The sequence below is a fragment of the Rhodopseudomonas sp. BAL398 genome (genome assembly GCF_033001325.1).
Taxonomy (GTDB): domain Bacteria; phylum Pseudomonadota; class Alphaproteobacteria; order Rhizobiales; family Xanthobacteraceae; genus JARJEH01.
Genome location: NZ_CP133111.1, coordinates 287201 through 344871 on the forward strand (window position 1 = coordinate 287201; position 57671 = coordinate 344871).

The window sequence follows — 57671 nt, forward strand, 5'->3', positions numbered from 1 at the left end:
CCGACGGTGTTCGAAAGCCAGACCATCGCCGACAATCTGCTGCTGGCGCTCAATGTCGACCATCGCGTGCGTGGCACGCTGTTCTGGCGCGAGACCCGGGACGAGACCGACCGGATCGAGCGCGTGCTGGAGACCATTCGCCTCGCCGACGCGCGCGATCGTCTCGCCGGTTCGCTGTCGCACGGGCAAAAACAGTGGCTCGAAATCGGCATGCTGCTGGCGCAGGATCCGAAACTGCTGCTGGTCGACGAACCGGTCGCCGGCATGACCGACGTCGAGACCCATCAGACCGCCGAACTGCTGAAAGAGATCAACCGCGACCACAAGACCGTGGTGGTGGTCGAGCACGACATGACCTTCGTGCGCGAACTCGGCGTCAAGGTGACGTGCCTGCACGAAGGCACCGTACTGGCCGAAGGCACCATCGATCAGGTGTCGCAGAACGAGCGGGTGGTCGAAGTGTATCTGGGGCGATGACGTGAAACACAACACGCGCCGTTGTGCGCCGCCGCGCGGCTGGCAAGGGAATGGAAGCGAATGCTGACCGTCGACAATATCAGCCTGTATTATGGCGCGGCCCAGGCGCTGCGCGGGGTCTCGATCGCGGCCGAGCCGGGAAAAGTGACCTGCGTGCTGGGGCGCAACGGCGTCGGCAAGACCAGCCTGTTGCGGGCGATGGTCGGCCAGCAGCCGATCGCATCGGGCTCGATCATCTTTGACGGCGCCGAGATTTCGAAGCTGAAGCCCTACGAGCGGGCGCGTCGCGGGATTTCCTTCGTGCCGCAGGGCCGCGAGATCTTTCCGCTGTTGACCGTCGAGGAAAATCTCAAGACCGGCTATGCGCCGCTGAAGCGCGCCGACCGCAGCATTCCGGACGACGTGTTTTCGCTGTTCCCTGTGCTGAATTCGATGCTCGGTCGCCGCGGCGGCGATCTGTCCGGCGGGCAGCAGCAGCAATTGGCGATCGGCCGCGCCCTGGTGATGCGGCCGAAGCTGTTGCTGCTCGACGAGCCGACCGAGGGCATTCAGCCTTCGATCATCAAGGATATCGGCCGGGCGATCTCCTATCTGCGCAGCCTCGGCAACATCGCCATCGTACTGGTCGAACAATATCTCGACTTCGCCTGCGAGCTCGGCGACAATTTCGCCGTGATGGATCGCGGCGCGGTGAAATTCACCTGCGATCGTGCGACACTTGATCCCGCCGAAATCAGCCGCCAGATGGCGCTGTAGATGTTGGCGACCGATCGGGTCGGAGGGCAGATGCACAGCGACAGCGCCGCAGCGGCGCGGGTTTTCGACGCAAATCGGGCGCAGGGCGCGGTCAGATTCGACGTGCGCGCCGATGAGCGTGGCGTGACGCGCCGGCGCGAGCTGCATGAATCCGGATCGCTGCGGGTGCGCTTTCCGTCGCCGGAGGCGCGCGGCCTGTCGGCGATGTTCGTCAACACCGCGGGCGGCATTGCCGGCGGTGATCGTTTCGACATCGACATCGCGGTCGGCGAGAATGCGGCGCTGACCGTCACCACAGCCGCCGCCGAGAAGGTCTATCGCTCGCATGGGCCGGCGGCCAGCATCGACATCGCGCTCAAAGCCGAGGCGGGCGCGCAGCTGGCCTGGCTGCCGCAGGAGACCATCCTGTTCGACCAGGCGCGGGTCGAGCGGCGGATCGATATCGATCTGGATGACACAGCGTCGCTGCTGCTGTGCGAGATCGTGATTTTCGGCCGCACCGCGATGGGCGAGACGATGCGGCAGGGCCAGTTCGTCGATCGCTGGCGGCTGCGGCGCGGCGGCAAATTGGTGTTCGCCGAAACCGTGCGGCTTGACGGCGACATCGGCGAAAAGCTGGCGCGACCGGCGATCGCCAATGGCGGCGTCGCGATCGGCACCGCGCTGATCGTGCCGGGCGACGAGGCGCTGATCGAGCGGCTGCGCGAGGCGTCGCAGAGCTTCGGCGGCGAGGTCGGAATTTCCGCCTGGAATGGATTTGCAATGGCGCGGTTCTGTGCCCAAGATGCGGCACGGCTGCGCGCCGACATGATGACGGTGCTCGGCCGCGCCAGCGGCTCGGCGCTGCCGAGGATGTGGCTCACTTAACTTCTGGCGCGCGTTTCGGCTCGGCCAGCCCTGCAATCGATCGAGTGCCTGCATGAATCTGTCTCCCCGCGAAAAGGACAAGCTGCTGATCTCGATGGCCGCGATGGTCGCGCGCCGCCGGCTGGAGCGCGGCGTCAAGCTCAACCATCCGGAGGCGATCGCGATCATTTCGGATTTCATCGTCGAGGGCGCGCGCGATGGCCGCAGCGTCGCCGAGCTGATGCAGGCCGGCGCCCAGGTGATCAGCCGCGCCCAATGCATGGACGGCATCGCCGAGATGATCCACGACATCCAGGTCGAGGCCACTTTTCCGGACGGCACCAAGCTGGTGACCGTCCACGAACCGATCCGGTGATGGACGCTATCATGGTCGCTGATCCGCCGAAGCAGCGTTGGCAAGAGCTGGCTGATTTCGACCTGACGCGGCCGGACGAGGCTTTGGCTCTGGTCGAAAGGTTTCTGGGCGAGTGGTTCAATGGCGGCCTTTCGCAATTGTTTTCGAACTGGAATGGCGCCGACATCGTCTTGATCCCGGAGGCGCTTCGGATCATCGGCGCGGCCGAAGCAGCGCCGGTGATTGAGGCCGCGATCGCGGAGTTTCCCGCGGATCAGGATGACTGGCGTGACCTTGGACATGATGCCTTGCTGAACAAAGCGAGCCCACTGCGCCCCAGGCTCTGGGACTTGGACAGCGCGCTCGCCTCCCACGAGGCCGCGATGACGCAGGCTGTGGCGGATTTCGAGCTCAAGCTGAGCGAAGGCGAAGATCTGTGAAAGGGAAGCTGCCATGATCCCCGGCGAATTATTGATCCAGGATGGCGAGATCGAGCTCAATGCGGGCCGCGAGACGGTGACGCTGACGGTGGCCAATTCCGGCGACCGGCCGATCCAGGTCGGCTCACACTATCATTTCTTCGAGACCAATCCGGCGCTGCAATTCGACCGCGCCAAAGCTCGCGGCATGCGGCTCGATATCGCCGCCGGCACCGCGGTCCGGTTCGAGCCCGGCCAGAGCCGCGACGTCCAACTGGTGGCGCTGGCCGGCAAGCGCGAGATCTATGGCTTTCGCGGCGAGGTGATGGGGAAGCTGGACAAGGCTTGATGGGCCACAATGTAAGGCATATCTTGCGATGTAAGGAGGTCCGAAAATGACTTACAAGGCAGATGTGACCCTGAGCAGCAAGGGGCAACTGACATTGCCAGCGGCGCTGAGAAAATTGTGGAAACTGAAGGCTGGAGATCGAATCAATCTCGAGTTTTCCGACAACGGCCGCGCCACGCTGACGAAAAATCTGCGGCGAAGCGTTCTGGAGAGCCGGAAGGAGCTTGAACCGCTGTCGCTGGGTCGGCCCTTGACGCAAAAGGATATCGACAACGCCATCGCTGCCGAGATGGCCGACCAGGAAATTCGGATCAGGAGACGGCGGACGACGTGATCGGACTCGATACCAACATTATACTTCGGCTTTCGACGTGACGGACGCCAAGCAGTCGGCTGCGGTCGAGCAGCTGTTTGCGACTGCTGAAGCCGACGGCAGCTTTCTGTTGAATCCCATCGTGCTGTCGGAATTCGCCTGGACCCTGCAACGAACCTACAAGAAGCCACGCGGCGTGATCGCCGATCACATCGAGAGATTGCTGCAATCTCCGGAATGTATTGTGCCGTTTCTGGATGAAGCCGTGGATGCCGTTCGCCGCTATCGTCAGGGATCGGCGAGCTTCGCCGACTATTTCCTGGCCGCGATCAACCGATCGCTGGGCTGCGGCTCGACACTCACTTTCGATCAGGATGCTGCTGAGGAACGCGAACTTTTCTCGTTATTGAAGGCCTGAATCATGTCCGTGAAAATCTCCCGTTCCGTCTATGCCGACATGTTCGGCCCCACCACCGGCGATCGCGTCCGGCTGGCCGATACCGACCTGATCATCGAGGTGGAGAAGGACTTCACCACCTATGGCGAGGAGGTGAAGTTCGGCGGCGGCAAGGTGATCCGCGACGGCATGGGGCAGAGCCAGGTGACTAACGCCCAGGGCGCCGCCGACACCGTGATCACCAACGCGCTGATCGTCGATCATTGGGGCATCGTCAAGGCCGACGTCGCCATCAAGGACGGCTATATCAGCGCCATCGGCAAGGCCGGCAATCCCGACATCCAACCTGGCGTGACCATCATCATCGGCCCCGGCACCGATATCATCGCCGGCGAAGGCAAGATCCTCACCGCCGGCGGCTTCGACGCCCACATCCATTTCATCTGCCCGCAGCAGATCGAGCACGCGCTGATGAGCGGCGTCACCTCGATGCTGGGCGGCGGCACCGGGCCGTCGCACGGCACCTTCGCCACCACCTGCACGCCCGGCCCCTGGCACATCGCCCGGATGATCCAGTCCTTCGATGCGTTCCCGGTCAATCTCGGCATTTCCGGCAAGGGCAATGCCTCGCAGCCAGGGGCGCTTGTCGAGATGGTCGAGGCCGGCGCCTGCGCGCTGAAGCTGCACGAGGATTGGGGCACTACGCCTGCGGCGATCGACAATTGCCTTTCCGTCGCCGACGATCACGACGTCCAGGTGATGATCCACACCGACACGCTGAACGAGTCCGGCTTTGTCGAGGACACCATCAAGGCGTTCAAGGGCCGCACCATCCACGCCTTCCACACCGAAGGCGCCGGCGGCGGCCACGCGCCCGACATCATCAGGGTCGCGGGCCTGGCCAACGTGCTGCCGTCCTCGACCAATCCGACCCGGCCGTTCACCAAAAACACCATCGACGAACATCTCGACATGCTGATGGTGTGCCACCATCTCGATCCGTCGATCGCCGAGGATCTGGCCTTTGCCGAAAGCCGGATCCGCAAGGAGACCATCGCGGCCGAGGACATTCTCCACGATCTCGGCGCGCTGTCGATGATCTCGTCGGACAGCCAGGCGATGGGCCGGCTCGGCGAAGTCATCATCCGCACCTGGCAGACCGCCGACAAGATGAAGAAGCAGCGCGGGGCCTTGCCGCAGGACAGCGGCCGCAACGACAATTTCCGGGTCAAGCGCTACATCGCCAAATATACGATCAATCCGGCGATCGCCCATGGCGTCTCGAAACTGATCGGCTCGGTGGAGAAGGGCAAGCTCGCCGATCTGGTGTTGTGGTCGCCGGCGTTTTTCGGGGTCAAGCCGGATCTCGTAGTCAAGGGCGGCTCGATCGTCGCGGCTCCGATGGGCGATCCCAATGCCTCGATCCCGACGCCGCAGCCGGTGCATTACCAGCCGATGTTCGGCGCCTTCGGCAAATCGCTGACCGCGTCCTCGGTGGTGTTTGCCTCCGGCGCCGCGGTGGCGTCCGGGCTGGCCAACAAGCTCGGCATCGACAAGACGCTCTATGCGGTGGAGAACACCCGCGGCGGCATTTCGAAAAAGAGCATGATCCACAACGACGCCACGCCGGATATCGCGGTCGATCCCGAAACCTATGAGGTGCGCGCCGACGGCGAACTCCTCACTTGCGCGCCCGCCGAGGTACTGCCGATGGCGCAACGCTATTTCATGTATTGAGTTTATGTATTGAGGTGACTTGCTGGCGAGGCGACGTGCGCGCCGTTCCGCAAAGACGTCATTCCGGGGCGCGAGCAGCTTCGCTGCGAGCGAACCCGGAATCTCGCCACCACATCGCAGCGCCAGCCGTGCCGCGAGATTCCGGGTTCGCTCGGCCTGCGGCCTCGCGCCCCGGAATGACGCGGATTTGGCGCGTGCGGTGGCGAACTCCTCACTTGCGCGGCCGCCGAGGTGCTGCCGATGGCGCAGCGCTATTTCATGTATTGAGTTTATGTATTGAGGCGACTTGCTGGCGAGGCGACGTGCGCGCCGTTCCGCAAAGCGGTCATTCCGGGGCGCGAACAGCGCAGCTGTGAGCGAACCCGGAATCTCGCCACGACATCGCAGCGCCAGCCATGCCGCGAGATTCCGGGTTCGCTCGGCCTGCGGCCTCGTGCCCCGGAATGACAAGTGGTTGGTGCGCGCGGTGGCTGAATGCCGAAGCTCTGGAATGCTGGGTCGCCCGGTCAAGCCGGGCGATGACGGGAGTGGATAGCGCGGCGGCGTGCGGACGGCGCCAATTTGCGATCCAACGAGCCGACCTGCTCGCGTCACCGATGTTGCAATCCAAATTGTCAAACAGCCACGCCAAATCCTGCTCGCGACTCCGCTGAGCCCGAGTCATGCGCCCGTCGCTGTCGCAGCGAGGGGCGGGGGCGCGCCTTGCGGCGCTGGGGTGGTGGTTCTCGCGTTCGGCAAATGAGCCGATCGCGCGTCGCCGCTTCGGCGCGCCCACCGCGGCGTCTTGTCGGCTTCGGGGCGATGCTTCCGGGCCCAGGCGCGATGCGCCGCACCGCTTGATCCCGACGGTTTCCCGCCGTTCGCCTGTGCCGCGTCCAGCCAGCTAACAAGTGGCGGGCTCTCCTAGTGGAGCCGGATCGCGACCCAAAGCCGTCCGGGGCCGTGCTTGCGAGGCACGGCGCGCGGACGCCGCATCCAACCCGGCTTCGCCAGCACGCTGGCTCCGCCGGGCCATTGACCCGGCTGGTTGCCCAGCCGGGTGATCTGTCCCGCTTCTTGACGCCTCGCGAAGCGCCCCTCACGGACAGGACCCTAGGATGATATTCATAATAGGAATATTGTCAAGGCGGATTGCGCATTGATTTGCCAGCCCCTAAGGTCCGGCCGGCGCTCGCGCCGCGTCCAACAACAAAAGCGGAGGAAATCCATATGATTTATGTCGTTGCCACCCTGACCGTGAAGCCCGACAAGCGGGCCGAGATGATTGCCGGCGCCAAGGACTGCATCGCCGAGACCCGCAAGGAAGCTGGCAACATCGCCTATGACATGCATGAGAGCGTCACCGATCCGAGCCGGATGGTGTTTGTCGAGCAGTGGGAAAATGCCGAGGCGCTGGAGCCGCATCGCAAGAGCGACCACATGCGGGCGTTCGGCCGGATCGCCGCGCAATGCCTGGCGGCGCCGCCGAAGATCGAGATCATCACCCCCGAAAAAGTCGACGTGAAGTAAGGGGGCCAACATGATCTATGTCGTCGCCACCACCCAGGTGAAGCCGGAGCAGCGGGCGGCCTTCATCGAAGGCGCCAAATTGTGCATCGCCGCCACCCGCAACGAAAAAGGCTGCATCGCCTATGACAGCCACACCAGCATCAACGACCCGAACCTGTTCGTGGTGGTCGAGCGCTGGGAAAGCCGCGCCGATCTCAACGCCCACGGCAAGGCGCCGCATATGAAAGTCTGGCGCGAATATTCGGCGCCGCTGAAAGTGTCGCCGACGGTGATCGAGATCATCAGCGACGGAAAGGTCGAGATATTGTGAGCATGCTGCGATGATCCGCGCGACGCGGGTGCAGGGCCAGCATCACTGGAACGAGCCGGCGGCCGACACCGTCGTGCTCGGTTTCGACGACCGTCATCGCCGCCGCATGGCGATGACGGGCACGCGCGGGCTGGACTTTTTGCTCGATCTGGAAACCGCGCTGGCGTTGCGCGGCGGCGACGCGCTGGTGCTGGAAGACGGACGGCTGGTCGAGGTGGTGGCGGCGCCGGAGCCGCTGCTGGAAATCCGCGGCAGCGATCCGCAGCACCTGGTGCGGCTGGCCTGGCATCTCGGCAATCGCCATCTGCCGACGCAGGTTATCGGGAAGGGCCTGCGGATTCGCCGCGATCACGTCATCGCCGCGATGCTGACCGGGCTCGGCGCCAGACTGATCGAGATCGAGGCGCCGTTCGATCCCGAAGGCGGCGCCTATGCGCCGGCCGCCGCACAGCACGACCACGCCGCGCATGCGCAGCATGACCATGGTGACCATGATCATGCGCATCATGATCACGGCAAACACGATCATGCCAAGCATGATCACGCCAAGCATGACCATGCCGGGCATGATCACGACAAGCACGGTCACGCTGCGCCGGACGATCACGTCCACGACGCGCATTGCGGCCATGACCATCACGGCCATGACCACAAGTGAGCCGGCGGCCGAGCCGTTATCCGCTGCGCAGGGCGCGGCGCTGTACCGGCTGATGACCTGGCTGTCGCCGGCGTTTCCGGTCGGCGCCTTTTCCTATTCTGGCGGCATCGAATGGGCGGTGGAGGCCGGCGACATCATTGACGCCGCGAGCCTGCGCGGCTGGCTGGCGTCGATGCTGGCGGATGGCGCGGGCTTTTGCGACGGTGTGTTGCTGGCGCAGACCCATCGCGCGGCGACGCGTGGCGATGCCGCAACCTTGGGTGAGATCGCCGAGCTGGCGGCGGCCCTGGTGCCGTCGCGCGAACGCCAATTGGAAACCATGTCGCAGGGCAGGGCGTTCATCGCGATCGCGCGCGCGGCCTGGAATTGCGACGGGCTGGCGCCACTGATCGCCGCTTGCGACGACATCGTCTATCCGGTCGCGGTCGGCCTGGTCAGCGCCGCCCATGGGGTGCCGCTGGCACCGACCATGCACGCATTCTTGCACGCGGTGGTAGCCAACTGGATCTCCGCGGGCGCGCGGCTGGTGCCGCTCGGCCAGACCGACAGCCAGCGCCTCTTGGCCGCATTGGAGCCAGTCGTGATCGCCACCGGCGACCGCGCGCTCGGCGCCAGCCTCGACGATCTCGGCAGCGCCAGCTTCCGCGCTGACCTCGCCTCGATGCGGCACGAGACGCAATATACCCGGCTGTTCCGGTCCTGAGGGCCAAAGCGGCAAGCGAGGACAAATCCAATGCGTGCCCCGGACGCAGTGCAACGCGCCGCGAAGCGGCGTGGTGCATTGCAGAGCCGGGGCCCCGCTTGCGCCGGCGCTTGAAGCTGTTGAGCCGGCGCTTGAAGCGGGGTCCCGGTTCTGCGGAGCAGCGCTGCGCGCTGCACCGCGCCCGGGACACGGGGCAGCGACGATCCATGCGCTGCGTCCCCGGGATACGAGGCCGCCAGGATCAATGCACGTGCCCCGGACGCAGTGCAACGCGCCGCGAAGCGGCGTGGTGCATTGCAGAGCCGGGGCCCCGCTTGCGCCGACGCTTGAAGCTGTTGAGCCGGCGCTGAAGCGGGGTCCCGGTTCTGCGGAGCAGCGCTACGCGCTGCGCCGCGCCCGGGACACGGGCAGCGATGATCCATGCGCTGCGTGCCCCGGGACGGAAGGGCGTCAACCAATGCACGTGCCCCGGACGCAGTGCAACGCGCCGCGAAGCGGCGTGGTGCATTGCAGAGCCGGGGCCCCGCTTGAGCCAACGCTTGAGGCAGTTGAGCCGGCGCTTGGAGGTTGAGTGGGCGCTGAAGCGGTTGGCCGGCGCTTGAAGCCGAGTCCCGGTTCTGCGGAGCAGCGCTGCGCGCTGCACCGCGCCCGGGACACGGATGGGCCATGCGATGCGCGCCCGGGTAGGAGCGCTGCTGCCGGCCGTCGCCTCGGCTGATCGTTTCAGCGACCACCGGCGCGCGCCTCGTCTACCCCACCATGCGGTCGCGGCCGGCCCAGAAGCCGGCGCGCAGCACTTTCTTGTCGATCTTGCCGACGCCGGTCATCGGCAGTTCGCTGACGAATTTGATGTGCTTGGGAGCGTGCGCCGAGCCCTTCTGCTTTTTCACCAGATCGATCAGCTCCTGCTCGCTCGGCGTGGCGCCGGCGCGCGCCACCACGATGGCGGTGACGGCTTCGCCCCATTTGTCGTCCGGCACGCCGACCACCGCCACCATCGCGACGTCGCGATGGGTCGACAGCACGTCCTCGACCTCGCGCGGGAAGATGTTGAAGCCGCCGGACACGATCATGTCCTTCTTGCGGTCGAGGATGAACAGATAGCCGCGCTCGTCGGCGCGGGCGATGTCGCCGGTGTGCAGCCAGCCGTTCTTCAGCGTCTCGGCGGTCTGCTCCGGCCGCTTCCAGTATTGCGCCATCACATGCGGGGCGCGGACGCAGATCTCGCCGGAATCTCCGGTCGCAACCTCGCGATCGTCGGCGTCGAGCACCCGCACATCGCAGGCGGCGATCGGAAAGCCGCAGGACAGAAACAGCTCCGGATGTTTCGGATCGTGGTCGGCCTTGCGCAGCACCGACACCGGATAGCATTCGGTCTGGCCGTAGAGCTGCGAGAACACCGGGCCGATCCGCTCGATGCCCTCGATCAGCCGGCTCGGCGACATCGGCGAGGCGCCGTACAGCACCAGTTCGAGCGAAGACAGATCGGTCGCGTCAAGCGTCGGATGATCGAGCAGCACATAGATCATGGTCGGCACGAACAGCGTGAAGTTGATCTTCTCGCGCGCGATCGTGCTCAGCACCGCGTCGGGATCGAAGCCCTTGAGCATGTGCACGGTGCCGCCGCGCATCAAGACGGGCAGGACCTTGGTGCCGGCGACGTGGCTGATCGGCGCCACGGTGAGATAGCGCGGGCTGTCGGGGATTTCGAAGTCGGCCAGGATCGCATTGGCGAAGCCGGCATTCTGGCGATGGCGGCGCAACGCGCCCTTGGATTTGCCGGTGGTGCCGCCGGTGTAGCTCAGCGCCGCGACGTCGTCGATCTGCGCGAAATCCTTCGCGGTGGCGCTGCCGGCGGCGTCCGCGGCTGCGGCGAGATCGATGCCGTATTCGGCGCGGCCCAGCGTGAAGATGTGGCGCGGGCCCTGCGCCTTGGCGGCGAGCTCGCCGCCGCGCAGCAGGAAGGCGGCGGCGTCGACCACCAGAATGTCGGCTTCGCAATCGGCGATCTGGTCGAGCTGATCGGAAAGCGAGCCCAGCGGATGCAGCCAGGTGATCGAGAACCGCGACAGCTGCGCGGCGATGCCGGCGCACCAGGCGTCGGCGCGATTGGCGCTGAGCAGCGCCACGCGCGCATGCGGGCGAACCGCGAGGCCCATGAAGATCTTTTGCATGCGGCCGATCAGGTCGGCGGCGCCGCGATAGCTGATCGACCCGCCGGGCCAGCTGAAGGCGATGCGTGACGGGTAGCGCGCCAGCGCGCGCAACGTCTGGGTGCCGGCGGTGGGAAAGGCGTTGAGGGCGTCGGTCATGGCTGGCTCCCTTGTTTTGTCATTGGACCTTGGTCGTGCCAATGTTGCGCGCGACACTAGCACGCCGCGACGACGGCGAAACCGCAAACGGGAGGAATGCAGTTGGGTTCAGATCGTCTCGCGCGGTTTCGCGATCGCCTCAATCTGCCGCTGATCGCGGCGCCGATGTTCCTGGTGTCGGGCGTCGAGCTGATGGTGGCGGCGTGCACGAACGGGGTGATCGGCTCGTTCCCGACGGCGAATTGCCGTACGGCGGAACAACTCGACCTCTGGCTCGGCGAAATCGGCGCGCGCTTGCAGCGCCATCAGGACGAGCTGGGCAAGCCGGCGGCGCCGCTGTGCCCGAACCTGATCGTGCATCATTCCAATGCACGGCTGAAGGACGACCTCGCGGTGCTGCTGCGGCATCGCCCCGAACTCGTCATCACCAGCGTCGGCTCGCCGGCATCGGTGCTGCCGCAGCTGCATGACATTGGCGCGATGGTGCTGGCCGATGTCGCCAGCATCCGCCATGCCGAGCGCGCCGCGGCCGCCGGGGCCGACGGGCTGGTGCTGCTGAGCGCCGGCGCCGGCGGGCAGACCGGCTGGCTCAATCCCTTCGCCTTCGTGCGTGCGGTGCGGCAATTCTTCGACGGGCCGCTGGTGCTGGCCGGCGGCATCAGCGACGGCCAGGCGCTGCGCGCGGCGCTGACGCTGGGCTGCGATCTCGCCTATATGGGCACCAAATTCATCGCCACCGCAGAGAGCCTGGCCGATCCGCGCTACAAGGCGATGCTGGTGGAAAGCTCGGCCGACGACGTGCTGCTGACCCGGGCCTTCACCGGGCTGCAGACCAACATGCTGCGGCCCTCGATCGTCGCCGCCGGGCTCGACCCGGAGGCGCTGCCGGAGCGCGGCGCCATCGACATCGCCAAGGACATCGACGTCGGCGCCCGCGACAAGCGGCCGGTGCGCTGGAAGGACATCTGGAGCGCCGGGCATGCGACCTCGGGCGTGAGCGACGTGCCGAGCGTGGCCGAACTGGTGGCGCGGACGCGTGCGCAGTTCGACGCAGCGGCCTAACAGAGTGTCTTGTTCGCCGGCCTCATCACACTCCCGGTCATATGTGGACGGCCCCGATTGGCAAGCGCTTTTTTGACGTGTTGAACGATTTGGTCAGCAGCGGTCATATGTCCGGCCTTTTGGTACGGAGCTATGTCCGCTGGCCCTGATGAGTTCCGATTGCCCTGGTCCCGATCATTCCGGCGAGCTTGATGCTCGTGACTGGGGGCGGGGTGTCCCTGGCTTTCGGTGGTGACCGTGTCGTTCATCACGTCTGTTGCACTTGCCAAACTCGAAACGGGTTGCGGCGGTCGCGCTCTGCCTTGGCTCAGGCCCGGCTATAGGCCTCGGGGCGGAAGCTCTCGCCGCTGGTCATCAGCGCCCAGCAGATCCTGGCGAGCTTGTTGGCCAGCGCCACCGCCACCAGCCGCTCGGGCTTTCTGGTCCGCATCGCGTTGATCCAATCGGCCAGCGCGCCTGTGCGCCGCCCGGCGACGCGCAGCACCGACCTTGCTCCCACCACCAGCATCTTGCGGATGTAGCGGTTGCCCTGCTTGGTGATGGCACCAAGCTTGGCCTTGCCGCCGCTGGAATTTTGTCTGGGCGTTAGTCCCAGCCAGGCGGCGAAGTCGCGACCCGATTTGAACACGGCCGGATCGGGAACGCTGGCGGCGACGGCCGAGGCGATCAGCGGCCCGACGCCTGGAATCTGATCGAGCAGCTGACTGGTCGGATTGTGTCGATGCGCTTCGGCGATCTCGTGCTCCACCGTCGCGATCGCCTGGTCGAGACCTTGCAGATGCGAAGCCAAGCAATCGACGGTGGTTTTGGCGAGCTGCGGCAAATCGGCGTCCGCCTGCGCCAGCGCGATCAGTTCATCGACCCGGCCGATGCCCTTGGCGGCGACAACGCCAAACTCGGCGAGATGGCCGCGCAGCGCATTGACGCTCATGGTGCGCTGCTTGACCAGCAGTTCGCGGGACTTGTGCAGAATCAGCACCGCTTGTTGCTCAGCGCTCTTGATCGGCACGAACCGCATCACCGGCCGTGACATCGCCTCGCAGATCGCCGCCGCGTCGACCTCGTCGTTCTTGCCGCGCTTGACGTAGGGCTTGATGTAAGCCGGCGGGATCAACACCACCTGGTGCCCCATCGCGACCAGCTCGCGCGCCCAGTAATGCGCCGAGCCGCAAGCCTCCATCCCGACCCGGCAGGGCTCGATCCGCGCATAGAACTCACGCAGCTTCGATCGCGTCAGCTTGCGCGAGATCGCCCTGCCATCCTCGCTCTCGAGCCCGTGAAACTGAAAATAGCTCTTGCCCAGATCGAGTGCGGTTCTGATAAACTTGGTCATGGACGGCCTCCCTTTCTGTGGCGCTCCGGCGACCACGTCTTGGCACTTGATGCCGTTTAGGTGGGGCCGTCCACACCATCATTCCGGGGCGCGAGCCCATCAGGGCGAGCGAACCCGGAATCTCGCGGCGACCGCTTGCGCCTTGGCGAGATTCCGGGTTCGCGTGCGGCTTGCGCCGCCCGCGCCCCGGAATGACCAGCCTCGGCAGCGCGCGCCCCGGAATGACGCATCCTCGGGCTTCGGGCCAACCGAGCATTGGACGATGCGCTGGCTGTCGACTCCCGGCCGTCCGCCGTGGCATATCGGGGGATAACAAAAACAATCGGGAGAAACGCCATGAAGTCTTTTCGGGTCACCGCGTTCCACCAGCCGCTCAGCGAAGTCGACCGGCCGACGCCGGAATTGACCGGCACGCAGGTGCTGATCCGGGTCAAGGCCGCCGGGGTCTGCCATAGCGATCTGCATCTGTGGGAAGGCGGCTATGAGCTCGGCCATGGCCGCAAGCCGCTGTCGCTGGCCGATCGCGGCGTATCGCTGCCGCTGACCATGGGCCACGAGACCGTCGGCGAGATCGTCGCCGCCGGCCCCGACGCCAAGGATGCCAAGATCGGCGATATCGCGCTGGTCTATCCGTGGATCGGCTGCGGCACATGCGCGGTGTGCCAAGCCGGCGACGAGAACATGTGCCTCAAACCGCGTTTCCTCGGCGTCTATTGCGACGGCGGCTATTCGGACGAATTGATCGTGCCGCATCCGCGCTATCTGCTCAGCCTCGACGGGCTCGACCCGGTCACCGCCGCGCCCTATGCGTGTTCGGGTGTCACCACCTACAGCGCGCTGAAGAAGCTCGATTTCTGTCTCGACAGCCCGATCGTGATTTTCGGCGCCGGCGGCCTCGGCCTGATGGCGCTGTCGCTGCTCAAGGCGATGGGTGGCAAGGGCGCCATCATGGTCGACATCGACGCCAAGAAGCGCGAGGCGGCGATCGCGGCCGGCGCGCTCGGCGCCGTCGATGGCGCAGCATCCGATGCGCTGGAGCAGCTCGCCGCCAAAGCCGGCGGCCCGATCCGCGGCGCGCTCGATCTGGTCGGCAACGCCCAGACCGCGCAACTCGGCTTCGACTGCCTGACCAAGGGCGGCAAGCTCGTCATGGTCGGCCTGTTCGGCGGCGGCGCGCCCTGGGCATTACCCCTGATCCCCATCAAGGCGATCACCATCCAGGGCTCCTATGTCGGCAATCTGCGCGAGACCCAGGAGCTGCTCGACCTGGTGCGGTCGAAAAAGATCGCCCCGATCCCGGTGACGCCGCTGCCCTTCGCCAAGGCCAACCAGGCGCTGACCGATCTGCAGGCCGGAAAGCTTGTGGGACGCGCGGTGCTGACGCCGTAGGGCGCGCTGCGCCGCATGGCCGGGCGCGCTGCGCCTCATAGTCGGGCGCGCCGCGCCTCATGGTGAGGAGCGCGCCACTTGGCGCGTGTCTCGAACCATGAGGATCACCACCTCATCCTTCGAGACGCCCGGCTGCGCCCTGCGGGCTTCGCCGGGCTCCTCAGAGCCTGACTAAAAATGCGATCAACAACACGCGGGCCTTCAACGCCGTCATTGCGAGGAGCGAAGCGACGAAGCAATCCAGTCTGCGCTTGCCGCTCTGGATTGCTTCGCTATCGGTCGGCGCTACGCGCCGACCTCGGCTCGCAATGACGAAATCGAACTTGATGCGCTCAACCTGCTCCGGGCTTCTGTTGGAAGCTTTTACAGTTTGAGGGTTGCATCGATTCAACCGAGGTCTAATTGTCGTTTCGTGTTTCGCAACCGGATTAACTTATTTAAAGCAATTGACTATTGTGGCGTGGGCGCTTGCCATCTGGAACTTCACATTCTGGTTTAACTTCAACTTGAGTATGGAGGTCAGCATGATTGCACACGTTGATATGTTTGGTGTAGCAGCGGCGCTGTGGAGCCTGGTTGGCAAGCTACAATCCACGCAGGGATAGCGTGTAATAGATAACTCTGTGGCGCGAAGAGATGCCGCAGTGGGGGTTCGAATCCCTCACTCCACTCAGTTCGAAAGGGCGCGTTCGTTGCCGTGCAGCGCGATGCGCCAGCGGCCTAATCCCTCCCCCTTGGGGGGAGGGTGGATCGCCGCAGGCGAGCCGGTTAGGGGCCGCGAGCACAGCGGCTGTGGCAACCCCCACCCGACCCGGCTTCGCTGCGCTCGCTGGGCCACCCTCCCCACAAGGGGGAGGGAGAAGAGGTGCGGCGACTGCGAGCTTTCAGATGCAACCTCGCGCGACAGTCAGCGTCACCCCCCATCCAACTCCGCCAGCCGCTCCGCCTCGGCCACATCCTCCAGCGTATTGGCGTTGAAGAACGGGTCGAGCGGGGTGGTCGGCCAGTCAACCGTTGCGAGCTTATAGCGCGCGGTGAAGCGGCCGACTTTGCGGATGTCGTCGGCGGTGAGCGCGTGGCGCAGCTCGTCGCGTAACGTGACGTCCCACAGCCCGATCACCGGATGGGATTGGCCGGCGGAGGCGGCGACGGCGAGGCGGGCAGCTTCGGCGATGCGGGCGTGGTCGAGCCGCGCCACCAGGTCGCGCGGCAGGAACGGGCAATCGGCCGGCGCGCTCAGCATCCAACGGGCCTGCGGGCGATTGGCGGCGATCCAGTCGAGCCCGGCCAGAATGCCGGCGAGCGGGCCGGCGAAGCCGGCGATGCTGTCGGCCGCGATCGGCAGGCCGAATGGCGCAAAGCGCGCCGGATCGCCATTGGCGTTGAGCACCACGCCATCGCATTGCGGCGCGACGCGCGCGATCACGCGCTCGAGCAGGCTGCGGCCGGCGATGGTCTGCAGCGGCTTGTCGCCGCCGCCCATGCGGCGGGCGAGGCCGCCGGCGAGAATGACGGCGACGGGACGATCGGGCATCTGGATACTCGCTATGGTTACGCCTGCTGGCCTAGCCGCGTCGGCGCGGCTAGGCAATAAGGCCAAGCCTCCAACAAGGGCCGGCCAAGCCGATTGACGCTGGCGGCCGGCTTCGCCATCGTCGCGCCATGGCCACCACCATGCTCGATCTGACCGGCTTGAAATGCCCGCTGCCGGTGCTGCGCACCCGCAAGGCGCTGAAGACGCTGCGCGGCGGCGACCGGCTCGAAGTGCATTGCACCGATCCCTTGTCGGCGATCGATATTCCGACCCTGGTGCGCGAGACCGGCGACCGCGTCGAGGTCACGCGCGGCGAGGGCGTCATCGTGTTTGTCATCGAGAAGGCCACCGATCGCGCGCCGGACTGAGCCTGTGCGATCGTGGTTCGTCATTGCGAGCCGAGGGCGGCGCGCAGCGCAGTCCGACAGCGACGCAATCCAGGGGCGGCAGGTAGAGCCTGGATTGCGTCGTCGCTACGCTCCTCGCAATGACGACTTTGAACGTCGCGATGCGTGCGTCAGGCATCGCTGCGGGAACCATCACCGTTGACGTCAATTGCTCTTTCTCCAGCAGGGAGGACGATATGGCCCGCAAATATTCCAAGAAGGCCGCCGCCAAGGTCGAGCGCGCGATGAAGAAGCGCAACGCCGGCACGCTGAAGAGCGGCGGCTCCGGCAAGACGGTGAAGAGCAAGAAGCAGGCGATCGCCATCGGCCTGTCGGAAGCCCGCGCCGAAGGCAAGAAGGTGCCGCCGCCGAAGAAGAGCACGAAGACCGGCGCCAAAAAGACCACCAAGAAGACCGCCACCAAGACGTCGAAGAAGACCTCAAAGAAGACTGCCAAAAAAACCGCGACGAAATCAGCCAACAAGACATCGAAGACGGCGGCGAAAAAGGCCACCAAGAAGGCGGCGAAGAAGTCTGGCAAGAAGACCGGCAAGAAAAAATAGGCATCGACCGCAAGGCTGGCTGGCGACCCGGGATTGCCGCTCCGGGATTGTCGCTCCGGGCTTGTCATTCCAGGTTGGGTTGCATGATGATGAGACGGACGCGAGATGCGCGTGGTGAGGAGTGGCCGTGGCGCAGAAGAATCTGAATCTGTATCGCAGCAAACGCGATTTCGAGACCACCGCGGAGCCCTCCGGCGAGGGCGCGGTGACGCCGTCGAAGCGGCGACGCTTCGTGATCCAGAAGCACGACGCCACGCGGCTGCATTACGATCTGCGGCTGGAATTCGACGGCGTGTTCAAATCCTGGGCGGTGACGCGCGGGCCGTCGCTCGATCCGCATGACAAGCGGCTCGCGGTCGAGGTCGAGGATCACCCGCTGGATTACGGCGATTTCGAAGGCACGATTCCGAAGGGCCAATATGGCGGCGGCACGGTGCAGCTGTGGGACCGCGGCTATTGGGATTGCGACGATCCGGCGCGCGGTTTCAAGAAGGGTGATCTCAAATTCACCCTGGAGGGCGAGAAGCTGCATGGCGGCTTCGTGCTGGTGCGGATGCGGCACGACCGCAATGGCGGCAAGCGCACCAATTGGCTGCTGATCAAGCATCGCGACGACGACGCAAGCGACGGCGACGGCGAGGCGATCCTCAAACAGGATCGCTCGGTGGCGTCGGGACGGAGCATGGCGGAGATCGCCGCCGGCAAGGGCCGCGCGCCAAAACCGTTCATGACCGGCAAGGCCGCGCGGGTGAAACCCGACGCGGTGTGGGATTCCAACAAGGGGCTGGCGGCCGAGGAGCGCGCCGCGAACGGCAAGACGGCCAAGCCTGCCAAGACGAAGGCGGCGAAGACCAAGACCGCGAAGGCCGCGAAGACCAAGGCCGCCAAGCCGACCTCGGCCAAGGCGAAGACAAAGCCGAAGTCCGCGGGCAAAGCCGCGGCGGCGATGCCGGGATTCATCGCGCCGCAATTATGCACGCTGGTCGCGCGCCCGCCCGGCGCCGATGGCTGGGGCCATGAGATCAAGTTCGACGGCTATCGGATGCAGCTGCGCGTCGCTTCCGGCAAGGCCACGTTGAAGTCCCGCAAGGGGCTGGACTGGACCGACAAGTTTCAGGCGATCGCGGAGGAGGCCGCGGCGCTGCCCGATGTCATTATCGACACCGAGGTGGTGGCGCTCAACAGCGACGGCCATCCGGATTTTTCCGCGCTGCAGGCGGCGCTGTCGGACGAGACGACGGACAATCTGATCTGCTTTGCCTTCGACCTGCTGTACGCCGATGGCGAGGATTTGCGCGCTCTGCCGCTGTGGCAGCGCAAGCAGCGGCTCGATGAGCTGCTCAAAGCCACGCGCGGCCGGCGCAAGCAGAAGCTGATCCGCTATGTCGATCATTTCGAAAGCGGCGGCGACGCCATCCTGCAATCGGCGTGCAAACTATCGCTGGAAGGCATCGTGTCAAAACGGCTCGACGCGCCATATCGCTCCGGCCGCAGCGACAGCTGGACCAAGGCCAAGTGCCGCGCCGGCCATGAGGTGGTGATCGGCGGCTGGAAAACCACCGCGGGCAAATTCCGCTCGCTGCTGGTCGGCGTGCATCGCGACGATCACCTGGCCTATGTGGGCATCGTCGGCACCGGCTTCGGCCAGGATACGGTGAAACGCATCATGCCGGCGCTGAAAGCCGCCGCCAGCAAGCACAGCCCGTTCGGCGGCGACAATGCGCCGGCCAAGAGCGCCGACACGCATTGGGTGCGGCCGGAGCTGGTGGCCGAGATCGAATTCGCCGGCTTCACCGGCGCCGGCATGGTGCGGCAGGCGTCGTTCAAGGGGCTGCGTGCCGACAAGCCGGCCGAGGAGGTCGAAGCCGAGCAGCCGGCGAAGGTCGCCATCGCCAAGCCGACAGGCGGCGCCAAAGACAGTCGCAAGACCGGCAGCAAGGCGGGCGCCAAGGCCGGTGCCAAGGCCAGCGTCAAGGCCGGTCCCCAGGCCGCCAGCAAATCCGGCCGGGCCGAGGTGATGGGCGTGGCGATCTCCAAGCCCGACAAGGCGCTGTGGCCCGGCGACGATGGCGCACCCGTCACCAAATTCGATCTCGCCGACTATTTCGCCGCGGTCGGCGACTGGATGATGCCGCATATCAAGGGCCGGCCGTGTTCGATTGTGCGCGCGCCGGACGGCATCGACGGCCAGCAATTCTTCCAGCGCCACGCCATGCCGGGCACTTCGAACCTGCTCGAACTGGTCAAGGTCTCGGGCGATCGCAAGCCCTATCTGCAGATTGATCGAATCGAGGGCCTGGCGGCGGTGGCGCAGATCGGCGGTCTCGAGCTGCATCCGTGGAATTGCGCGCCGGGCCGGCCGGAAATTCCGGGCCGGCTGATCTTCGATCTCGATCCGGCGCCGAATGTCGACTTCGCCGCGGTGATCGCGGCGGCGAACGAGATGCGCGAACGGCTGACCGCTGTCGGCCTCGAGAGTTTCTGCAAAACCACCGGCGGCAAGGGGCTGCATGTGGTGACGCCGCTTCGGGCCGGGGCGAAGGACAAGGTCGACTGGAAACAGGCCAAGGCTTTCGCGCAGGCGATGTGCCAGCGGATGGCGAGCGACAGCCCGCAGCTTTATCTGCTCAACATGTCGAAGAAGCAGCGCGAGGGTAAGATCTTTCTCGACTATCTGCGCAATGACCGGATGTCGACCGCGGTCGCGCCATTGTCGCCGCGCGCCCGGCCTGGCGCCACCGTCTCGATGCCGATCACCTGGGCTCAGGTGAAGAATGGACTGGATCCCAAGCGCTATCGCATCGGGACCGTGCCGGGCTTGCTGGCGAAGAGCAAGGCTTGGGCGGATTATGATAAAGCAGAAGCCCCGCTGAAGGCGGCGATGAGCAAGCTCGCCTCCAGCGGGAATTGATCATGGATCAGAGCTTGCCGAGCAGCAGCAAGATCAACAGGATGACGATGATCAGGCCGAGGCCGCCGCCGCCATAATAGCCGGTGCCGTAGAACGGGCCGCCGCCGATGCCGCTGAAGCCGCCGAGCAGGGCGATCACCAGAATGATCAGAATGATTGTACCAAGTGACATAGATCTCTCCTCAACCCGACGGTTCGCGCAAATGCCCCGCCATTCTGAGGTTGAAAACGACCAGCCAGTCCGAAGGTTCCACGGATTGAACCGATGCTGATCGCTTCACCTCTGTTTATTTGTGCGATCCGCCCTACATGCCTTGGATGTCAAGTTCTTGGCGCAGCGAAGGAGGCCGAATGTCAGCACCGCTTGTCGTTTCAATTCCGCATCAGCTCGGCCGCGCCGAGGCGGCCCGTCGACTCCAGACCGGTCTGGCGCGCGCCGCAGCGAGCGTGCCGATCCTGAAGGTCGACGAAGAGCGCTGGGACGGCGACCGCATGATGTTCCGGATTCGCGCGCTGGGTCAGGCTGCGGTCGGTCATCTCGACGTAGCCGAAGACCACGTCAAGGTCGAGGTAACACTGCCCTGGCTGCTGCAGAAATTCGCCGAAGCCGCCCAGCACGCCATCAAGAGCCGCGGTCAGCTGTTACTTGAGAAGAAGCGGTGAGGATTTGATTGAATAACAGGCCCCTAAGGTCGCTCGATTTCGTCATTGCGAGCCGAGGACGGCGCGTCGCGCCGTCCGACAGCGACGCAATCCAGGATCGTCAGGCAGGGGGCGTCAGGCAAGAGGCTGGATTGCTTCGTCGCAAGAGCTCCTCGCAATGACGACGCTGACGATCAGCGGATTCGTTGGCGCGATGCCGATATTGCTTATTCCCTTGTTGGTTGAAAGACATTTGAGCATGCCCCGGACGCAGCGCAACGCGCCGCCGTTGCGGCGTGGTGCGCTGCAGAGCCGGGGCCCCGCTATGGGCGCATAAGCGAAGTCGCCGGTTCGGGAGCAGAAAGCGGGGTCCCGGTTCTGCGGAGCAGCACTGCGTGCTGCACCGCGCCCGGGACACGGTGTCGGAGTTCAAAGTGTGTTACTACGCACTCTGCTGCTACCAGATATGTTGCTACGCACCATTGCTCACCCAGTGTTAGCCCCGGGCCGAAAATTAAGATTCAGTTAACCCTTGTATGGAACCCTTGGTCTTGCGGAGGAGGGAACCGATCCCGAGTCGGCACGACACCGCCCAGACCGTCCGGCAAGTGATCCCGGGCGGTCTTGTCGTTTGCGGCCTTGCGATGCTCTCGTTGCGGCGGCCGTGCGCGTCAGCCGACGGGCGTCCGCCGCGGCCGCGTCGCGCGTGACGGTGCGACGATGCGGGCGCGTCTCACCACCACCGGCAGATTCGCGAACAGCTCGGACAGTGGCAATGTCTCGCCGTCGGCGCCGTCCACCGCATAGCCCTTGATGTTGACCGCGCCGTCGAAGGCGTCGCCATGCGGCCATTGCCGGCCCTGCTGGGTCATCGCCGCGAAGCATTTGCCGACCACCACGATCGCGGCGTCGCGGTCGTGGCGCCGCGCGAAGGCGATGATGTGGTCGCGATGCGGCCCGGTCACTTCGAGCGGCCGGTAATCGCCATCGGTGAAGACCTCGCGCATCTCGCTGCGCAGTTTCAGCAGCTGCCGGGTCCAGGCCAGTTTGACATGACCGTCGGTCCAGTCGGTGGCGAGCTGGCTCCAATCCGGATCGTCAAGACGTTCGAGCACCTCGGCGCGTGCGGTGAAATCGACCGGCCGCCTGTTGTCGGGGTCGACCAGCGAGAAATCCCAGAATTCGGTGCCCTGGTAGAAGTCCGGCACCCCCGGCAGCGTCGCTTTCAGCGTGATCTGGCTCAGCGAGCTCAGCGCGCCGAGCAGCGACACGCGCTGCTGCAATCCGCGCAGCGAGTCCAGAAACGGCGCCGAGGCCGCCGGATCGAGGATGCGGGCGATGAAGGTGCGCACGCCGTCTTCATAGGCGGTGTTGGGATTGAGCCAGCTGGTCTCCTGCTTGCCCTCGCGGCCGGCCTTGATCGCGAAGGCCTGGATCCGCTCGACGAAATCGGGATCGGGTTGCAGCGGCCAGGCGCCGAGCAGGGCCTGATACAACATATATTCGCCGGCGGCCGAGGGCGCGCGCATGTCGCCGTCCACCACCAGATGCGGGGCGTTGAGCACCTTCCATTTGGCGACGAGTCCGGCCCATTCGCCGGGTAGTTCGGACAGAGCCAGCAGCCGCGTGCGTGCGTCCTCGCCGCGCTTGGTGTCGTGGGTCGCGGTGGCGGTCATGCCATGCGGCCATTCCGCCGCGCGCTTGATCATCAATTGATGAAACGCCCCGACCGACAGCGCGTTGGCGGAGGGATCGCCGCCGACTTCGTTGAGCGCCAGCAGCCGGTGATAGCGATAGAACGCGGTGTCCTCCAGCGATTTCGCCATGGTCGGCCCGGTGAATTGCTGGACCTTGAGGGCGAAGCGCCGGACCCGCGGCTTGCCATGGGCGGCGCGGCCGGGCTGGTTCAGATCCATCGTCAGCGCATCTTGCAGAAAGTCGAAAATGCCCTCATCGGCGCCGAACCATTCGGCGCGGGCCTTTTTGATGGTCTGGGCGATCAGCGATCGATCGAGCGCGGTCGGGCCGGCGGCGGTGAGATAGGTGCGGTACACCGGAAAATGCAGCACGTAGAGTTCGAACGCCTGGCGCAGCGTGTCGGCGGAGAAATCGCGGGTCGAATAGTGCCCGCCGGCGATCCGCGCCAGCAGCTTGGTCAGCACGGTGAATTCGCTCAGCAGCAAGGTGTCGAGCACCCGGCGCTTGGCTTCCTTGAGCACCGGATCGAATTGCGGCGAGGTATTGCTGACCTGGCGCCAGACCTCATCGAGCGGCCGCAGACCGTCGCCGTCGACCAGCACCTGGGTGATGACGTTCATCCACTCATAGCCGGTGGTGCCCTGGACGCCGCTGAAGCGGTGCAGCGCCTCGTGCTCGCCGAGGATTTTTTCGATCACCGTATAGAATGGTTGGCCGGCGCCGGCTTGCGGGTTGCTTTGGGCGTCGCGCACCAGCCGGCGCAGCCGCTGGAAATATTGCACCGGGTCGCGCAGCCCGTCGATGTGGTCGAGCCGCAGCCCCTGCAGCTTGCCCTCGGCGATCAGCCGCTTCACCAGCAGATGGATCGCCTCGAAAGTGCCGGCATCCTCGACCCGCAGGCCGGCCAGGGTGTTGATGTCGAAGAAGCGACGGTAGTTGATTTCGCTCGAAGCCAGCCGCCAGTGGCCGAGCTTGTAGTGCTGCCGCTCCAGCAGATTGTGCAGCGTCTGGATCTGCGCGGCGCGGCCATCGCCGGCTCGATAGGCGGCGAGCCCGCGTGCGATGATCTCGGCGCCGCCGTCGATCGCTTTCAATGCTGACTTGAAACTAGGTGCTTCACTGCGGTTGGGATGGCGCAGGCCCTTGTAGCGCGAGGCCAGCTCCAGGATCTGCTGGCCGGCGTGCTGCTCGGCGGCGTCGGCCTGCTTGACGATGGTGCGCAGAATCTCGCTATAGCGTTCAGGCGCAATCGGCAGCCGGTGTTCGAAATACCAGGCCGAGAAGCTTCCCTCATTGGCATCGTAGCGCAGGTCGATCTCGCCGCTTTCCAGCGCGCGTCCATAGGAGCTGCCGATGATCGGCAGCAGGACGCCGCCGCGGGCGCGGTAGGGCAGCATGTCCCAGTCGATATCGAAGGACTCCGCATGCGGCGAGGCCGGGCCCCATTCCAGCACGTCGAGCCACCACGGATTGTCGTCGAAATGCACGCCGACATGGTTGGGGACGAAATCGAGGATCAGACCGATGTCGTTTTGCTTCAGCGCCTCACTCAAGCGTTCGAAGCCGGCCTCGCCGCCGAGTTCGGGATTGAACTTGGTGTGATCGACGATGTCATAGCCGTGGGTCGAGCCTTTGCGGGCCTTCATGAACGGCGAGGCGTAGAAATGCGAAATGCCCAGCGCCTTGAGATAGGGCACGATCGCCGCGGCCTGGTCGAAGCCGAAATCGGCGGTAAGCTGGATGCGGTAGGTCGCTATCGGAATGGCAACAGGCATCAGATCCCTTCGCGGCGCCACTGGACGCCCCATGGCGGAAGCATGGTCTGCAAATCCTCACCCCACAGGATGGTTCCGGTGGGCGTATCGATGGTGACGGAGCGATCCGACAGATTGGCGACGAGCTGCAAGATGGCGCCGTTGCCGAGTCGCCAATCGGCGCGCAGCAGTCCGTTGTCCTGCACCATCGCCTGGCCGAAGCGCGCGGCGGCGAGGTGAGGGACGATGTCGCGGCGGCGGATCGCCAGCAAGCTCGTCACCAGATCGAGGCGGCGGCGACCGTCCTCGCCATTGCGCGCGTCCCAATCCAGCACCGCCGAGCCGAACGCGGCCTCGCTGAGTGGGTCGGGGATGTTGTCGCCATATTTCGCATAGGCGCCGGCGAATTCCTTGCGCCGTCCGTTGCGCACCGCATCGGCGAGGTCGCCGGCGAAATCGCAGAAGAACGGAAACGGCTCGCGCGCGCCCCATTCCTCGCCCATGAACAGCATCGGCACCATCGGCGCCAGCAGGGTGATCGCCAGCGCCGCCTCGATCGCCTCCGGCTTGGCGATGCTTTCCAGACGGTCGCCGAGCGGGCGGTTGCCGATCTGGTCGTGGTTCTGCAGGAAATTGACGAAGGCCGAGGGCGGCAACGCGCCGCTGGGCTCGCCGCGCGGCGCGCCGCCGCGATGCGCGGAGGGCTGGCCCTGATAGGCAAAGCCGGAGCCGAGCACCCGCGTCAGATGGTCGAGCGGCGATGGGGCATAGTCGGAATAATAGCCGGCGTTCTCGCCGGTCAGGAATACGTGCCAGGCGTGGTGATAATCGTCGTTCCACTGCGCGCGGTACTGGCCGTCGGCCGGATTGGTGTCTGGATCGAGCAAGGTGGCGCGGTTGTCGTCATTCTCGAGCACCAGATGGATATAGCGGCCGGTCCGGCGGGCGAGCTCGCCGACCTTGTGGCTGAGCTCATGCAGCATCGGAATGTCGCCGAGATCGGGAATCGCGTGCACCGCGTCGAGCCGCAGCCCGTCGAAACGATAGTTGCCCAACCAATGCAGCGCATTCTCGATGGCGAAGCCGCGCACTTCGGGGACGCGATAGTCGATCGCGTTGCCCCATGGTGTCTGTGCGTCGGTGAAGAAGCCGGGGGCATAGAGGCCGAGATAATTGCCCTCGGGACCGAAATGATTATAGACCACGTCGAGAAACACCATCATGCCGCGCAGATGGGCTTCGTCGATCAGCGCCTTGAGCTCCTCGGGCCGGCCATAGACGCTGTCGGGCGCGTACCACAGCACGCCATCATAGCCCCAGTTACGAGCGCCCGGAAAATCCGCCAGCGGCATCAATTCCAGCGCGGTGAAGCCGGTGGCGACCAGATCGTCGAGCCGGTCGATCATGGCACGGTAGCTACCCTGCGGGGTGAAGGTGCCGACATGGGTTTCGATCAGCACGGTGTCGGCCCACGGCCGGCCGCGCCAGTCCGCCGCGCGCCAGGCATAGGCGTCGTGGTCGATCACCTCGCTGGGGCCGGCGACGTCGTGCGGCTGAAAGCCCGACGCCGGATCGGGGACGTCGGTGGCATCGTCGATGCGAAACCGATAGGAGGCACCGGGTTTGACGCCGGCGATCTCGGCGGAAAACCAGCCGGCCTCGTCGCGCTGTAGCGGGTGCGCGTGGTCGAGCACGACATCGACGCGCTTGGCGTTCGGCGCCCAGAGCCGGAATTCGACGCCGGTCGGCGTCAGGCGTGGTCCGAAGGTCGGTGGGTTCACGCGCCGGCTCCCGAGAATGCAAGGACCGAGCGCGGCGGTGCGATGGATTGGCTGCCGGATGGCAGCGGCGTGGACTGCACGCTTTCGGACGAGGTGTCGAACAATTGATGCCAGATTTGGTATTCGGTCATTTTCGGCAGGCTGAAGGCGATTGCCTCGGGCGCCGAATTGAGCACGATGAAGATCGCGGTGGCGGTCGGCTCGGCGGGGCTGAGCACATAGGCCAGAAACCGGCCATCTGGAAACGCCCAATCGTGCTCGGTCATTTCCTCGGCCGCGGGCGTCAGCCACAACACCCCATAGGTGCCGTCGGCGCGGCGGCCGTCGAGCCAGCGCCGCGAGCGGATCTGCGGAAAGCGCCGGCGCAGCTCGGTCATCAAGCCGACGAATTCGGTCATGTCGTCGCCCTCGCGACCAAGCCCGTCCCACTTCACCCAGCCGACGTCATTGTCCTGGCAATAGGCGTTGTTGTTGCCGTCCTGGGTGTTGCCGACCTCGTCGCCGGCCAGCATCAGCGGCACACCCTGGGCCAGGAACAGGCAGGCCAGCTGGTTCTTGCGCAGCTGGCGGCGCAGGCCGAGAATCTTGGGGTCGTCGGTGGGGCCTTCGACGCCGCAATTATTGCTGAGATTGTCGCTGGAGCCGTCGCGGTTGTCCTCGCCATTGGCCTCGTTGTGCTTCTCATTGTAGCTGAACAGATCGGCCAAAGTGAAACCGTCATGCACGGTGACGTGGTTGATGCTGGCGCGCGGCATCCGTCCGTCGTGATTGAAAATGTCGGAGGAAGCGGTCATGCGTTTTGACACTTCGCCGATCAGGCTGCCTTCGCCGCTCCAATAGCGCCGCATCGCGCTGCGATAGCGGTCGTTCCATTCCGACCATTGCGACGGAAAGCCGCCGACCTGATAGCCGCCCATGCCGAGATCCCACGGCTCGGCGATCATCTTGACGCCGGCCAGCACCGGGTCCTGCCGGATCGCGGTGAAGAACCCGGCATTGCGGTCGTAACCCAGCGGCCCGCGCGCCAGGGTGGTGGCGAGATCGAAACGGAAGCCGTCGACGTGGCAGACCTCGACCCAGTAGCGCAAGGAGTCCATCACCATCTGCAGCACCCGCGGATGGGTGAGATTGAGCGAACTGCCGCAGCCGGTGAAGTCGTCGTAATAGCGCGGATTGTCCGGCATCAGCCAATAATACGAGGCGTTGTCGATGCCGCGGAACGACAGCGTCGGGCCAAGATGATTGCCCTCCGCGGTGTGGTTGTAGACGACGTCGAGGATCACCTCGATGCCGGCGTCGTGCAGCCGGGCCACTGTGGTGCGAAACGAATCCAGCGCATTGTCCTGGGCGTAGCGCTGCTCCGGGGCAAAGAACGACAGCGTGTTGTAGCCCCAATAATTCACCAGCTTCTTTTCGACCAAAGTGCGGTCGTCGATGAAGCCCTGGGCCGGCAGCAATTCGATCGCGGTGACGCCCAGCCGCTTGAGATGGGCGATCATCGCCGGCGCCGCGAGGCCGCCGAAAGTGCCGCGCAGCCCCGGCGGCACGTCCTCGCGCAGCTGCGTCAGCCCTTTGACATGGGCTTCGTAGATGATGGTGTCTTCCCAGGGGATGTTGGGGCGGCTCTCGCGCCGGACGCCGTTCATGGTCTCGTCGACCACCACGGCCTTGGGCATGCCGCGCGCGTTGTCGCGGCGGTCGAACGACAGATCCTCGCGGGCGCTGCCGGTGCGATAGGCGAAATGCGCGTCGCTCCACACCAGCCGGCCGGCCAGCCGCTTGGCATAGGGATCGACCAGCAGCTTATGGGCGTTGAAGCGATGGCCGTGCTCGGGGTCGTAAGGTCCATGCACGCGATAGCCGTAGAGCTGGCCCGGCGCGACGTCGTTGAGATAACCGTGCCAGATGTCTTCGGTCCGCTCCGGCAGCTCGATCCGTTCCAACTCGCGGCGACCCTGGGCGTCGAACAGGCACAGTTCGACCTTGTGCGCATTGGCGGAGAACAGCGCAAAGTTAGTGCCACGTCCGTCCCAGCTGGCGCCGAGACGGGTGGGGGTTCCTGCAGTCAGACGCATACTCAGTCTTCCGGGGTGAGAAAAATAGCGCCCAGCGGCGGGATCGTCAGACTAAGCTCCGGCACCAGGCCGTCAAGCGTCCACACCTCGCTGGCATTGCCGACATTGCTGCCGCCATAATGCGCCGAGTCGGAATTGAGCACTTCGCGCCATTTGCCCGGGAACGGGACGCGGACGCGGTAGTCGCGATAGACGTTGGGGGAGAAATTCGCGATCACCAGGCAGCGCGCGCGGGCCTCGTTGCCCTTGCGAATCCAGGCGAACACGTTGCGGTCGGCATCGTCGGTGACCACCCATTCGAAGCCATAGGGGTCGCAATCCAGCTCGTGCAGCGCCGGCAGCTTGCGATACAATTCGTTGAGGTCGCGGACCAGCGACTGGATGCCGGCATAGTGCGGCTGCTCCAGCAGGTGCCAGTCGAGCGAGCGGTCATGATTCCATTCGCGCTCCTGGCCGAATTCGCAGCCCATGAACATCAGCTTCTTGCCGGGATGGCCGAACATGAAAGCGTAATAGGCCCGCAGATTGGCGAAGCGCTGCCACTCGTCGCCCGGCATCCGGCCGAGCAGCGACTTCTTGCCGTGCACGACTTCGTCATGCGACAGCGGCAGGATGAAGTTTTCCGAGAACGCGTATTGCAGCCCGAACAGCAGGCTGCCGTGGTGGTATTTGCGGTAGATCGGATCCTGGCTGATATAGTTCAGCGTGTCGTGCATCCAGCCCATATTCCACTTGTAGCCGAAGCCGAGCCCGCCGAATTCGACCGGGCGCGACACCTGCGGCCAGGCGGTGGATTCCTCGGCGGCGGTGGTGGCGTTGGGGAATTTGGCGAATACTTCGGTATTGAAGCGGCGCAGGAAGTCGATCGCCTCGATATTTTCGCGGCCGCCGAATTTGTTGGGAATCCAGGCGCCGGCGTCGCGGCTGTAGTCGAGATAGAGCATCGAGGCCACCGCATCGACGCGCAAGCCGTCGACGCCGTAGCGCTCCAGCCAGAACAGCGCGTTCGACACCAGGAAGTTGACCACTTCGGTGCGGCCGTAATTATAGATCAGCGTACCCCAATCCATATGCCGGCCCTGCAGCGGATTGGCGTGCTCATACAGCGCGGTGCCGTCGAACAGGCCGAGCCCGTGCGGATCGTCGGGGAAATGGCCGGGCACCCAGTCGAGCAGCACGCCGAGACCCTCGGCGTGGCAGGCATCGACCAGCGCGCAGAAATCCTCCGGCGTGCCGAAGCGGCTGGTCGGCGCATACATGCCGGTGGGCTGATAGCCCCATGAGCCGTCGAACGGATGCTCGTTGACCGGCAGGAATTCGACATGGGTGAAGCCGAGATCGCGGACATAGCGCGGCAACATCTCGGCCAGCTCGCGGTAGTTGAGCCACTGATTGTCGTCCTTGCGACGCCATGAGCCGAGATGCACCTCGTAGATCGACATCGGCTTGGTCAGCGCGTTGACGCCTTGCGGCGCCGGTCGCGGATGGCTGAGTTTGGTGGCGTCGAGCACGATCGATGCCGTTGAGGGACGCAGCTCGGCGGCGAACGCCATCGGGTCGGATTTCAGCGGCAGCTGCTGGCCCTGCGGGCCGATAATGTCGAATTTGTAGTGGTCGCCCGGCGTGGCGCCGGGAACGAACAATTCCCAATAGCCATTGCCGCGCACCCGCATCGGGTGGCGCCGCGAATCCCAGAAATTGAAGTCGCCGACCACGCTGACGCGCCTTGCATTCGGCGCAAGCACCACGAAGCCGACGCCGGCGACGCCCTCGAGCGTCATCGGATGGGCGCCGAGCTTGTCATAGAGCCGCTGATCGGTGCCTTCACCAAGCAGATAGAGATCGAAATCGCTCAGGATCGGCGGAAACCGATAGGGGTCGTCGAGGTCGACCTGGGCGTCGCCATAGCTGGCGCGCAGCTGATAGCGGGTCGAGCCGTTGGGCAGCGACCCGATGAACAGGCCGGCATCGTGGACACGCTCCAGCGACGCGGTTTCGCCATGTTCGGCGACCGCGTCGACGCTGTTGGCGTTCGGCAGGAAGGCACGCACCACGGTATGGTCGTCCTCCTTGTGGGGGCCGAGAAAATGGAACGGGTCGGCGTGGCGGCCCTCGACGATGGCGTAGGCTTCCTCGGACAATTTCGCGGTCATGTGTTCTCCTCGGGATGCCGAGCTAAGATGTTGAGCATGCCAGCCAGAGGGACGCGCAGCCAATCGGGACGGTGGGCGAGTTCGTATTCGATCTCGTAGATTGCTTTTTCAAGCAGGAAGAAGTCCAGAAGGCGCTCGGCTGCATCGGGCGCGGCAGGCCACAGCGATGTGTTGGTCATGGCGTCGCGATAGGCATCGTGGAACGCGTCGGTGGAGCGGTTGCGCCAGTCTTCGAGCGCCGCCGCCAGTTTGCCTTGCTCGTCCGGCGCCACCTTGAGGGCGCGGTCCAGCGCCGCGGTGGTGGAATAGTCGATCGAGCGGATCAGCCCGGCGACGTCGCGCGCGGCCGGCGATTTCCGCCGACGCTCCACCAGCGAGCGGCGCGGCTCGCCCTCGAAATCGATGATGAAGATGTCGTCCTTGACGATCAGCATCTGGCCGAGGTGGAAATCGCCGTGGTGGCGGATGTTCAACCCGCCGCCATTCTCGTCGAACAGCGCTTCCAGGCGCTCGCGCATCATGCCGCGCTGGGCCAGCAACTGGTCGATCAAGGCGCGATCCTGCTCCTTGACCGTGTCGCGCTTGCGCATCAGCTCGTCGCAGACGCGCTCGGCGTCGGCGGCGACGCCATCGACCCAGGACCGCGCCTCGTCGGCGGTGATCGGCTCGGGGGCGAAGTCGGCGATGTCGTCGTGGCTGGCAAGCGCGACATGCATTTCGGCGACGCGCCGGCCGGTCTGCGCCATGTAGCGCAGATAGGGCGGCAGTTCCTCGCTATCGGCGGGCTGTTCAGCGCCGGCCAACAGCCGCTGTTCGTCGACGAAGCGGTCGAGATAGGCCGAGGTCACGGTCCAGCCGTCGCCCTGATTGCCGACAAAGGCATGCACCACCGCCACCGCGCTGATGGCGTCGCCCTCGACCAGTTCGATGCTGCCGAGCAGCGCCGGGGTGTTGGCGAAGCCGGCGATTTCGGTCAGGAAGCGGCCCATTTCGATTTCCGGGCTGATCCCGGTCTCGAGCCGGCGATACAGTTTGACGACGTAGCTCTCGTCCACCAGCGCGGTGCTGTTGGATTGCTCGGTCTCCACCGCGCGGATATTCTGGAACGGATGGTCTTCGCGCGCCAGCAGCGGCGCGGTGGGCCGAAATTCCAGCCGGTTGCCGTCTTCCTCGACGGTGAGCGAGGCGCGCAGGTTCTTCAGCAGCAATTCGATGAATGCGGGATCGGAGGCGACGTCGAGCAGGGTGCCCTCGCGCGAGGCCTGGCGCACGGCGGCGAAGGCGCGCGGGTTGTAACGTTCGCGGTCGAAGCGAATCCAGTCGATCCGCATCGGCAGCACATAGCGCGCGGTGGTGCCGCGCTGGGTCACCTCGAAGAACGCCAGCCACGGGCGGATGTCGCCGTCATTGCAGAACGGAATCGCCGAGGTCACCACCGGGTGGATGGCGCGCGCCGAGCGTTCGGGAAACCATCGGGTCCGCGACAGATAGGCCGGCAGCACGTCGCGTTCGAACACCGTGCGGGTGCGGGCGAGCGTATTCCAGGTGGCGCCGAGCGGCACCACCAGGGTTTCGAACTCCGGCACCGCGCGCACCGTGGCGGCCTTCGACGGCTCCGGCTCGCACAGCCTGAACCAGTAGAAACCATACGGCGCCAAAGTGATCATATAGGGCAGTTCGCCGATCGGCGGAAACTTGGTGCGGCCCAGCATCTCCTGGGGAACGCGGCCGTTGAACGCCGACAGATCGAGCTCGGTCGGTTGCGCCGAGCGCGACAGATTGGCGACGCAGAGGATCACCTCGCCGTCGAACTGCCGGACATAGACCAGCACCGAGCGATTCTGCGGGCGGATGAAGGTCATGGTGCCGCGGCCGAAGGCCAGAGTCGATTTGCGTACCGCCATCAGCCGCTTGGTGACGCTCAGCAAGGACGATAGGCTGCGCGACTGCGCCTCGACATTGACCGATTCATAGCCGTAGACCGGGTCCATGATGGTCGGCGCGTAAAGCCGCGCCGGGTCGGCGCGGGAGAAGCCGCCATTGCGGTCCGGCGTCCACTGCATCGGGGTGCGCACGCCGTTACGGTCGCCGAGATAGATGTTGTCGCCCATGCCGATCTCGTCGCCGTAATAGATGATCGGCGTGCCCGGAAACGACAGCAGCAGCGAATTCATCAGCTCGATCTTGCGCCGGTCGTTTTCCATCAACGGCGCCAGCCGGCGGCGGATGCCGACATTGATGCGCGCGCGCGGATCGTTGGCATAGGTCGACCACAGATAATCGCGCTCGACGTCGGTGACCATCTCCAGCGTCAATTCGTCGTGGTTGCGCAGGAACATGGCCCATTGGCAGTCGGCCGGAATATCCGGCGTCTGGCGCAGGATGTCGGTGATCGGGAAGCGGTCTTCCTGGGCGATCGCCATATAGATCCGCGGCATCAGCGGGAAGTGATACGCCATGTGGCATTCGTCGCTGTCGCCGAAATATTGCTGCACGTCCTCCGGCCACTGATTGGCCTCGGCGAGCAGCAGCTTACCGGGCGCATAGGCGTCGAGCTCGGCGCGCAGATGCTTGATGATGGCGTGGGTCTCGGGCAGGTTTTCGTTGTTGGTGCCGTCGCGCTCCACCAGATAGGGAATGGCGTCGAGACGGAAGCCGTCGACGCCGGCATCGAGCCAGCGCTTCATCACCTGCACCACCGCCGAGACGACGCGCGGATTGTCGAAGTTCAGATCTGGCTGATGCGAGAAGAAGCGGTGCCAGTAATAGGCATTGGCGACCGGATCCCAGGTCCAGTTCGACTTTTCGGTGTCGGTGAAGATGATCCTTGTGCCGTCATATTTTTCGTCGGAATCGCTCCACACATACCAGTCGCGGGCGCTGGAGCCCGGGGGGCTGCGCCGCGCGCGCTTGAACCAGTCGTGCTGATCCGAGGTGTGGTTGATGACCAGCTCGGTGATCACCCGCAGGCCGCGCCGCTTGGCCTCGCTGATGAAGCGGCGGAAATCCTTCATGGTGCCGAAATCGGGATGGATCGCGCCGTAATCGGCGATGTCATAGCCGTCGTCGCGGCCGGGCGACGGATAGAATGGCATCAGCCAGATCGCGGTGACGCCCAGCTCCTGCAGATAGTCCAGCTTGCCGGTCAGGCCGGCGAAATCGCCGATGCCGTCATTGTTGCTGTCGGCGAAGGCCTTGACATGCAACTGATAGATGATGGCGTCCTTGTACCACAGGGCGTCGGTAGCGGTACCGTCCTGGGTTTCGGTCGGTTCGATCGATGGCATGATATTCATGGTGAGGTCTTTCAAGCCAAGCATCGAAATAGCAATGCGGGATCGCGTTGCGGATCGATCCGCAGATGAATGCCGCCCCATTCGAGCGCGACGCGCTCGCCGGTCGACAGATTTTCCAAAGCCGCGACGTTGCGGCGTTCGCCGCCGACCTCGATCTGCACGTCGCCAAGCGGAAACCAGACTTCGTGCACATCGCGCGACAGCGAGATCGCAACGGCGACGGTGTTGCCGCCGTCGACCGAGGTCTTGACGAAGCCGATCACGTTGACGTCGTCGATCGGCAGAAAGCGCAGATTGCTGGTCTGCTGCAGCGCCGGATTGGCGCGGCGCAGACGGTTGATCTCGCGAATATAGGGCTTGATGTTGCCCGGCTGATCCCAGTCGCGCACCTTGATCTCGTATTTCTCGGAATTGAGATATTCCTCCTTGCCGGGAATGGCCTCGTGCTCGAGCAGTTCGAAGCCGTTATAGATGCCATAGGTGGACGACAAGGTCGCGGCCAGCGCCAGCCGGGACTTGAACATCCACGGCTCGCCGCCCTGCAGGTGGAATGGCAGAATATCCGGCGTATTGACAAAGAAATTCGGCCGGTAGAAATCGCGCTCCGGATAGTCGGTGAGCTCGCGCAGATATTGCTCGATCTCCCACTTCTCGGTGCGCCAGGTGAAGTAGGTGTAGGACTGGGTGAAGCCGAGCTTGGCCAGCCCCTTCATCAGCTTCGGGCGGGTGAAGGCTTCCGCCAGGAAGATGATGCCGGGGTGGCGCAGCTGGACGTCGTGGATCAGCCATTCCCAGAACCGGAACGGCTTGGTGTGCGGATTGTCGATGCGGAAGATCGTCACGCCCTGGTCGATCCAGAACAGGATGACGTCGCGCAGCGCATTCCACAGCGATCCGGCGTCCTCCGCGGTGAAGTCCGGATTGACGATATCCTCGTATTTCTTCGGCGGATTCTCGGCATATTTCATCGAGCCGTCCGGCCGCTTCCTGAACCAGTCGGGATGCTGCTTGATCCAGGGATGATCGGGCGCGCATTGCACGGCGATGTCGAGCGCGACCTCGATATCGACCTGCTTGCAGGCCTCCACAAAGGCGTGGAAATCCTCCAGCGTGCCGAGCTCGGGATGAATGGCGTCGTGGCCGCCTTCCGCCGCACCGATGGCGTAGGGGCTGCCGGGATCGTCGGGGGCCGCCGTCAAGGCGTTGTTGCGGCCCTTGCGGTTGACGCGGCCGATCGGATGAATCGGGGTGAAGTAGACGACGTCGAAGCCCATCGCGGCGACGTCGGGCAGCCGCCCGATGCAGTCGCGGAACGTGCCATGCTGGCCGGGGACCTTGCTTTGGCTGCGCGGCACCATCTCGTACCAGGCACCGTTGCGCGCCAGCGGCCGGTCGATCGTCAGCGGCAGCACGTCGGAGCGCGTCAGATCAGGGCGTTGCTGGCTCGTCGCCATCGCGTCGGCAAGCTCGGGAGCGAGCAGCGGTTCGACCTCGCCGGTCTCCAGATAGGCCTCGCATTGGCGCAGGATCACCTGCACGGCGTCCGGCGCGCCGGATTGCGGCTTGGTCAGCATCGCGGCGCCTTCCAGGGCGTCAAGCGAGACGTCCTGTCCGGCGTTGCGTTTCAATTCGACGCCATGTCGCCAGGAGGCAAATTCGTCGGTCCAGGCCTCGATCGCATAGACGTAACGCCCGACAGCATCCGGCACGAAGGAGCCGCTCCAGCGGTCATTGACCTGATGCGTCATGGGCGCGCGCTGCCAGTCGCGGTCCTGCTCTTTGCGCCAAATCAGCGCGGCGGCGACCACGTCATGACCGTCGCGAAAGACGTCGGCCCAGATCTCGATGGGCTCGCCGACAATCCGCTTCACCGGAAAGCGACCGCCGTCAATGATCGGGTAAATCGCCTCGATATGAAAGGAGCCGCCGGATATGACGGTATCGGCCGCTTGAGTTGTTTTGTTCACTGTGCTGCCTAGGGTGATGCTAGGGGTTAGGACTGTCATCCCAATTCTCGAATCCCCGTCACGGTTAGGACTCTGAAAAGCGATGGTCTGTAACGTATACAAAGCCTCAGGAACGGCATAGTTCCCGGAACACACCCTACGCAATTGCGTTGGGGACGACTATCCTGTCACAACTCATGGATTCGCGGCGCTCCCTCCAACGCTGCGTGCAAACAGCGTGCCGAATGAACCTGTACAAAAAAGCTGCCGAACTGGGAATCCAGACCGAATTTTTTGATGGCCAAGGTCAACGCCATGTCACCGCCCCCGCCGCACTGAAATTGATTCTCGACGCGATGCCGATGCTGGCGCCGCGGCGGTTTCTGGATCACGTCGTCGTCGCGCGTATTGGCGATCAATGCCAGTATAAACTATCCGACGCCGTCGCATTTCCGTTACATTGGCAGATCATGTCGGATGCCGAGATCGTCGCGGAAGGCACCACCGAGCAGCGCGATGTGTCACTGCCCACGACGCTGCCGGCGGGGCTGTTTCAGCTCGCGCTCACGGATGCCGACGGAGTGTGCGAACAAGCGCCGCTGATCATTGCGCCGCCCCGGGCCTTTGCGGGCGATTTCGATCGGTCCTGGATTCTGGCGGTGCAGCTTTATGGCGTGCGCTCGTCACACAATTGGGGGATCGGCGATTTTACCGATCTGGAGCGGCTGATCGACCTGGCGGCGGATCTCGGCGCAGACGGCGTCGGGCTCAATCCGTTGCATGCGCTGTTCGACGACCGGCCGTCTGATTGCAGCCCCTATTCGCCGAACAGTCGACTGTTTCTCAATCCGCTCTATATCGACGTCGAGAAACTGCCGGAATATTCCGCAGCGGGGCAGGCCGAACCGCACGGCCTCGGTTTCGGCGACACTATCGATTACACCGCAATCGCCGATGCCAAATGGCCGGCGCTGCGGTTGGCGTTCGACAATTTTCGTACCAAATCGACCACCAAGCGGCGCGCGGCGTTCAACGAATTTCGCCGGCAACGCGCGCCTTTGCTGTCCCGCTTTGCCTGTTTCGAAGCGTTGCGGCACCGATTGGCGCGGCCCTGGTGGGAATGGCCGGAGGAGTTGCGCCAACCCGACGACGCGCAATGCGCCCGATTGCGCGAAGGGCCGGACGCCGAAGACATCGCATTCATCGAATATGTGCAGTGGTGCGCTGACGATCAATTGCGCCTCTGTCATGAACGCGCGGCCGATCGCGGCCTCAAGGTCGGACTCTATCTCGACGTCGCGGTCGGCGTGCAGAGCGACGGCTTCGACGCCTGGAACGAGCAGGTGGCGATTTCCCGGCATTTGTCGGTGGGCGCGCCGCCGGACCAGCTCAATTCCGCTGGCCAGAACTGGGGGCTCGCCGGGTTCAATGCCGCCGGGCTGGAGGTCACCTCGTTCGAGCCGTTTCGCCAGATGCTGCGCGCGGCGATGCGTTACGCCGGCGCGATCCGGCTCGATCACGTGCTTGGCCTGAACCGGCTCTATCTGGTGCCGTCCGGCTTCGCCGCCGACCAGGGCGTCTATGTGCAGATGCCGTTCGAGGCGCTGCTGGCGATCACCGCGCAGGAAAGCGTGGCCAATCGCTGCGTGGTGATCGGCGAAGACCTCGGTACCGTACCGGACGGATTCCGCGAGCAGCTCGGAGCGTGGGGGATCTGGTCGTACCGGGTGATGATGTTCGAACGGCATTATCACGAAGGCTGGTTCTTCGGCATCGATCACTATCCGCCCGAGGCGCTGGTGACCTTCAACACCCACGATCTGGCGACCTATGCGGGCTGGCGCGGCTTTGCCGATCTGCATTTCAAGCGCTCGATCGGGATGGACCCCGGCGAAAGCGACGAGGCGCGGGCGCAGGCGCTGACCATGCTCGGCCACGCGCTGCGCCATCACGGCATCGCGCGTGAGGATTTCTACGGTGTGGTGACGTTCCTGGCGCGGACCCGGTCGCGGCTGCTGGCGATCGCGCTGGAAGATCTCTTGAAAGTGCTCGATCAACCCAATATTCCCGGCACCGTCAACGAGCATCCGAATTGGCGCCGCCGGCTGCCGCTGCCTGTCGACGAGATTGCGGCGGCGATCGACGGCGAGGCCTTGCGCACGGCGATCGCGGGCCGTGCCAAGCCGGCCACCTAATCGCCAACTCCATCACGGTGAGATGATTTGAGCAGCAAGATTGAAGATTACGGCCTGATCGGCGATTGCGAAACCGCGGCCCTGGTGGGGCGCGACGGCTCGATCGACTGGCTGTGCTGGCCGTCATTCGATTCCGAAGCCTGCTTCGCCGCGCTGCTCGGCACGCCGGAGAACGGCCGCTGGAAGATCGCGCCCGAGGGTGAGATCACCTCATGCTCGCGCAGCTACCGCGGCGCCTCGCTGATTCTGGAAACCTGCTTCGAGACCGCCGACGGCGCCGTCACGGTGATCGATTTCATGCCGCCGCGCGGCAGCGTGTCCGACGTGGTCAGACTGGTCCGCGGCGAGCGGGGCCGCGTCAAGATGCGGATGGAGCTGATCATTCGCTTCGGCTTCGGCGCCGACATCCCCTGGGTGAAGCGGACCGAGGACGGCGCGCTGCTGGCGGTTTGCGGTCCCGATATGATCGTGCTGCACACGCCGATCGAGACCACCGGCAAGGACCTGACCACGATCGCCGAGTTCGACGTCGGCGAGGGTGAGACCGTGCCGTTTGTGATCAGCTACTCGGCGTCGCATCTGGCGGTGCCGACGGCGATCGACCCGCAGCAGGCGCTGCGCGACACCGTCGAATTCTGGGCTGACTGGTCCGGGCGCTGCACTTATCAAGGCGAGTACGGCGACGTGGTGACGCGCTCGCTGATCACCCTGAAGGCGCTGACCTTCGCGCCCTCCGGCGGCATCGTCGCGGCGCCGACCACGTCGTTGCCGGAGAAACTCGGCGGCGCGCGCAATTGGGATTACCGCTTCTGCTGGCTGCGCGACGCCACCTTCACGCTGCTGGCGCTGATGAATTCCGGTTATACGGAAGAAGCCACCGCCTGGCATGACTGGCTGCTGCGCGCAGTCGCGGGCGCTCCCGCCAACATGCAGATCATGTACGGCATTCTCGGCCAGCGCCGGCTGATGGAATGGGAAGCGGACTGGCTGCCGGGTTACGAGGGCGCCAAGCCGGTGCGGATCGGCAACGCCGCCCACGCGCAGATGCAGCTTGATGTCTACGGCGAATTGATCGACGCGTTCCACCAGTGGCGCGTGTCCGATCTCAAACTCGACGGCGAGTCGTGGGCGATGGAATGCGCCGTCATGGACCATCTCGCCAAGATCTGGCACGAGCCCGATAGCGGCATCTGGGAGCTGCGCGGCCCCGGCCGGCACTACGTCTCGTCCAAGGTGATGTGCTGGGTGGCGTTCGATCGCGGCATCAAGAGCGCGGAGCGCTTCGGTCTCGAGGCCCCGCTGGAGCGCTGGCGGGCGTTGCGCGATCAGATCCACCACGACGTCTGCGACAACGGCTTCGACGCCGAGCAGAACTGCTTTGTCGAATCCTATGGCAGCACGGTGCTGGATGCGAGCGTCCTGCTGATGCCGTCGGTGGGTTTCCTGCCGGCGTCCGATCCCCGCGTGCAGGGCACGCTGGCGGCGACCGAACGTCATCTGATGCGGGACGGTTTCGTGCTGCGGCACGACCCGCGCAAGCATTGGGACGAGACCCAGCCGATCGAAGGCGCGTTCCTGGCCTGCAGCCTATGGCTCGCTGACGCCTATGTGTTGGCGGGCGAGATCGACAAGGCCAAGGAGTTGTTCTATCGGGTCGCGGGGGTGGCCAATGATATCGGATTGTTGTCGGAAGAATACGACACCGACGCCAAGCGCCAGACCGGCAATTTTCCGCAGGCGTTGACCCATATCGCGATGATCAACACCGCGCACAACCTCACCGCGGCGCGCAAATCCGCCGATAAGCCGGCCACCCAGCGCTCAAAATAGCGCCGCCTGCGCACTGAAGACGTCACGAATTAAGGCGAGACGCGTCCCGGGCGCGGTGCAGCACGCAGTGCTGCTCCGCAGAACCGGGATCCCGCTTTTGCATGTCCCGAAAACCGGGGACTGCAATTCCCCTGATAATCCGGCAACCCAGCGCTCGAAGTAGCGGCGCGCCAGCGCGTGAGGATCCGCTTCGTCATTGCGAGCGGAGGGCGGCGCGCAGCGCCGTCCGAAGCGAAGCAATTCAGGAGCGTCACACCGAGACTTCTCGTGCAGTCCTGGATTGCTTCGTCGCTGCGCTCCTCGCAATGACGACCGCGATGGACGTGGTTGTTCAGCCCTCGCCGTTGCGCGCCAGGATGTAGTCGACCGCGCCGGCGAAGCCGTCGTCTTCGTTGCTGCCGGTGACGTGGCTGGCGCAGCGCTTGACGTCGTCGGTGGCGTTGCCCATCGCGACCGACAGGCCGCTGACCCGAAACATCGCGAGATCATTCTGCATGTCGCCGATGGTGGCGATGGCGTCGGTGGAGATATCGAGACGCTTGGCCATCGCCTGGACGAAGGTGCCCTTGTTACGGCCTGGCGGGGTAACGTCGAGATAATAGCTCTGCGACCGGATCGCGAAGGCCTGATCGCCGAGCTCGGCCTGCAGGGCCTGTTCGCAGCGCTCCAGCAAGGCGGCGTCGGCGCTGGCGCCGACGATCTTGCAGGCGCTGTCCGCCAGCGGGGCGAAATCCTCAACCTGCGTCGGATCGAAGTGGATGGTGTCGCGCTCATGCGGCACATATTTGCCGTCGTCGCGGCGGATGAACCAATTGTCATTGGTGAACAGCCAGATGTCGACGCCGAATTGCTCGAGCAGCGTCAGGGTGATCTGCACCGCCGGGGCGGGGATCAACGACTGGTCCAGCACTTCGAGCGAGGGATCGAGAATCGAACTGCCGTTGAACGGCCCGACCGGCAGCGTGATGCCGAGCGGTTCGATCAGCCATTGCATGCCGATCGCCGGCCTGCTGCTGGTGATGGTGAAGCCAATGCCGGCGGCGCGCAGCCGCGCCACCGCGGCCAGCGCGGCATCGGTCAATTGCTTGTCCGGCGTCACCAACGTGCCGTCGACATCGGAAATCACGAGAGCGATTTGGCTCATGGGAAAAATTATCCTTGGGTTACGCCGAGCGGCGCGAGTCGGCCGACAATGGCGCTGACGATCGCGTCGACGGAATCGTCGATCGCCACCGTAACAGGTTTCTCGTCGGCGCCGGGCGCCTCGAGCGTGGCGAACTGGCTGTCGAGCAGCCCCGGCGGCATGAAATGATTCTTGCGCGCCGCCATCCGCTTCGCGATCAAGTCGCGGCTGCCGTCGAGATAGACGATCCGCACGTCGGCGCGGCCGTGGACCAGGATGTCGCGATAGGCCCGCTTCAGCGCCGAACAGGCGATCACCAGATGGCCGCCCGCCGCGGCGACGCGGTCGATCTCGTCGGCGATCGCGTGCAGCCACGGCCAGCGGTCGTCGTCTGTGAGTGGATGGCCGGCGCTCATCTTGGCGACATTGCTGGCAGGGTGAAAGCGGTCGCCGTCCTCATAGGTCCAGCCCAGTCGGTCGGCCAGCGCGGCGGCGATCGTGCTCTTGCCGGAGCCAGAGACGCCCATCACGATCAACGCGCGGGGCTTGGTCTCATCCGCCATGAAAACTCTCGGGCAAGGCCGCCTGATCGAGCAGCCAGACCGTCTTGCCATTGGATCGTGCGCGGCCGGCTGGAAGGTCTTCGCCGCTCAGGACCCGGCTGGCGATCTCGCGCTTGCTGTCGCCGCTGACCAGAAACAGCATCTCCTCGCAGGAGGCGAGGGCAGGGAGCGTCAGGGTGACGCGCGGCACGAACGGTTCGACATTGGCGCGCGGCACGCCGACCACCCAGCGCGCACGCTCGTCGAGTGCGGGCGCGCCGGGAAACAACGAGGCGGTGTGGCCGTCGGGGCCGACGCCCATCAGCACCAGATCGAACAGTGGCCGCTGCGGGTCGAATTGCCCGGCGCCATAATAGGCCTGCAACGTCGCTTGATAGCTGCGAGCGGCTTCGTCCGGCGAGGCGAGGTCGGTCGGGATCGGATGGATATTGGCCGCGGGCGCCCGGCCATCGAGAAACGTCTTCTGCGCGATGGTCATGTTGTTGCGCGGATCGTCGCTCGGAACGAAGCGCTCGTCGCCGATGAACCAGTGCACCCGCGCCCACGGAATCCGGTGCTCGAATTCGCCGGCCAGCAATTCGTAGAGCCGTTTCGGGCCGGAGCCGCCGGTGAGACAGATCGCCGGATGATCGTGACGCAGCTCGATCCGCGCGATCAGCCGCTGCGCGGCAAGCCGCGCCAAGGCCTCGGAATCGGCGGCCACAACGATGCTGCGCTGGTCATTCGTCAGCATGAGACTATCCCGGCTCGCGCCAATTGCGCCCGTCGCGGCTCAACAATTTGTCCGCATCCTCGGGGCCTTCGCTGCCGGCCCGATAGGTCTGCAACCCCTTGGCGCCGGCGTTCTTCCAGGCATCGAGAAACGGCTGCACCGCGCGCCAGCCGGCCTCGACGCCGTCGGCGCGCTGGAACAGGATGTTGTCGCCGATCATGCAGTCGTGCAGCAGCGTCTCATAGCCGTTGCTCGGTGCGACGTGAAAGTAATCCTTGTATTTGAAGGTCATCTCGACGCCGTCGATGGCGATGGTGGGGCCCGGCACCTTGGAGTTGAATTGCAGCGAAATGCCTTCGACCGGTTCGATGCCGATCACCAGATAGTTCTGCGACAATTGCTGGATCGGGGTGCAGCGGAACATCGCGAACGGCGCCTGCTTGAACTTGATCGCGACCTCGGTGCGCTTGTTGCCGAGCGCCTTGCCGGTGCGCAGATAAAACGGCACGCCGGCCCAGCGCCAATTGTCGATGGTCAGTTTCAGCGCCGCATAGGTCTCGGTGGTGCTGTCGGGATCGACGTCCTCGGTGTCGCGATAATCGTCAATGTCGGTCTCGTTGACGCGACCGGCGGTGTATTGCGCCCGTACCGAATTTTCCAGCGCCTCAGCCTCGCTCTGCACCTGGATCGCAGCCAGCACTTCGGCCTTGGCCGAGCGCACCGCATGGGCATTGAAATGCGCCGGCGGCTCCATCGCCACCAGCGAGAGCAACTGAAACAGATGGTTCGGCACCATGTCGCGCAGCGCGCCGGTCTTGTCGTAGAAGCTGCCGCGATGGCCGACGCCGAGGCGCTCGTCCACGGTGATCTGCACGTGATCGATGTGGTCGCGATTCCAGATCGGCTCGAACATGCCGTTGGCGAAGCGCAGCACCAGGATGTTCTGCACCGTCTCCTTGCCGAGATAATGATCGATCCGGTACAGCTCGTGCTCGCCGACGATCTGCAGCAAATGATCGTTCAGGGCCTTGGCGGAGGCCAGGTCGGTGCCGAAGGGCTTTTCGACCACCAGCCGCCGCCATGCCTCGCCGTCTTCGCGCAACAGCCCGGCGCGGCCGAGCTGGGTGCTGATCGGCGCGAAGGCATCGGGCGGCGTCGCCAGATAGAACAGCCGGTTTCCGCCGGTGTTGCGATCGGCCTCGAGCTTTTCCAGCCGCTCGCGCAGCCGGTCGAACGAGTCCGGCTCTTTGGGGTCGGCGGAGACCGCGGTGACGCAATACAGCAATCGGTTGGCGACCTCGTCGTCGACCGGCCTTGTGGCAAATTTCCGCAGCCCCTGCATCAGGCTGGCGCGCAGATCATCGCTCGCCATGTCCTGGCGGGTGATGCCGACGACGCAGAATTTCTCCGGCAGCAGATTGGCCTCGGCCAGATTGTACAAAGCAGGGATCACCAGGCGATGGGCGAGATCGCCAGTGACGCCGAAGATCACGAAGGCGCAGCCCTCGGCGAGGGTGGGGTCGGTATCCTGACTTGTCACGATCGGTCGGCCTTTGATTTGATGACTTTCGGTGCGGCTTGGCGGGCGGCGTCGGGATGCTGTTGCGGCTCCTTGTGGCCACCGAAGCCGGCGCGCATCGCCGACAGAATCTTCTCGGCGAAGGTGTGGTCGCGGCGCGAGCGGAAGCGCGCATACAGCGCCGCGGTCAGCACCTCGGCGGGCACCGCCTCGTCGATCGCCGCGTTGACGGTCCAGCGGCCCTCGCCGGAATCCTCGACGAAGCCGGAATATTCATCCAGCGTGTGGTTGTCGGCGAGCGCCGAGGCGGTGAGGTCGAGCAGCCAGGACGGGATCACGCTGCCGCGCCGCCACACTTCGGCGATGTCGGCGATATCGAGATCGAAGCGGTGTTCGGCGGGCAGCGCCTCGACATTGGCGTTCTTGAGGATGTCGAAGCCTTCCGCATAGGCCTGCATCAAGCCGTACTCGATGCCGTTATGCACCATCTTGACAAAATGCCCGGCGCCGACCGGTCCGGAATGGATGTAGCCCTGTTCGACTCTTGGGTCGCGGCCGTCGCGGCCCGGGGTGCGATCGATCTCGCCCGCGCCCGGTGCCATGGTGGCGAAGATCGGGTCGAGCCGGTCGACCACTTTCTTGTCGCCGCCGATCATCATGCAATAGCCGCGATCGATGCCCCAGACGCCGCCGCTGGTGCCGACGTCGACGTAATGGATGCCGTTTTCCTTCAGCGCCTTGCCGCGGCGGATATCGTCCTGCCAGAAGGAGTTGCCGCCATCGATGATGACGTCGTCGGGGGCAAGCAGCTTGCCGAGCGCCGCGATCGTGGTCTCGGTGATGGCGCCGGCCGGCAGCATCACCCAGATCGCGCGCGGCGCGGTCAGCTTGGCGACCAGATCCTCCAGCCCGGAAGCGCCGGTGGCGCCCTCGGCGGTGAGGGCGTCGACGGCCTTCTGGTCCCTGTCATAGACCACGGCGGAATGTCCGTCCTTCATGAGACGGCGGACGATATTGCCGCCCATCCGCCCCAAGCCGATCATACCAAGCTGCATCGTATCTCCCGGTGGTTGGTCATTGTAAGCAGCGAAGCGGCGAAGCAATCCAGGTTACGATCGTCGACTCTGGATAGCTTCGCAACACTCGCAATGACGGTCGCGACTAAGTCAAAGCCTTGGTCATCGCGGCGTCGAGCATCTTCAGGCCCGCGGCGAGATCGCCCTTGAGATGGACCCGCAGCGCGCGGCGGCCGCGTTCGGTCAACACGTCGAAATCGCCGCGCGCCTGCGCCGCCTTGATGATGCCGAAGCTGGCGCTTTGTCCCGGCACGGCGAGATCGTCGCGGTCGTCAGCGGTGATCTGCAGAAACACGCCGGAATCCGGCCCGCCTTTATAGGCCTGCCCGGTGGAGTGCAGGAAGCGCGGGCCGAATTCGGCGCAGGTGGCGACATGGCGCTGATCGCGCACCGCCATCCGCATCTGCTGCAGCGTGGCGATGTGATCGTGGTCGCGCGCGATATAGGCTAGCAGCGCGACGTAGTCGCCGGGTTTGGCGCGGGCGAAATGCGCGGTCAGCCAGGAGCCGAGATCGCCATCGGCGCCGGCCTTGCGCAGCGCCGCCGCATTGGCGTCGTCGGTGTAGAGGTCGACCTGCGCGGTGGAGATGGCCGGCGTCTCGGGCGGCAGCTTGCCGGATTTCTCGAACGCGCCGGTCAATTCGCGGGTCTTGATCTTGGCGGCTTCGACGTCGGGCTGGTTGAACGGGTTGATGCCGAGGATCGCGCCCGCGACCGCGGTGGCGATCTCGAAGCGGAAGAATTCCTGGCCGATGTGATCGGGCGATTTCAGCACGATCCGCACCACCGGATGGCCGGCTTTTTCCAACGCGGCGAGCTTGGCGTCATGCGCGTTGTCGGCTTCGCCTTCGGTGCGCAGATCGATGAACAGCCGGTCCTTGCCGTAGACGCTGGGCTCGCCGAGCGGCTCGCCGGCGATCGGGATCAGGCCCTTGCCGTCCTTGCCGGTGGATTCGGCGATCAGCTGTTCGGCCCAGGCGCCGAAATCGGCGATCGCGGGCGACGAGACGATGGTGACCTTGTCGCGGCCCGCAAGCCCGGCACAGCCCATCGCCAGCCCGAGTTGCACGCCGGGATTTTCCGCGGGCGGCACGTCCGCGCCGCAGGAGCGCACCATCGCCAGTGCCAGATCGAGAAACTTCTTAAGGTCGATGCCGGCGGCGGCGGCCGGCACCATGCCGAACGGCGACAGCACCGAATAGCGCCCGCCGATCGTCGGATCGCCGTGGAAGATCCGGGCAAAGCCTTGCTTTTTGGCGACCTTCTCCATTGACGAGCCGGGATCGGTCACGGCGACGAAATGCGCGCCGGCCTTGTCGGCGCCGACCGCCTCGCTGACGCGGGCGTAGAAATAATCCTTCATCGCGTTCGGCTCGGTGGTGCCGCCGGACTTGCTGGAGACGATGAACAGCGCCTTGGCGAGATCGACGGTGTCGGCCATCGCCAGCACCTGCGCCGGATCGGTGGAATCCAGCACGCGTAATTTGGGAAAGCCGGATTGGCGCGCGAAGGTTTCCGCGATCACTTCGGGGCCGAGGCTGGAGCCACCCATGCCGAGCACGACGGCGTCGGTGAAGCCTTGCTGTTTCACCCAGCCGGCGAAATCTTTGTAGTCGGCGAGTTTCGATTTTTCGGCGGCGGCGCTGGTCAGCCAGCCGAGCCATTTGTCCTCGTCGGTGCCGGTCCAGACCGCGCTGTCGCGCGCCCACAGCTTGCGGATGGTGCCGGCGGCGCGCCAGGCCTCGCTGCTATCCTTGACGGCCTTGGCGAGATCGGCGCCGAGCGCGATGCTCTGGCCGTCGATGCCGGAGGACAGCACGACAGCGCGCTTGTGCGCAACGGCGCCCAGCAGCTTGTCGGCGGCGTCGGCGAACAGCTGCACGCCCTCGGTGACCAATTGTTCGGTGATGGCGTCGAGCGAAATGCCGGTGGCGGCGAGGGCGGCCAGCGCGGCGCGGGCGTCGTCGACATTCTCTTCCAGGCTGTCGCGCGGCTTGCCGTGATCACGGAATGCATCCAGCGTCGCCGGCGGCACGGTGTTGACGGTGTCGGGGCCGATCAATTCCTCGACATAGAGCACGTCGGAATAGGCCTTGTTCTTGGTGCCGGTCGAGGCCCACAATAGCCGCTGCGGCTTGGCGCCGCGCGCTTGGAGCTTTTTCCAACGCTCGCCGGAAAACAGCCGCTTGTAGTCCTGATAGGCCAGCTTAGCATTGGCGATCGCGATCTTGCCCTTCAGCGCCTCAAGCCGCTTCTTTTCGCTCGGGTCATTGGCCTTGGCGATCTTGTCGTCGAGCTCCTTGTCGACCGCGACGTCGATGCGGCTGACGAAGAAGCTGGCGACGCTGCCGACATGGGACGGATCGCCGCCGGACGCCACATAGGCTTCGAGCCCTGCCAGATAGGCCTCGGCGACCTCGACATAGACCTTTTGCGAGAACAGCAGCGTGACGTTGATGCTGATGCCCTTGGCAATCAGGTGCTGGATCGCCGGCAGGCCCTGCGGCGTCGCCGGCACCTTCACCATCAGGTTCTTGCGATCGACATCGCGCCACAGCCGCTCGGCCTCGGCGATGGTGGCCTTGGTGTCCAGCGCCAGATAGGGCGAGACTTCGAGGCTGACAAAGCCGTCGGCGCCCTTGAGCCGATCATAGACCGGGCGCAGCACGTCGGCGGCGTGCTGGATATCCTCGACCGCCACTGCCTCATACAATTCGGCGATCGGGCGGTCGCCGGATTTCAACGCCTCGCCGATTGCACCGTCATATTCATCCGAACTGCCGATGGCCTTTTCGAAGATCGACGGGTTCGAGGTCACGCCTTTCACGCCATCGTCATCGATCAGCTTTTTGAGATCGCCCTCGGCGATGAAGCCGCGGGCAAGGAAATCCAGCCAGACGGCCTGGCGATGTTGGTCGAGTGCTTTGACGGGGTTCATGCTGATTCTACTTCTGTACGTTGGTGCGATCCGGCCTCGATGCCATTTCCGTCCGGTAGCCGAGGCTTGTCAACACGCCGTTCGGCCGCGCATGGCGCGCCGCCGGATACCCTTCTGGGTCTACGTATTCGACGCCAATCGGTTCCCGTGGCAGTCCTATCGCAATTGCGTGATGCTGGGATAACGCCCGCCGGCATGGCCCATGGCCGATGTGACCTGGGACCGACCTGGGCGACGATGCGTTTTGCCGCGGCGCTGACGGATGAGATCGCCGCGCTTGGCTCAGATCTCGGCCTTGGCCAGGTCCCACAGCAGCGTGTAGATCCCGGCCGAGATCAATGTCGCGCCGCTGGCGGCGATGACGGCGTCGAACAGGCCGCCGACCGCCGGCTCGACCGCCGTGGGAGACGTGCCGTCGACTAGCACGTACCAGTCACCGGCGCCGGGCGCTTCGGTGTCGCCGGTCAGCGGCTTCGACAGCGTGGGATCGTTTTCCAGCAGATGCATCGAGATGATGCCATCGTGTAATTCCGGCGCAAGCTGCTTGATGATGCCGGCGCGCAAGCTATCCGCGTCGCCGGCGCCGGGGCGAATCCGGATCAGGCCGAGGCAGGCGCCGCGGCCGTGCCCGCGGCTGGCGCTGATCCGCGCCACGCCGCGGATCATGTTGCGGAATTTTCCGATATTTCTGGTCGACCACGCGGTCTGGTTGGCCAGCGCGGTGTTGTAGGCGGCGCTGCTCAGCACCTCGAAACTTTCGGTGGAATACAGGCTGAGATATTTCGGGCTGGCCCTGTGGGCGACGTAGCGCCTGGCTTCGACGAAACCGTCGATCGCGACCCGTTCGATCAGATGTTCGCGGTCGTACCAGCGATTGAAATCGAGTTCGTCGGCCGGATCGATATCCATCGATGTCAGCAGCATTCCGGTTCCGGCCAAGGGCATGTGAAGTCCTATGTGATGATCTTGTCGGCGATGTCGGTGATCGCCTTGGTCACGGCGTCGCGGATGCCGGGATCGTAGAGCGAATGCCCGGCGGCTTCGACGATGCGCATCTCGGCGTCGGGCCATCGGGCCGCCAGCGCGTGCGAGGTCGCGGGCGGACACAGCAGATCGTAGCGGCCCTGCACGATGATGCCGGGAATGCCGGCGAGCGCACCGGCACCATCGAGCAATTGTCGCGGCCGCATGAAACAGTCGTGTGAGAAATAATGCGCTTCCATGAACGGCGTCGCCGGCAGCGGCCGGGTGCCGGCCAGCGTCGTGAGATCCAGCCGGGTGCGGCTCGGCGCGACCTGCGACAGGATGCTTTCGGTATCACCCCAGGCGCGCGCGGCCGGGGCGTGGACGGCTGGATCGGGATCGAGAATCCGCCGCCAATAGGGCGCGAGCGGCGCGGCGCGTTCGTGCTCCGGCAACACGCTGAGAAAATCCTGGTGCAGCGCCGGGTAGAGCTGTGGCAGTGTATGCAGAAAGGCTTGGTCCAGTTCGTCGCGTGTGCCGAGAAAGGTCGCGCGCAGCACGATGCCGCTGACCCGTTCGGGATGAGCCTGCGCATAGGCCAGCGCCAGCGTCGCGCCCCAGGATCCGCCGACTACCAGCCAGCGCTCGAAGCCGAATGTCTCGCGGATCAGCTCCATGTCGGCGATCAGATGCGACAGTGTATTGGCCTCGCGCCCGCCCTTCGGCCGGCTGCGGCCGGCGCCACGTTGATCGAACAACACCGCGTGAAACTGCGCCGGATCGAACAGCCGGCGGTGATCGGGCTGGCAGCCGCTGCCGGGGCCGCCATGCAGATAGACCGCGGCGAGGCCGTCGGCATTGCCCGCGGTTTCGACATAGAGCTCGTGGCCATCGCCGACCGCGAGGGTTTGCGAACTCAAGGCGGCGGGACGGTCGCTATGCTTTGCGGGCTGGGTCGCGGCTTCTGCTTCGGGTGACATCCGCTCTGGTTAGCGCGAAACTGCCTGCATTGCGAGCAGCCTTTGCGGCGCGCGCGGGTTGCGGATCGCGCCGCGGGACATCACCTAAGATTCTGACCTAAAAGGGATCAATAGAATCATGCCGTCACGGTCGTCATTGCGAGGAGCTCTTGCGACGAAGCAATCCAGTCAGTGCTTGGCGCCCCTGGGTTGCTTCGCGTTCGGACGGCGCGACGCGCCGTCCTCGGCTCGCAATGACGATATCCAGTCTTATTGATTTATTGGCTGCTTTTTCAGTCAGACACTGAGATCAAGCCCAACCGGAACCTGGACGATGCCGCGATATTATTTCAACACCAAGATCGGCAATGAGCTGATCCTCGACCCCGAAGGCGAGGAACTGCGCGATCCCGATCACGCCTGGGAAGTGGCGCGGACCACGATTCGGCAGATTCTCAAATCCGAAGGCGAGCAGGCCAGCCTGCTGCGCGCCAGCCTCGAAGTGACCGACGAGGGCGGCGAGGTGGTGCTGGAATTTCCATTCAGCGAGGCGATTGTCGAAATGCCCCAGGTGCCGCGCACCCGGCATTGAAGCGTTGCATGAATTGCCGTTGGCATTGCCGCGATGGCTGCGATATCAAACCGGCAGCACAACGGAGTGATCATGCAGGACATCTGGCGAATCCCGGCCGCCGAACTGGCGGCGTTGATCCGGGCTCGAAAAGTTTCGGCGCGCGAGGCGGCGCAAGCCGCATTGGCGCGGCTCGACGCGGTCAACCCGGCGATCAATGCGGTGATCGATCACAAGCCCGATGAGGTGCTGGCGGATGCCGACGCGATCGATGTCGCCATTGCCAACAAGGAAGACCTCGGCCCGCTTGCCGGCGTCCCGGTCACCGTCAAGGTCAATATCGATCAGAAGGGCTTCGCCACCACCAATGGCGTCACATTGCAGCGCGACCTGATCGCGCGCAGCAACAATCCGGTGGTCGACAATCTGCGCCGTGCCGGCGCGGTGATTCTCGGCCGAACCAATACGCCGGCCTTCTCGTTTCGCTGGTTCACCAATAACCAGATTCATGGCGAGACCAAGAATCCGCGCGATCCCTCGCTCACGCCGGGCGGCTCATCGGGCGGCGCGGCGTCGTCGGTCGCCGCCGGCATCGGCCACATCGCGCATGGCACCGATATCGCCGGCTCGATTCGCTATCCCGCCTATGCCTGCGGCGTGCACGGGCTGCGGCCGACGCTGGGTCGGATCGCGGCCTACAATGCCTCGTCGCCGGAGCGTCCGATCGGCCCGCAGATCACCGCGGTCTCGGGCCCGCTGGCGCGCACCATCGGCGACCTCCGCTTGGGCCTCGCCGCGATGGCGCAGCGCGATCCGCGCGATCCCTGGTGGGTGCCGGCGCCGCTGGAGGGACCGGAGGTGCCCAAGCGCGCCGCGCTGTGCCTGGCGCCCGACGGGCTGCAGGCCGCCCCCGAAGTCAAGGAGGCGGTGGCCGATGCCGGCCGCCGGCTCGAGCGCGCCGGATGGCAGGTCGAGGAGCTCTACGCGCTGCCGGCGCTGCGCGAAGCCGCGGATTTGCAGACCAGGCTGTGGCTCGGCGACGGCTATGAGGCGATGCTGGAGGCGGCCGAGCGCGAGGGCGACCCCGGCGCGCTGGCCTGCCTGCGCGGCAACAGCGACAAGATCATCCCCGACGCCGCCGCGCTGTCCAAGCTGCTGGTCCAGCGCGCCAGCCTGACCCGCGAATGGCAGCTGTTCTTCGAAAAATACGCGGTGCTGGTGATGCCGGTGTCGGGCGAATTGCCGTTCCCGCAGGCGCTCGATCTGCGCGACGACACCTCGTTCAAGCGGGTGTGGGCGGCGCAGATGCCGCAGGTGGCGATCCCGTTCATGGGGCTGCCGGCGCTGACGGTGTCGACCGGGCTGGTCGGTCGGGTGCCGGTCGGGGTCCAGATCGTCGCCGGGCGTTATCGCGAGGACCTGTGCCTGCAGGCCGGCGAGGACGTCGAGGCCGGCGGCACGCCGTCATCGCCGGTCGATCCGGCCGATTGAGCTCGTCCCGAGAGTCTGACTGAAAAGAAGCCAATCAAATCAAACTGGATTTCGTCATTGCGAGCCGAGGACGGCGCATCGCGCCGTCCGACCGCGAAGCAATCCAGGGGCGCCAAGCACAGACTGGCAAGCACAGACTGGATTGCTTCGTCGCAACAGCTCCTCGCCATGACGAACCTGAAGGCTTGATTGATTCGATTGATCCCTCTTTAAGTCAGAATCTAACGTTCGGAGGGCGCGCCATGGCGTCGATCTATGATTTTTCTGCCACGACGCTTACCGGCGACGAGGTGGCGTTGCGGGATTTCGCCGGCCAGGTGCTGCTGATCGTCAACACCGCCAGTGCCTGCGGTTTCACGCCGCAATACAAGGGCCTGGAGGCGTTGCAGCAGGCCTTCGGGCCGCGCGGATTTTCCGTGCTGGGCTTTCCCTGCAACCAGTTCGGCCACCAGGAACCGGGCGATGCCGCCGAGATCGCGCAATTCTGCTCACTCAATTTTGGCGTCAGCTTCCCGATGTTCGCCAAGGTCGATGTGAATGGCGATCACGCCCATCCGCTGTATAAGTATCTGAAGGATCAGAAGACCGGGCTGCTGGGCTCGGCGATCAAGTGGAACTTCACCAAGTTTCTGATCGATCGTTCCGGCAAGGTGGTGGCGCGGCATGCGCCGACCACGACGCCGGACTCACTCACGAAAGAAATCGAGGCGCTGCTATGACTGAGAACACCGGCGACACTGCCATCCCCTTGCCCGACCGGCTCTCCAACGATCCGCGAAGCCCGTACTACAACGAAGAGATCCTCGCGCTGGACGTCGGCATTCGCTTCAAGGGCGCGGAAAAGACCAATGTGGCCGAATATTGTGTCAGCGAGGGATGGATTCGCGTCACCGCCGGCAACGCCAAGGACCGCTTCGGCAGCCCGCTGACCATCAAGGTGGTCGGCCCGGTCGAGCCTTACATCCGGCCCAAGGCGTCGGAGTAAAGGCGTCCGAGTAGTTTTGCGCGCTGCCGTACGGTTGAGCTCGTCATTGCGAGCGGAGCGAAGCAATCCAGCAGCGTCGGGTATGGGCCGCTGGATTGCTTCGTCGCTTCGCTCCTCGCCATGACGGGTGAACGCGGCGCACTTAGTTGATCGCAATCAGGAAGAGCTGGAACCACCATGTCGGTGCGCATCGTCGATGTCCGCGAAATCACCAGGCCGATCGCGTCGCCGATCCGCAACGCCTATATCGACTTCTCCAAGATGACCACCAGCCTGGTCGCGGTGGTGACCGATGTGGTCCGCGACGGCAAGCCCGTGATCGGCTACGGCTTCAATTCCAACGGCCGTTACGGCCAGGGCGGGCTGATCCGCGAGCGCTTCGCGCCGCGGCTGCTGGAGGCCGCGCCCGACACGCTGCGCGATGCGGCTGGCGACAATCTCGATCCGGACAAGGTCTGGGCGACCTTGATGGCGAATGAAAAGCCGGGCGGCCATGGCGAGCGCTCGGTCGCGGTCGGCACTATCGACATGGCGGTGTGGGACGCGGTCGCCAAGATCGCCGGCAAGCCGCTGTTCCGGCTGCTGGCCGAACGCCACGGCAAGACCGCGAACCCGAACGTGTTCGTCTATGCGGCCGGCGGCTATTATTATCCGGGCAAGGACCTGTCGATGCTGCGCGGCGAGATGCGCAGCTATCTCGATCGCGGCTACAATGTCGTCAAGATGAAGATCGGCGGCGCGCCGCTCGACGAGGACCGCCAGCGGATCGAGGCGGTGCTGACTGAAATCGGCGGCCAGGCCCAGCTCGCGGTCGACGCCAATGGCCGGTTCGATCTGGAGACCGCGATCGCCTATGCCAAGATGCTGCGCGACTATCCGCTGTTCTGGTACGAGGAGGCTGGCGATCCGCTGGACTATCAATTGCAGGCGGCGCTCGCCGAATTCTATCCGGGCGCGATGGCGACCGGCGAGAATCTGTTCAGCCATCAGGACGCCCGGAACCTGATCCGCCATGGCGGGATGCGGCCGGACCGCGACTGGCTGCAATTCGATTGCGCGCTGTCCTACGGATTGTGCGAATATCAGCGCACGCTGGCGATGCTGGTCGCCCATGGCTGGTCAGCCAGCCGCTGCATTCCGCATGGCGGCCATCAGATGTCGCTGAATATCGCGGCCGGCCTCGGGCTCGGCGGCAATGAGAGCTATCCGGATCTGTTTCAGCCCTATGGCGGGTTTCCGGATGGCGTCCGCGTCGAGAACGGTACGATTACCATGCCGGAACTACCCGGTATCGGCTTCGAGGGAAAATCCGACCTCTATGCCGAGATGACGGCGCTGGCGTCGTAACGGCTGACTCATCGTGTGCCGAACAGCTCACCCGCAATCATCCGTCATTGCGAGGAGCGAAGCGACGAAGCAATCCAGTGTTTGCTTGCAGCTCCTGGATTGCTTCGCTGTCGGGCCGCGCCTTGCGCCGCCCTCGGCTCGCAATGACGAACTCTGCGATCGTGCCTGCCTCGTGTGAACGATAGGAGACGACGCTCCATTCGTCGGCGCGGCGATTGGTCGGTTACCAGCTGCCATATTCGGCCATGATCCGACACGCTTTGTAATACATCGGGGACCGATTGGGCTTGCGGCTTACTCCCGCATCGGCAACACTGCCGCATAGCGATATTCGCGGCGAGCTGTTGCCCTTGCCGTTTTGCGGAGGAGGACTGGTGCCGATCACCACGCCAAGCGCCCGACGCCGCTTTCAACTGTTACTGATCAAGCCCTCGCATTACCGCGATGATGGCTATGTGATCCGCTGGTGGCGCGCCACCATCCCGTCGAATTCGCTGGCGAGCGTCTATGGCATCGCGGTCGAAAGCGCCGAGCGCGGCGCGCTCGGGCCGGATGCCGAGATCGACATCACGGCGATGGATGAGTTCAACACCCGAATTGACATTCCCAAACTGCTGAAGCGGCTGGCCGATCACGATCATTTCGGGATGGTGGCGCTGGTCGGGGTGCAGACCAATCAATATCCGCGCGCGCTGGATATCGCCCGGCCGTTCCGCGCCGCCGGGATCGCGGTCGCGATCGGCGGCTTTCACGTCTCGGGCTGCCTGTCGATGCTCGACGGCAAGGCCGGTGATCTCGACGCCTGCCGCGACATCGGGGTGTCGATCTTCGCCGGCGAGGCCGAGGGTCGCATGGATATGCTGCTGCGCGACGCCGCCGCCGGCCGATTGCAGCCGGTCTATAACTACCTTGCCGATCTGCCGGGGATCGAGGGGACGCCGGTGCCGTATCTGCCGCTGGCCAATGTCAAGCGCACGCTGGGGCTGTCGACCAGCTTCGACGCCGGGCGCGGCTGTCCATATCAATGCTCGTTCTGCACCATCATCAACGTCCAGGGCCGCAAGTCGCGGTTTCGCTCGCCGGACGATATCGAAGCATTGGTGCGGCAGAACTGGCGGCAGGGCGTCTCGAAATTCTTCATCACCGACGATAATTTCGCCCGCAACAAGGATTGGGAAGCGATCCTCGACCGCTTGATCTGGCTGAAGGAAGAGCAGGGGATTCCGCTCGGGCTGATGATCCAGGTCGATACGCTGTGCCACAAGATTGCGAACTTCGTCGAGAAGGCCAAGCGCGCCGGCGTCACCCGGGTGTTTCTCGGGCTGGAAAGCATCAATCCGGAAAACCTGCTGCAGGCCAAGAAGCGGCAGAACAAGATCACCGAATATCGCGCCATGCTGCTGGCCTGGAAGGCGCAGGGCATCATCACGCTGGCCGGCTATATTCTCGGCTTTCCGTTCGATACGCCGGACAGCATTCGCGCCGACATCGCCATCATCAAGCGCGAATTGCCGGTCGATATTCTGGAGTTCTTCTGCCTGACGCCGCTGCCGGGGTCGGAGGATCACCAAAAGCTGTGGAGGGCCGGGGTGCCGATGGACCCGGACTTCAACAATTACGACATCGAACATATCTGCACCGCGCATCCCAAAATGTCGGCGCGCGAGTGGGAAGGCATCTACCACGAGATCTGGCGCGATTACTACGATCCGGCCCATACCGAGACCCTGCTCAGGCGCGCCGCCGCCACCGGGATCAAGCTGAGCAGCATGGTCAAGCTGCTGCTGATCTTCTCGCTGATGGTGTCGCTGGAGAAAGTGCATCCGCTGCAAAGCGGCATCTTCCGGCTGCGGCATCCGTCCGAACGCCGGCCCGGCCTGCCGCGCGAGAATGCGCTGCTGTTCTGGCCGCGGCTCGGGCTCGAACTGGCGCGCAAGACCGGCGGGGTGGCGGCGACGGCATGGCGGCTCAGTCGACTCGCGTTGCGGATCGCGCGCGATCCGCAACGGCTGGCCTATATGGATCAGGCGATGACCCCGGTGGCCGCCGAGGACGAAAACGAACTGGCAATCTTCACCCAGACCGCCGCCGCCAAGGATGCGGTGGCCCATCGCAACAAGGTGCTGAAGCTGACCCGCGGGGCGGCGTGAGGGGCTGACTGAAAAAGAAGCCAATCGTCATTGCGAGCCGAGGACGGCGCATCGCGCCGTCCGACCGCGACGCAATCCAGGGGCGCCAAGCACAGACTGGGTTGCGTCGTCGCAACAGCTCCTCGCAACGACGACTTTGGACGACCTTGAAGGCTTGATCTATTGATCGCTTTTCAGGTCAGCCTCCAAGGCCGTCGCAAACTCTTGAAATGCTCCACGCTGGCGTCACGCATTGACGTGGACGAAGTCGCGCAGCAGCGGATAGATCTCGTTGTTCCAGCGGCGGCCGCTGAACACGCCGTAATGGCCGACGCCGGCCTGCATGTGATGCACCTTGCGATAGGGGCGGACCCCGGTGCACAGATCCTGCGCCGCCAGGGTCTGGCCGATCGCGCAGATGTCGTCCTTTTCGCCCTCGACGGTCATCAGGCCCATGCGCTTCACGGCACCGAGATTCACCGGGCGATCATAATGCATCAATTGGCCCCGCGGCAGCAGATGCTCGTGGAACACGTCGCGCACGGTCTCGATGTAGAACTCCGCGGGCAGGTCCATCACGGCGAAGTATTCATCATAGAAGGTCTTGATGATGTCGGCCTTGTCGGTCTCGCCCTTGGCCAGATGATCCATCAGGTCGACATGCGACTTGATGTGGCGCTCCAGATTCATCGACACGAAGGCGGTGAGCTGGATGAAGCCCGGATAGACCTTGCGCAACGCGCCCTTGCATTGCACCGGGACGTAATTGATCAGATTGTCCTGAAACCATTTGATCGGCTTGCTCTTGGCGAAGTCGTTGACCTTGGTCGGCAGGATTCTGGTGTCGATCGGCCCGGCCATCAGGGTCAGGCTGGCCGGCCGCGCCGGATGATTGTCCTCCGACATGATCGCGGCGGCGGCCAGCGCCGACACCGAGGGCTGGCAGATCGCCACCATATGGGCGCGCGGCCCCAGCACGTTGAGAAACTGGATCAAATGATCGGTGTAGTCGGACAGGCTGAAGCCGCCGGCACTGAGCGGAATGTCGCGCGGATTGTGCCAGTCCGTGATGTAGACGTCGTGATCCTGCAGCAGGGTCTGCACCGTGCCGCGGAGCAGCGTCGCGAAATGCCCCGACATCGGCGCCACCAGCAGCATTTTCGGCTGCTCCGGCGCGTTCTCCTTCTTGAAATGCAGCAGCGAGCCGAAGGCGGTGGCAAACACCACCGCTTCGGTGACCGCCAATTCGCGGTTGCCGACGATCACCGGCTTGATGTCATAGGCCGGGCGCCGATAGGTCAGCGACGATCGCGAAATCAGCTCCAGCGCGGCGGCGAGCCGGCCGAAATTCTTGCGGGAGACGCCGGCCGGCATGAGGTTCAGGAATTTCAGCGCCTCGGCGGCGCCCGTGCGCCACGGCGCCGTCAGATCCATATGGTTCTGATAGGTCTGATACATCATTGACATCATTCCCGCGCCCCCGGATCCGGGGCATGCAATATGGAAGCCAGTTCGACGTCACATTGCTGTTCGGTTTGGCACACGGATTGCTGGTTTGCCCGGTTGAACGTGTGGCGGACGCCTTGAGAACGAACGAATTGCGGTC

General features: G+C 64.8%; 46 protein-coding genes (1 of these 46 cut by a window edge). 27 read left to right on the top strand and 19 right to left on the bottom strand.

The window, feature by feature from the left end:
* The 13 genes from urtD to RBJ75_RS01355 all read left to right on the top strand — a co-directional run.
* On the top strand, positions 1–477 hold the 3' portion of the coding sequence (urtD, locus tag RBJ75_RS01295; protein WP_044415933.1) for an urea ABC transporter ATP-binding protein UrtD. 288 nt of this gene lie to the left of the window's left edge; the window shows 477 of its 765 coding nt (coding positions 289–765); the start codon falls outside the window, past its left edge; the stop codon is at positions 475–477.
* 60 nt (positions 478–537) lie between these two features.
* Positions 538–1233, top strand: a complete 696-nt coding sequence (urtE, locus tag RBJ75_RS01300; RefSeq protein ID WP_044415935.1) for an urea ABC transporter ATP-binding subunit UrtE — start codon at positions 538–540, stop codon at positions 1231–1233.
* Positions 1234–1263: 30 nt separating this feature from the next.
* A complete protein-coding gene (locus tag RBJ75_RS01305) occupies positions 1264–2100 on the top strand; it encodes an urease accessory protein UreD (RefSeq protein WP_044415949.1) in 837 nt (278 codons plus the stop codon).
* Positions 2101–2152: 52 nt separating this feature from the next.
* Positions 2153–2455 (top strand): urease subunit gamma, encoded by a 303-nt coding sequence (locus RBJ75_RS01310; RefSeq protein WP_044415937.1) that lies wholly within the window; start codon positions 2153–2155, stop codon positions 2453–2455.
* 11 nt (positions 2456–2466) lie between these two features.
* Positions 2467–2874, top strand: coding sequence for a DUF4375 domain-containing protein (locus RBJ75_RS01315; protein ID WP_160297966.1), 408 nt, complete (start codon positions 2467–2469; stop codon positions 2872–2874).
* 13 nt (positions 2875–2887) lie between these two features.
* The gene (locus RBJ75_RS01320) at positions 2888–3202 is read left to right on the top strand and encodes an urease subunit beta (RefSeq protein WP_044415941.1); all 315 of its coding nucleotides are present in this window, start codon (positions 2888–2890) and stop codon (positions 3200–3202) included.
* A gap of 46 nt (positions 3203–3248) precedes the next feature.
* The gene (locus tag RBJ75_RS01325) at positions 3249–3536 is read left to right on the top strand and encodes an AbrB/MazE/SpoVT family DNA-binding domain-containing protein (RefSeq protein ID WP_044415943.1); all 288 of its coding nucleotides are present in this window, start codon (positions 3249–3251) and stop codon (positions 3534–3536) included.
* Positions 3537–3573: 37 nt separating this feature from the next.
* Complete coding sequence (locus tag RBJ75_RS01330) at positions 3574–3933, top strand: PIN domain-containing protein (protein ID WP_044415945.1); 360 nt, start codon at positions 3574–3576, stop codon at positions 3931–3933.
* Positions 3934–3936: 3 nt separating this feature from the next.
* Entirely contained in the window at positions 3937–5649 is a 1713-nt protein-coding gene (gene ureC / locus RBJ75_RS01335) for an urease subunit alpha (RefSeq protein WP_044415947.1), read from the top strand.
* Between the two features lie 1209 nt (positions 5650–6858).
* Positions 6859–7158 (top strand): putative quinol monooxygenase, encoded by a 300-nt coding sequence (locus tag RBJ75_RS01340; protein WP_044407446.1) that lies wholly within the window; start codon positions 6859–6861, stop codon positions 7156–7158.
* A gap of 10 nt (positions 7159–7168) precedes the next feature.
* Positions 7169–7468 (top strand): putative quinol monooxygenase, encoded by a 300-nt coding sequence (locus RBJ75_RS01345; RefSeq protein WP_044407448.1) that lies wholly within the window; start codon positions 7169–7171, stop codon positions 7466–7468.
* Between the two features lie 10 nt (positions 7469–7478).
* Positions 7479–8126 carry an urease accessory protein UreE gene (locus RBJ75_RS01350; RefSeq protein ID WP_044407451.1) on the top strand — a complete coding sequence of 216 codons (648 nt, stop codon included), beginning with the start codon at positions 7479–7481 and terminating at the stop codon, positions 8124–8126.
* Positions 8113–8829, top strand: a complete 717-nt coding sequence (locus RBJ75_RS01355) for an urease accessory protein UreF (RefSeq protein WP_044407454.1) — start codon at positions 8113–8115, stop codon at positions 8827–8829. The genes RBJ75_RS01350 and RBJ75_RS01355 overlap by 14 nt, the downstream gene beginning before the upstream one ends.
* Positions 8830–9578: 749 nt before the next feature.
* Here RBJ75_RS01355 and RBJ75_RS01360 read toward each other — a convergent pair.
* The gene (locus tag RBJ75_RS01360) at positions 9579–11141 is read right to left on the bottom strand and encodes an AMP-binding protein (RefSeq protein ID WP_044411966.1); all 1563 of its coding nucleotides are present in this window, start codon (positions 11139–11141) and stop codon (positions 9579–9581) included.
* 96 nt (positions 11142–11237) lie between these two features.
* Between RBJ75_RS01360 and RBJ75_RS01365 the strand changes: the two genes are divergently transcribed.
* A complete protein-coding gene (locus tag RBJ75_RS01365) occupies positions 11238–12203 on the top strand; it encodes an NAD(P)H-dependent flavin oxidoreductase (RefSeq protein ID WP_276156850.1) in 966 nt (321 codons plus the stop codon).
* Positions 12204–12510: 307 nt separating this feature from the next.
* Here RBJ75_RS01365 and RBJ75_RS01370 read toward each other — a convergent pair whose 3' ends face one another.
* Positions 12511–13536, bottom strand: a complete 1026-nt coding sequence (locus tag RBJ75_RS01370; protein ID WP_044418362.1) for an IS110 family transposase — start codon at positions 13534–13536, stop codon at positions 12511–12513.
* Positions 13537–13872: 336 nt separating this feature from the next.
* Here RBJ75_RS01370 and RBJ75_RS01375 point away from each other — a divergent pair, with 336 nt between their 5' ends.
* The gene (locus tag RBJ75_RS01375; RefSeq protein WP_044404503.1) at positions 13873–14925 is read left to right on the top strand and encodes an alcohol dehydrogenase; all 1053 of its coding nucleotides are present in this window, start codon (positions 13873–13875) and stop codon (positions 14923–14925) included.
* A 913-nt stretch (positions 14926–15838) separates the two neighbouring features.
* On the opposite strand, the gene mobA is transcribed toward RBJ75_RS01375, so the two are convergent.
* Complete coding sequence (mobA, locus tag RBJ75_RS01380) at positions 15839–16459, bottom strand: molybdenum cofactor guanylyltransferase MobA (RefSeq protein ID WP_044404500.1); 621 nt, start codon at positions 16457–16459, stop codon at positions 15839–15841.
* Between the two features lie 128 nt (positions 16460–16587).
* Here mobA and RBJ75_RS01385 point away from each other — a divergent pair, with 128 nt between their 5' ends.
* The 3 genes from RBJ75_RS01385 to ligD all read left to right on the top strand — a co-directional run bounded on the left by RBJ75_RS01385 (position 16588) and on the right by ligD (position 20319).
* Positions 16588–16827: a sulfurtransferase TusA family protein gene (locus RBJ75_RS01385; protein WP_044404497.1), complete on the top strand. Its 240-nt coding sequence runs from the start codon at positions 16588–16590 to the stop codon at positions 16825–16827.
* Positions 16828–17042: 215 nt separating this feature from the next.
* On the top strand, positions 17043–17408 hold the full coding sequence (locus RBJ75_RS01390) for a DUF6496 domain-containing protein (protein WP_044404494.1): 366 nt from the start codon (positions 17043–17045) through the stop codon (positions 17406–17408).
* A gap of 127 nt (positions 17409–17535) precedes the next feature.
* On the top strand, positions 17536–20319 hold the full coding sequence (gene ligD / locus RBJ75_RS01395) for a DNA ligase D (RefSeq protein WP_044404506.1): 2784 nt from the start codon (positions 17536–17538) through the stop codon (positions 20317–20319).
* A gap of 7 nt (positions 20320–20326) precedes the next feature.
* Here ligD and RBJ75_RS01400 read toward each other — a convergent pair whose 3' ends face one another.
* Positions 20327–20491: a DUF3309 family protein gene (locus RBJ75_RS01400; RefSeq protein ID WP_080900810.1), complete on the bottom strand. Its 165-nt coding sequence runs from the start codon at positions 20489–20491 to the stop codon at positions 20327–20329.
* A gap of 179 nt (positions 20492–20670) precedes the next feature.
* Here RBJ75_RS01400 and RBJ75_RS01405 point away from each other — a divergent pair, with 179 nt between their 5' ends.
* Positions 20671–20982 carry a polyhydroxyalkanoic acid system family protein gene (locus RBJ75_RS01405; protein ID WP_044404491.1) on the top strand — a complete coding sequence of 104 codons (312 nt, stop codon included), beginning with the start codon at positions 20671–20673 and terminating at the stop codon, positions 20980–20982.
* Positions 20983–21632: 650 nt separating this feature from the next.
* Here the strand turns inward: RBJ75_RS01405 and treY are convergent.
* The 6 genes from treY to RBJ75_RS01435 are packed head-to-tail and all read right to left on the bottom strand — an operon-like array spanning position 21633 to position 35724.
* Positions 21633–24434: a malto-oligosyltrehalose synthase gene (gene treY / locus RBJ75_RS01410; protein WP_276156319.1), complete on the bottom strand. Its 2802-nt coding sequence runs from the start codon at positions 24432–24434 to the stop codon at positions 21633–21635.
* The gene (gene treZ, locus RBJ75_RS01415) at positions 24434–26194 is read right to left on the bottom strand and encodes a malto-oligosyltrehalose trehalohydrolase (protein WP_276156318.1); all 1761 of its coding nucleotides are present in this window, start codon (positions 26192–26194) and stop codon (positions 24434–24436) included. Before treZ ends, treY begins: the two co-directional genes overlap by 1 nt.
* Positions 26191–28269, bottom strand: coding sequence for a glycogen debranching protein GlgX (gene glgX / locus RBJ75_RS01420; protein ID WP_044407518.1), 2079 nt, complete (start codon positions 28267–28269; stop codon positions 26191–26193). The genes treZ and glgX overlap by 4 nt, the downstream gene beginning before the upstream one ends.
* Before the next feature lie 2 nt (positions 28270–28271).
* The gene (gene glgB, locus RBJ75_RS01425) at positions 28272–30422 is read right to left on the bottom strand and encodes a 1,4-alpha-glucan branching protein GlgB (RefSeq protein ID WP_044407516.1); all 2151 of its coding nucleotides are present in this window, start codon (positions 30420–30422) and stop codon (positions 28272–28274) included.
* Positions 30419–33718 carry a maltose alpha-D-glucosyltransferase gene (gene treS, locus RBJ75_RS01430; RefSeq protein ID WP_044407513.1) on the bottom strand — a complete coding sequence of 1100 codons (3300 nt, stop codon included), beginning with the start codon at positions 33716–33718 and terminating at the stop codon, positions 30419–30421. The genes glgB and treS overlap by 4 nt, the downstream gene beginning before the upstream one ends.
* 11 nt (positions 33719–33729) lie before the next feature.
* Positions 33730–35724 carry an alpha-1,4-glucan--maltose-1-phosphate maltosyltransferase gene (locus RBJ75_RS01435; protein WP_276156317.1) on the bottom strand — a complete coding sequence of 665 codons (1995 nt, stop codon included), beginning with the start codon at positions 35722–35724 and terminating at the stop codon, positions 33730–33732.
* Positions 35725–35909: 185 nt separating this feature from the next.
* On the opposite strand from RBJ75_RS01435, the gene malQ reads away from it, so the two are divergent.
* Positions 35910–37859 carry a 4-alpha-glucanotransferase gene (gene malQ, locus RBJ75_RS01440; protein ID WP_044409343.1) on the top strand — a complete coding sequence of 650 codons (1950 nt, stop codon included), beginning with the start codon at positions 35910–35912 and terminating at the stop codon, positions 37857–37859.
* A gap of 27 nt (positions 37860–37886) precedes the next feature.
* Positions 37887–39689, top strand: coding sequence for a glycoside hydrolase family 15 protein (locus RBJ75_RS01445; protein ID WP_044409340.1), 1803 nt, complete (start codon positions 37887–37889; stop codon positions 39687–39689).
* A 331-nt stretch (positions 39690–40020) separates the two neighbouring features.
* Here RBJ75_RS01445 and RBJ75_RS01450 read toward each other — a convergent pair whose 3' ends face one another.
* The 8 genes from RBJ75_RS01450 to pip form a co-directional block, all read right to left on the bottom strand.
* Positions 40021–40833, bottom strand: a complete 813-nt coding sequence (locus RBJ75_RS01450) for a Cof-type HAD-IIB family hydrolase (protein WP_044407633.1) — start codon at positions 40831–40833, stop codon at positions 40021–40023.
* Between the two features lie 8 nt (positions 40834–40841).
* Positions 40842–41375: a gluconokinase gene (locus RBJ75_RS01455; protein WP_044407635.1), complete on the bottom strand. Its 534-nt coding sequence runs from the start codon at positions 41373–41375 to the stop codon at positions 40842–40844.
* Complete coding sequence (gene pgl, locus RBJ75_RS01460; RefSeq protein ID WP_044407637.1) at positions 41365–42108, bottom strand: 6-phosphogluconolactonase; 744 nt, start codon at positions 42106–42108, stop codon at positions 41365–41367. Before pgl ends, RBJ75_RS01455 begins: the two co-directional genes overlap by 11 nt.
* A gap of 4 nt (positions 42109–42112) precedes the next feature.
* The gene (zwf, locus tag RBJ75_RS01465) at positions 42113–43627 is read right to left on the bottom strand and encodes a glucose-6-phosphate dehydrogenase (protein ID WP_044407640.1); all 1515 of its coding nucleotides are present in this window, start codon (positions 43625–43627) and stop codon (positions 42113–42115) included.
* Positions 43624–44661, bottom strand: a complete 1038-nt coding sequence (gene gnd, locus RBJ75_RS01470; RefSeq protein ID WP_044407645.1) for a phosphogluconate dehydrogenase (NAD(+)-dependent, decarboxylating) — start codon at positions 44659–44661, stop codon at positions 43624–43626. Before gnd ends, zwf begins: the two co-directional genes overlap by 4 nt.
* 106 nt (positions 44662–44767) lie before the next feature.
* The gene (locus tag RBJ75_RS01475) at positions 44768–47620 is read right to left on the bottom strand and encodes a bifunctional transaldolase/phosoglucose isomerase (RefSeq protein ID WP_276156316.1); all 2853 of its coding nucleotides are present in this window, start codon (positions 47618–47620) and stop codon (positions 44768–44770) included.
* A gap of 282 nt (positions 47621–47902) precedes the next feature.
* Complete coding sequence (locus tag RBJ75_RS01480) at positions 47903–48565, bottom strand: DUF4286 family protein (RefSeq protein ID WP_044416987.1); 663 nt, start codon at positions 48563–48565, stop codon at positions 47903–47905.
* An 8-nt stretch (positions 48566–48573) separates the two neighbouring features.
* Complete coding sequence (gene pip, locus RBJ75_RS01485) at positions 48574–49563, bottom strand: prolyl aminopeptidase (RefSeq protein WP_044416986.1); 990 nt, start codon at positions 49561–49563, stop codon at positions 48574–48576.
* Between the two features lie 313 nt (positions 49564–49876).
* Here pip and RBJ75_RS01490 point away from each other — a divergent pair, with 313 nt between their 5' ends.
* The 6 genes from RBJ75_RS01490 to RBJ75_RS01515 all read left to right on the top strand — a co-directional run bounded on the left by RBJ75_RS01490 (position 49877) and on the right by RBJ75_RS01515 (position 56086).
* Positions 49877–50134, top strand: coding sequence for a DUF6894 family protein (locus tag RBJ75_RS01490; protein ID WP_044416985.1), 258 nt, complete (start codon positions 49877–49879; stop codon positions 50132–50134).
* Between the two features lie 72 nt (positions 50135–50206).
* Positions 50207–51604 carry an amidase family protein gene (locus RBJ75_RS01495; RefSeq protein WP_044416989.1) on the top strand — a complete coding sequence of 466 codons (1398 nt, stop codon included), beginning with the start codon at positions 50207–50209 and terminating at the stop codon, positions 51602–51604.
* 242 nt (positions 51605–51846) lie between these two features.
* Positions 51847–52323 carry a glutathione peroxidase gene (locus tag RBJ75_RS01500; RefSeq protein ID WP_044412994.1) on the top strand — a complete coding sequence of 159 codons (477 nt, stop codon included), beginning with the start codon at positions 51847–51849 and terminating at the stop codon, positions 52321–52323.
* Complete coding sequence (locus RBJ75_RS01505; RefSeq protein WP_044412997.1) at positions 52320–52589, top strand: DUF3297 family protein; 270 nt, start codon at positions 52320–52322, stop codon at positions 52587–52589. The genes RBJ75_RS01500 and RBJ75_RS01505 overlap by 4 nt, the downstream gene beginning before the upstream one ends.
* A 177-nt stretch (positions 52590–52766) precedes the next feature.
* A complete protein-coding gene (locus RBJ75_RS01510) occupies positions 52767–53936 on the top strand; it encodes a mandelate racemase/muconate lactonizing enzyme family protein (RefSeq protein WP_276156660.1) in 1170 nt (389 codons plus the stop codon).
* 374 nt (positions 53937–54310) lie between these two features.
* Positions 54311–56086, top strand: coding sequence for a B12-binding domain-containing radical SAM protein (locus RBJ75_RS01515; protein WP_044414393.1), 1776 nt, complete (start codon positions 54311–54313; stop codon positions 56084–56086).
* Between the two features lie 225 nt (positions 56087–56311).
* Here the strand turns inward: RBJ75_RS01515 and RBJ75_RS01520 are convergent, their stop codons facing one another.
* Positions 56312–57535 (bottom strand): polyhydroxyalkanoate depolymerase, encoded by a 1224-nt coding sequence (locus tag RBJ75_RS01520; protein ID WP_152647850.1) that lies wholly within the window; start codon positions 57533–57535, stop codon positions 56312–56314.
* Positions 57536–57671 lie beyond the last annotated feature (136 nt).

Bases quoted from the DNA above. Each gene is read 5' to 3' on its own strand.
- urtE (WP_044415935.1), top strand. From the start codon at position 538: ATGCTGACCGTCGACAATATCAGCCTGTATTATGGCGCGGCCCAGGCG.
- RBJ75_RS01305 (WP_044415949.1), top strand. From the start codon at position 1,264: ATGCACAGCGACAGCGCCGCAGCGGCGCGGGTTTTCGACGCAAATCGG.
- RBJ75_RS01310 (WP_044415937.1), top strand. From the start codon at position 2,153: ATGAATCTGTCTCCCCGCGAAAAGGACAAGCTGCTGATCTCGATGGCC.
- RBJ75_RS01315 (WP_160297966.1), top strand. From the start codon at position 2,467: ATGGTCGCTGATCCGCCGAAGCAGCGTTGGCAAGAGCTGGCTGATTTC.
- RBJ75_RS01320 (WP_044415941.1), top strand. From the start codon at position 2,888: ATGATCCCCGGCGAATTATTGATCCAGGATGGCGAGATCGAGCTCAAT.
- RBJ75_RS01325 (WP_044415943.1), top strand. From the start codon at position 3,249: ATGACTTACAAGGCAGATGTGACCCTGAGCAGCAAGGGGCAACTGACA.
- ureC (WP_044415947.1), top strand. From the start codon at position 3,937: ATGTCCGTGAAAATCTCCCGTTCCGTCTATGCCGACATGTTCGGCCCC.
- RBJ75_RS01340 (WP_044407446.1), top strand. From the start codon at position 6,859: ATGATTTATGTCGTTGCCACCCTGACCGTGAAGCCCGACAAGCGGGCC.
- RBJ75_RS01345 (WP_044407448.1), top strand. From the start codon at position 7,169: ATGATCTATGTCGTCGCCACCACCCAGGTGAAGCCGGAGCAGCGGGCG.
- RBJ75_RS01350 (WP_044407451.1), top strand. From the start codon at position 7,479: ATGATCCGCGCGACGCGGGTGCAGGGCCAGCATCACTGGAACGAGCCG.
- RBJ75_RS01355 (WP_044407454.1), top strand. From the start codon at position 8,113: ATGACCACAAGTGAGCCGGCGGCCGAGCCGTTATCCGCTGCGCAGGGC.
- RBJ75_RS01360 (WP_044411966.1), bottom strand. From the start codon at position 11,141: ATGACCGACGCCCTCAACGCCTTTCCCACCGCCGGCACCCAGACGTTG.
- RBJ75_RS01365 (WP_276156850.1), top strand. From the start codon at position 11,238: ATGCAGTTGGGTTCAGATCGTCTCGCGCGGTTTCGCGATCGCCTCAAT.
- RBJ75_RS01370 (WP_044418362.1), bottom strand. From the start codon at position 13,536: ATGACCAAGTTTATCAGAACCGCACTCGATCTGGGCAAGAGCTATTTT.
- RBJ75_RS01375 (WP_044404503.1), top strand. From the start codon at position 13,873: ATGAAGTCTTTTCGGGTCACCGCGTTCCACCAGCCGCTCAGCGAAGTC.
- mobA (WP_044404500.1), bottom strand. From the start codon at position 16,459: ATGCCCGATCGTCCCGTCGCCGTCATTCTCGCCGGCGGCCTCGCCCGC.
- RBJ75_RS01385 (WP_044404497.1), top strand. From the start codon at position 16,588: ATGGCCACCACCATGCTCGATCTGACCGGCTTGAAATGCCCGCTGCCG.
- RBJ75_RS01390 (WP_044404494.1), top strand. From the start codon at position 17,043: ATGGCCCGCAAATATTCCAAGAAGGCCGCCGCCAAGGTCGAGCGCGCG.
- RBJ75_RS01400 (WP_080900810.1), bottom strand. From the start codon at position 20,491: ATGTCACTTGGTACAATCATTCTGATCATTCTGGTGATCGCCCTGCTC.
- RBJ75_RS01405 (WP_044404491.1), top strand. From the start codon at position 20,671: ATGTCAGCACCGCTTGTCGTTTCAATTCCGCATCAGCTCGGCCGCGCC.
- treY (WP_276156319.1), bottom strand. From the start codon at position 24,434: ATGCCTGTTGCCATTCCGATAGCGACCTACCGCATCCAGCTTACCGCC.
- glgX (WP_044407518.1), bottom strand. From the start codon at position 28,269: ATGCGTCTGACTGCAGGAACCCCCACCCGTCTCGGCGCCAGCTGGGAC.
- glgB (WP_044407516.1), bottom strand. From the start codon at position 30,422: ATGACCGCGAAATTGTCCGAGGAAGCCTACGCCATCGTCGAGGGCCGC.
- treS (WP_044407513.1), bottom strand. From the start codon at position 33,718: ATGAATATCATGCCATCGATCGAACCGACCGAAACCCAGGACGGTACC.
- RBJ75_RS01435 (WP_276156317.1), bottom strand. From the start codon at position 35,724: ATGACAGTCCTAACCCCTAGCATCACCCTAGGCAGCACAGTGAACAAA.
- malQ (WP_044409343.1), top strand. From the start codon at position 35,910: ATGAACCTGTACAAAAAAGCTGCCGAACTGGGAATCCAGACCGAATTT.
- RBJ75_RS01450 (WP_044407633.1), bottom strand. From the start codon at position 40,833: ATGAGCCAAATCGCTCTCGTGATTTCCGATGTCGACGGCACGTTGGTG.
- RBJ75_RS01455 (WP_044407635.1), bottom strand. From the start codon at position 41,375: ATGGCGGATGAGACCAAGCCCCGCGCGTTGATCGTGATGGGCGTCTCT.
- pgl (WP_044407637.1), bottom strand. From the start codon at position 42,108: ATGCTGACGAATGACCAGCGCAGCATCGTTGTGGCCGCCGATTCCGAG.
- gnd (WP_044407645.1), bottom strand. From the start codon at position 44,661: ATGCAGCTTGGTATGATCGGCTTGGGGCGGATGGGCGGCAATATCGTC.
- RBJ75_RS01475 (WP_276156316.1), bottom strand. From the start codon at position 47,620: ATGAACCCCGTCAAAGCACTCGACCAACATCGCCAGGCCGTCTGGCTG.
- RBJ75_RS01480 (WP_044416987.1), bottom strand. From the start codon at position 48,565: ATGCCCTTGGCCGGAACCGGAATGCTGCTGACATCGATGGATATCGAT.
- pip (WP_044416986.1), bottom strand. From the start codon at position 49,563: ATGTCACCCGAAGCAGAAGCCGCGACCCAGCCCGCAAAGCATAGCGAC.
- RBJ75_RS01490 (WP_044416985.1), top strand. From the start codon at position 49,877: ATGCCGCGATATTATTTCAACACCAAGATCGGCAATGAGCTGATCCTC.
- RBJ75_RS01495 (WP_044416989.1), top strand. From the start codon at position 50,207: ATGCAGGACATCTGGCGAATCCCGGCCGCCGAACTGGCGGCGTTGATC.
- RBJ75_RS01500 (WP_044412994.1), top strand. From the start codon at position 51,847: ATGGCGTCGATCTATGATTTTTCTGCCACGACGCTTACCGGCGACGAG.
- RBJ75_RS01505 (WP_044412997.1), top strand. From the start codon at position 52,320: ATGACTGAGAACACCGGCGACACTGCCATCCCCTTGCCCGACCGGCTC.
- RBJ75_RS01510 (WP_276156660.1), top strand. From the start codon at position 52,767: ATGTCGGTGCGCATCGTCGATGTCCGCGAAATCACCAGGCCGATCGCG.
- RBJ75_RS01520 (WP_152647850.1), bottom strand. From the start codon at position 57,535: ATGATGTCAATGATGTATCAGACCTATCAGAACCATATGGATCTGACG.